Here is a 56,020-nt window from a genome sequence, read left to right on the forward strand (position 1 = left end):
GCGGATCTCCTCCGCAGTAAAACCCGTTGTGACTCCCAAAACAGAACCCTCCCAAACCGAGCCAACCTGACTCACAACCAGCCTGGCAAAGAGGGTTCGTCACGAATGTGCGCCTAAACCGGGGCGAGCGCCGGCAGCGGCCTGAGGCGGTGGGGGCGCGCACAGCGAAACTGGGTCTTGCGCTTCATTTGTTCGTAAGCTTTACTAACAAACATGACGACGACCGACGTGCAGGGAAGCGCCGGAGGGCTGGCCCCCGGCCGCGCTCTGCGGCCCCGCGCCAAAGTGCTCCCGGAGCACGCGCGCAGCCACAATCGGTCGCTCGTCCTCCAGACGCTCTACCGGTCGGGTCGACGCAGCCGGGCCGACCTCGCGCGCGAGACGGGCCTGACCCGCGTGACCGTGTCCGACCTGGTGGCCGAGCTGCTCACCGAAGGGCTCGTGATCGAGCTCGGTCAGCGTGAGTCGGTCCGCCCGGGCAAGCCGGCGGTGCTCCTCGACATCGACCGGACGGCGCACCAGATCGTCGGCGTCGACCTCAGCGACGACGACCGCTTCCGTGGCGTGGTCATGGATCTGGATGGGCGCATCCTCGCCCGCGCCGAGGAGCTGCTCGCCGACGGCTCGGCTGCCGCAGCGACCGGCGAAGCCGCCACAGTGAAGGTGGAGGCTCTCGTCGACCGCCTCGTCGCCGCTGCGACCGCTCCCATCCTCGGCATCGGCATCGGGTCGCCCGGTGTCGTCGACCTGAGCGGCACCATCCTCACGGCTCCGAACCTGGGCTGGGAGGCTGTCCCGTTGCAGCGGAGGCTGGCCGCTCGCACCGGGCTTCCGGTCCTCGTCGCGAACGACGCCAACGCCGCGGCGCTCGCCGAGCACACGTACGGCGGCGCGGCAGGCGACATGATGCTGATCCGCGTCGGGCACGGCATCGGCGCAGGTCTCCTCGTCGCCGGGGCGCTCGTCTACGGCAGCCATTTCGCCGCCGGCGAGATCGGGCAGGTCATGGTCGGTACCGACCGGGGGCTCGAGACGACGTACGACCGGGATCAGGTGCTCGAGCACTGGCTCAGCGTCCCGCAGCTGCAGCGCGGCATCCACGAGGCCGAGGCTGCGGGGGCCGACGCGACGCCCCTCCTGCGCGAGGCCGGGCAGCGCCTCGGAATCGCACTCGCGCCGGTCGTCGGCGCCCTCAACCTGTCGGAGATCGTGCTGAGCGGCCCGACGGAACTTCTCGACGGCCCCCTCGCCGAGGCGACCGTCCACACGCTCCGGAACCGGACGATGGCGCAGAACCACGCCGACCTGTCCCTCCGGATGACCACGCAGGGGCAGGACATCGTCCTCCGCGGCGCGGCCGTTCTCGTCCTCTCCGGACGACTCGGGGTCTCATGACACAGCATCACCCGAAGACGACCCCTGCACCGACGGTGTGAGCAAGCGCCACACTGACACTCACGAAAGGACAGTGCAATGAAGAGAAAGCTCGTCGGCCTCGCCGCTGTGGCTACGGCTTCCGCTCTCGTGCTCGCCGGATGCGCCTCGGGCGGATCCACCGGAGCCAGCACCGACGGCACGGGCAAGACGGTCACGCTCTGGCTGGTCGGCTCCGACACCCCGGACGCGCTGCGGAACTACCTGAAGACCGAGTTCCACAAGGAGACCGGGGCGACCCTGAAGATCGAGCAGCAGGACTGGGGCGACATCGTCACCAAGCTCACCACCGCACTGCCCGACGCGAACAACACGCCGGACGTGACGGAGATGGGCAACACCCAGTCGCCGACCTTCACCAACGTGGGGGCGTTCCTGGACATCTCGGACATGTACAAGGAGCTCGGCGGAAGCGACCTGCTCCCGTCGTTCGTCGAGGCGGGGAAGGTGGACGGCAAGAACTACACGCTGCCCTACTACTTCGGCTCGCGGTATATGTTCTACCGCAAGGACGTCTACCAGGCCGCCGGAGTGAGCGTCCCGACCACCCTCGACCAGTTCAACACCGACGTGGCGAGCATCACGGCCAAGAACCCAAAGGGCATCGCCAACTTCTCCGGATTCTTCCTCGGCGGCCAGGATTGGCGTGACGGCATCTCCTGGATCTTCGCGAACGGCGGCGACATCGCCGAGAAGAAGGGCGGAAAGTGGGTCGCGACCCTCGAGTCCGACAACTCGCTGAAGGGATTGCAGCAGCTCCAGGACCTGTACAAGAACGCATCCAAGGCACCCAACGACGCCAAGGACTCGAACCAGTACATCTACCTGAACGACACCGATCAGACGCTGGACGCCAGCGGCAACAAGACCGGTGACACCTCCCTCGCCGCCGCCACCATCATGGCTCCGGGATGGGCGCACTGGTCGATCGGCGACCTCGGGAAGGGCGCGGACGGCAAGCCGACCCGCACCTGGAACGACGCCACGTTCGGCACGTTCGTCCTCCCCGGCGACGACGGCAAGCCCGCCCCGGTGTTCGCCGGCGGCTCCAACATCGGGATCTCCGCGAAGTCGAAGGAGCCGGGCCTGTCAAAGACCCTGCTGAAGATCATCTTCTCGAAGCAGTACCAGGAGATGCTCGGCAAGAACGGCCTGGGACCTGCGAACGCGAAGTACACGTCGTCGCTCGGGAACGACCAGTTCGCGAAGGCCCTGATCGAGTCGGCGTCCAACTCCAAGCTGACCCCGGCCGCTCCCGGCTGGGCCTCGGTCGAGGCGGGGAACGTGATGGAGGAGTTCTTCTCCAAGATCCGCGACGCCGCCGACCTGAAGGCGCTGGCGCAGGAGTACGACAAGAAGATCGACGCTCTGCTCAACGTCACGAGCTGACCGTCGCCGAACCGCGGGACGCGACACGCCGTTGCGGTACGTGCCGGAACGGCGTGTCGCGTCCCCTCCATCACCACCAGGAAGGAGGTCGACCATGACCGCCGCCGAGGACACCCGGGTCGCCGTCCCGCGCCCGCCGACGCCGACGCCCGCGCCGGTGCGGACGCCGGACCCGCCGCGCCGCCGCCGGACCCCCCTCACGCCGTACACGCTGCTGCTCCCGGCCATCCTCATCCTGCTCGTCGCGCTCGGCTATCCGCTCGTGTGGCAGCTGGTCACCTCGCTGCAGCACTTCGGGCTGGCCCAGCAGTTCGGCAAGCCGGCCGACTTCGTCTGGTTCGAGAACTACATCACCCTCTTCACCGACCCCTACACCTGGGTCGTCGTCGGACGCTCGATCGCGTTCTGCCTGGTGACGGCCGCCGTCACGGTCGTGATCGGGATCGGGATGGCGCTGCTGATGAACGCGGTCCACAAGGCCATCCGGATCATCCTGCAGATCGCCCTGCTGCTCGCCTGGGCGATGCCCGTTGTCGCGGCGATGACCGTCTGGAACTGGCTGTTCGACTGGCGCCGCGGCGTCGTCAACTACCTCCTCACCGCCGGGGGCCTCGACTTCCAGGACCACAACTGGCTGCAGAATCCGCTCTCCTTCTTCTTCGTCGCGATGGTGATCGTCACCTGGATGAGCGTCCCGTTCGTGGCGTTCTCCGTCTACGCCGGGCTGACCCAGGTCTCGTCCGAGGTCGTCGAGGCGGCGCAGATGGACGGCGCCCGGGGATGGCAGCGGTTGCGCTACATCATCCTGCCGATCATCCGGCCCGTGCTCGGGATCGTGCTGCTGCTGCAGATCATCTGGGACCTCCGGGTCTTCGCCCAGATCAAGCTGCTGCAGGACAAGGGATCCATCGCCAGCGAGACGAACCTGCTCGGCACCTACATCTACCAGCTCGGCGTCGGCTCGAGCGATTTCGCGATGGCCAGCGCCGTCAGCGTCTTCGTGCTCCTGCTCACGGTTGCGCTCAGCTGGTTCTACGTACGCCACCTGCTCACGGAGGACGAATCGTGACCGTCGCCACATCCACCCGGATGCCCGCTGCCGCCGGGCGCCGCCGACCGCGGCCGCGCCGCCGCATCCGCACCTCCCGGATCCTGCTGGGTGCGCTCGGCATCGCGCTCGCCCTGATCTGGGTGTTCCCGGTCTACTGGATGATGAACTCGGCACTCCTGCCGAACGTGATCCTGCAGAACACCACGCCGACCTGGCTGCCGTTCGGCGGCTCCTGGGACAACGTCATCGCGGTCATCCAGGGCGGCACGTTCTTCCCGGCGCTCGGGATGAGCGTCGCGGTCGCCCTCATCACGGTCGTCTGCTGTCTCGCCTTCGCCTTCCTCGCGGCGCTCGCGATCAGCAGGTTCCGGTTCCGCGGACGCCGGGCGTTCGTGCTCGCCGTGCTGCTCATCCAGATGCTGCCCGCCGAGGGCCTGTTCATCGCGCAGTACAAGCTGATGGGGACGCTCGGCCTGCTCAACACCGTCGTCGGGGTCAGCATCCTGTACATCGCCGCCGTCGTCCCGTTCACGATCTGGATGCTGCGCGGCTTCGTCGCCGGCATCCCGGTCGACCTGGAGGAGGCGGCGATGGTGGATGGGCTCAGCCGCACGCAGGCGTTCCTGCGCATCACGTTCCCGCTGCTCGCGCCGGGACTCGTCGCCTCCGGGGTGTACGCCTTCCTGCAGGCGTGGAACGAATTCACGGTCGCCCTCGTCATCCTGCCGCAATCGAGCAGTGCGACTCTTCCGCTGTGGCTGCGCGGCTTCGTGCAGCAGTCGGCGTCGCGGGCGACCGACTGGGGGCAGGTCATGGCCGCATCCACCCTCGTCGCCGTGCCGGTCATCGTGTTCTTCCTCATCGTGCAGGGACGGATGACGAGCGGCCTGGTCAGCGGGGCGGTGAAGGGATGAGCGGCGTATCCGTGGCCCCCGCCGACCTGACCGGGACCGAGCTGCGCCGCGCCATCGCCGGGACGCTGCTGCCCGGATTCCTGGGGACGACCCTCCCGGACTGGCTCGCGGAGCGCCTCCGCGGCGGCCTCGGCGGGGTGTGCCTGTTCGGGCAGAACATCGTGTCGGCGGGGCAGCTGCGCCGGCTCACGGATGCGATCCGCGCCGCCAATCCGGATGCTGTCGTCGCGATCGACGAGGAGGGCGGCGACGTCACCCGGCTCTACTACGGAAGCGGCTCGCCGTACCCGGGCAACGCCATCCTGGGCCGGCTCGGCGACACCGCCTACACGGAGCAGGTCGCCCGGCGGGTCGGGGAGGAGCTGTGCCGCGCCGGCGTGAACCTCGACTTCGCGCCCGACATCGACATCAACTCCAACCCGGACAACCCCGTGATCGGCGTGCGCAGCTTCGGCTCGTCGCCGTCGGTCGTCGCCGACCACGGGGCGGCCTGGACGCGCGGGCTGCAGGCGGCGGGCGTCGCGGTCGCGGCCAAGCACTTCCCGGGACACGGCGACACGGCCACCGACTCGCATCTGGCGCTGCCGGTCGTCGATCTGTCGGCGCAGCAGCTCCGCGAGCGTGAACTGGTGCCGTTCCGGGCGGTCATCGACGCCGGTGCCCGCGCGGTGATGACCTCGCACATCCTGCTGCCCCAGCTGGACGCCGCGTTGCCCGCGACCCTCAGCCCGGCGGTCCTCGACGGGATGCTGCGCGGCGAGCTCGGCTTCGACGGCGTCGTCGTCAGCGACGCACTCGACATGGAGGGTGCGAGCGGCGGCGGGCGCGGCATCCCGGAGGCGGCGGTCCTGGCGCTCGCCGCCGGCTGCGACCTCCTGTGCCTCGGCACCGAGAACACGGACGACGAACTGGCCGCCATCGAGGAGGCCGTCGTCGCGGCCGTCTCCTCGGGCCGCCTCGCCCCCTCCCGTCTCGCCGTGGCCTCCGCCCGCGTCCTCTCCCTCACCCGCACCGCACCCCCCACCATCGAGTCCGCACAGACTGACGGCTCGCACGGCGTGTCGCGTGCAATCTCTGCGGACTCGACGGTGGGGCGCGAGGCGGAACTGGTGAGGAGCGCGTTCGAGGTGAGCCCGCGGGCGGAGGCGTGGCTGGCGGACTATCGCGGCGGGCGGTACTCCGTGGTCCGGATCGAAACGGTCGCCAACCTCGCGGTGGGGACGGCGCCGTGGGGGCCGTTCTCGGCGGTCGACGCCGAACCGGATGCTGCCTGGGCGAAAGCCTTCGCGGCGAATCCGGCCGTCGTGTTCACCGAGAACGACCATCCCGACCTCGTGCTCGCCGCCCAGTCGCCGGTGCTCGTCATCGGCAAGGACAACCACCGGCACGCCTTCGCCCGGGCGGCGATCGACCGGCTGCGCGCCGAGCGCGAGCGGGTCCTGGTCGTCGACATGGGCTGGCCCGGCGACGATCGCGCCTACGCCGACATCGCGACGTTCGGTGCATCCCGCCTGGTCGGACGGGCGCTCCTCGAACTCCTCGGCCCTGTGTCGTGAGGCTCGGCATCGACCGGGCGGCTGCCGCAGCCGGCGCTAGGCTGGCACGGGACATCGTCGCCGAGGTGCGCGTCCTGGTGCACACAGCGGGCGCCGGCACGTCCGCGCGACCCGGGCAGGAGGGAACTGATGGCTGAGATCGTCGTCGTCCGCGACCAGCAGGCCGCGGGGGAGCTCGCCGCGCACAGCATCCTGGACCTGATCGCCGCCAAGCCGGACGCCGTGCTGGGCCTCGCCACCGGATCCACCCCCCTGACGGTCTACCGGGCGCTCGAAGAGGGCATCCGGGACGAGCGCTCGCGCGGACAGCACGTGGATGTGTCCCACGTCCGCGGCTACGCGCTCGACGAGTACGTCGGCCTGCCGACCGGTCACCCGCAGTCGTATCGCGCGGTCATCACCCGCGAAGTGGTCGAGCCGCTGGGGCTGACGCCGTCGCTGATCCACGTGCCGAACGGGTCGCTCGACGGCATCGAGCACGCCGGCGCCGACTACGAGCGGGCCATCGCCGAGTCGGGCGGGGTGGATGTGCAGCTGCTCGGCATCGGGACGGACGGGCACATCGGCTTCAACGAGCCCGGCTCCTCGTTCGCGTCGATCACGCGAGTGAAGACGTTGACCGAGCAGACGCGCCGGGACAACGCGCGCTTCTTCGCCTCGGAGGACGACGTGCCGATGCACTGCATCACGCAGGGGCTGTCGACCATTCTCAAGGCACGGCACCTCATGCTCCTGGCCTTCGGGGAGCGGAAGGCCGAGGCCCTGGCCGGAGCGGTCGAAGGGCCGGTGTCGGCCTCCAATCCGGGATCGGCCATCCAGCTGCATCCCCATGTCACGGTTCTCGTCGACGAGGCTGCCGCATCCCGGCTGAAGTACCTCGACTACTACCGCTACGCCTACGCGAACAAGCCCGCCTGGCAGAGGTTGTAGCGGAGCGTCCGCCCCTCGGCCGCCGGGGAGTCAGAGGATCGCGGCGTCGGCGACGACGGTGCGCACGTTCCACTCGTGGTCGAGCAGCACGGCGTCCGCGACGTAGCCCGCCGCGAGCCGGCCGAGCCGGTGCTCCTCCCCGAGCACGCGCGCCGGCGTGCGCGTGAGCGCGGTGACGGCCTGCACGGGGTCGATGCCGGCGAGGGTGACCGCGTGGCGGAGTGCGGCATCCTGAGTGAGGGTCGACCCTGCGATCGTGTCGGTGCCCGAGAGCACGGCCAGGCCGTCGTGGACGGTCACGTTGAGTCCGCCCAGCTGGTAGTCCCCGTCGGAGGCGCCCGCGGCGGCCATGGCGTCGGTGATCAGCGCGACGCGTCCGGGTGCCTCCCGGAAGAGCAGGCCCGCGACGACGGGATGCACGTGGAGGCCGTCCAGGATCAGCTCGAGCGTGACCTCCGGGTTCTGGATCGCCGCCATGACCGGACCCGGAGCGCGGTGATGGATGCCGGGCATCGCATTGAAGGCGTGCGTCAGCAGCCGGGCGCCCACCTCGAACGCGCGGGCCGCCTGGGCGTAATCCGCGGTGGTGTGGCCCACTCCTACGACCACGCCCGCCTCGATCAGCACGCCGATGGACTCCAGCGCGTTCGGCAGCTCGGGCGCCAGCGTGGCGGTGCGGAGCGTCCCCCGGGCGGCGCCGATCAGCTCCTCGACGGCCTCCGGCTCGGGATCGCGGAGGAAGCGCGCATCGTGGGCGCCGCGTCGCTCGGGCGCGAGGAACGGCCCCTCGAGGTGCGAGCCGAGCACGAGCGGATCGGTCGCCGCGAGCTGCGCGACGACGCCGAGGCTCTCGCGGAGGGACGCCAGCGGGTTGGCCACGTGGGAGATCAGGGAGCGGGTCGTGCCGTGGGCGCGATGGGTGGCGAGCGCGGCGCGCATCTCGTCGACGCCGTCGTCGTACGGATGGCCGCCGCCGCCGTGGCAGTGGAGGTCGATGAAGCCCGGGGTCAGCCAGTGGCCCTGCGCGTCGATGATCCGGGGGTCGTCCAGCTGCGCGCCGCCGATCACTCCGCCGCCGATCGCTGCGCCGTCGACGGCCGCGCGCCACCCCGATCCCGTGCCGGTCGCGCTGATGTGTGCGCCGTCGGCGACGAGCCAGAAGTCGTCGACCAGGCCATCCGCATCCACTTTGCGGGCTCCGTGGACGACGAGCCGGGTCATGAGAACTCGCGCCGCCCGTTGATGACGCCGCTGATCGTCGCGATCACGGCGAACACGAGTGCGACGATCGGCTGGCCCAGGTTCCACCAGCCGAAGGCGGCGGACCCCAACACCACGATCTCGACGATCGCCTTCACGAACGGGTCGACGTGCAGCACGGCGCGTGGTGAGCGGAACAGCGCCCAGAGCAGGATGGCGATCGCCGGCGCGCCGATGCCGACCACGATGTTCCAGGGCAGCGGCCAGCCGGTGAACCCCCAGATGGCGAGCGACACGATCGCGAACAGTTCCAGGAGGAAGCGGAGGACGTCGTTCGCGCCCACCTTGAGCGGGGCGTGCTGTTCGGGCGCGGAGGTCACGCGCGACAGTCTAATGGCGCGACTCACCGGAAGATGATGGTCCGCGCGCCGTCGAGCAGCACGCGGTCCTCGGCGAACCACTTGACGGCCTGCGTCAGCGTGCGGCTCTCCTCGTCCTGGCCGATCGCGACGAGCTGCTGCACGGTGTTCGTGTGGTCCACCCGGACCACGTTCTGCTCGATGATCGGGCCCTCGTCGAGGTCGCTGGTGACGAAGTGCGCCGTCGCGCCGATCAGCTTGACTCCGCGCGCGTGGGCCTGCCGGTACGGGTTGGCGCCCTTGAAGCCGGGGAGGAAGGAGTGGTGGATGTTGATCGCGCGGCCCGCCAGCCGCGCGCACAGCTCGGGCGACAGGATCTGCATGTAGCGGGCGAGCACCACGAGCTCGATGTCGTGCTCCTCGACCGCCTCCAGGATGCGCGCCTCGAAGGCGGCCTTCGATGCCGCGTCGGCGACGTGCTGCGACTCGAAGGGGACGCCGTAGAACCCGGCCAGGTCGCTGAGCGTGTCGTGATTGGAGAGCACCACCGGGATGTCGACCGGCAGCTGCCCGGCGCGCTGCCGGAACAGCAGGTCGTTCAGGCAGTGCGCCGCCTTCGACACCAGCACGAGCGTTCGCAGGGGCCGGCCGACGTTGTCGACGCGGTGCGTCATCCCGAACTCTTCGACGACGGGAGCCAGGGCGTGCTCGAACTCGTCGCGGCGAGCCTCCGACTCCACCTGCAGGCGCATGAAGAACCGCCCGGTGTCGGTGCTCGCGAACTGCTGGCTCTCCGTGATGTTGCCGCGGGCCGCGACGATCGCGCCGCTGACCGCGTGCACGATCCCCGGGCGGTCGGCGCAGCTGAAAGTGAGCACCCAGTGATTGGAGGGGGAGGAGTCGGTCACCTCTTCAGGGTAGCGGGATGATGTTAGGGTTGGTTGATATCCAACATATGTTTGTATTAGGAGGCAGTGCATGATCAAGCAGGTGGCCGTCACCGTCGACCTCGACGAGGACATTTACGCGACGATCGAGCGAATCGCTCACGATGAGAGTCGCACCGTGGGCGAGGAGTTGAGATACATCGCCGGCCGGGTGGCTGTCGGTGAACCCGTCGACCCGCGTCCGAACGTCAAGAAGCTCGGGTTCGTCGAGTTCATCCGCAACCGTGTCGAGGCGTTCGACGAATGATCCTGGTCGACACCAATGTGCTGTCCGAGTTCACCAAACCCTTCCCGGATCCGCGCGTGCTGGCGTGGATCGATTCGGTGGACGAGGACGAGTTGCGCATCTCGACCGTGACGGTGATGGAGATGCTGACGGGCGCGAATCGTCTCGAAGACGGTCGACGGTCCGAGCAGAAAGCAGAGCTCATCCTTGAGATCCTGAGCAACTTCCACGGGAGGACGCTGTCCTTCGGCCCGGTGGCGGCAGCAGAATGCGCGACTATCAGATCTCTTCGTCAGTGGGAGGGGCGACCGATCGCCCTGGCCGACGCGATGATCGCTGCGACGGCGATCGCGGCGGAGGCGGATGCGGTTGCGACGCGTGACATGGATTTCGACGACGCCGGGATCGCGGTCGTGAACCCGTGGGCGGCGTAGCGTTCCGCAGTTGACGGACACCGCGGGGTGCACCACGATCAGTGCATGACCAGCACTGGTGAGGACGCGCCGGATACCCGCACGGGGCCGGCATCCGCTTTCAATGTGGAGCTGAACGGGCTCAACACCATCCACGAGGACGAGCGGAGGGGCCGGCCGCGGGACCTGTTCTGGCCCTGGTTCGGCGCGAACGTGTCCGTGTTCGGGCTGAGCTACGGCTCCTTCCTGCTCGGGTTCGGGATCTCGTTCTGGCAGGCGACGCTCATCGGCGTGGTCGGGATCGTCGCGTCGTTCCTGCTGTGCGGCGTCATCGCGCTCGCCGGCAAGCGGGGCTCGGCGCCGACCATGGTGCTCAGCCGTGCGGCGTTCGGAGTGGAGGGCAACCGCGTCCCCTCGTTCCTGTCCTGGCTGCTCACCGTGGGGTGGGAGACGGTCCTGGTGTCGCTCGCTGCACTCGCCACCGCCACCGTGTTCACCCAGCTCGGCTGGGAAGGCGGCACCATCACGAAGCTGGTGGCGCTCATCGTGGTCGTCGCCCTGGTCATCGTGGGCGGGGTCGTCGGCTTCCACCTCATCATGCGGATGCAGATGGTCATCACGATCGTGACCGGTGTGCTCACGGTCCTGTACATCCTGCTCGTCCTGAACCACATCGACCTCGGCGCGATCGGGGCGCTCAAGGCCGGGGACGCACCGCACGTGATCGGCGGCTTCGTCTTCATGCTCACCGGCTTCGGCCTCGGCTGGGTCAACGCGGCCGCCGACTACTCCCGCTACCTGCCCCGTTCCGCGCGGAGCGGCGGAGTGGTGGGATGGACGACGTTCGGCTCGTCGCTCGCACCCGTGATCCTGCTGATCTTCGGCATCCTGCTCGCCGGGTCGTCGGGGAAGCTGAGCACCGCCATCGCTGCGGACCCGATCGGCGCGCTCGCGTCCCTCCTTCCGACCTGGTTCCTCGTGCCCTTCGTGATCGTCGCCGTGCTGGGGCTGGTGGGCGGCGCGGTGCTCGACATCTACTCCTCGGGACTGGCGCTGCTGAGCGTCGGCGTGCGGGTCCCGCGGTACGTCGCCGCGGGCATCGACGGGGTCATCATGACGGCCGGCTCCATCTACGTCGTCTTCTTCGCGACCGACTTCCTCGGGCCGTTCCAGGGCTTCCTGATCACCCTCGGCGTGCCGATCGCGGCCTGGTGCGGGATCTTCATCGCCGACATCCAGCTGCGCCGCCGCGACTACGCCGAGGCCGAACTGTACGACCGGCGCGGCCGGTACGGAGCGGTCAACTGGCTGCCGATCGCGCTCATCGTGATCGGGACGGCCGTCGGCTGGGGCCTGGTCACGAACAGCTCGGCGAGCTGGCTCGGCTGGCAGGGGTACCTCCTCGGGCCGATCGGCGGAACGAAAGGCGACTGGGCGTTCGCGAACCTGGGCGTTCTCGCCGCCCTCGTGATCGGCTACCTGGGCGTCCTGCTGTTCGCGCGCGGCACCGTCCGGCGGCAGGAGGAGCGATGACGGGACCGGTCCTCGTCGTCGTCGACATGCAGCAGGTCTTCGGCGACCCGGCCAGCCCGTGGTTCACGCCGCGGTTCCCGGAGGCGGAGACGGCGATCGCCGGGATGGTGCCGGCGTTCGGCGATCGCGTGGTCTTCACCCGGTTCGTCGCGCCCGAGCAGCCGGAAGGCGCCTGGGTGCCGTACTACGAGCAGTGGCCGTTCGCCCTGGTTCCCGCCGACGACCCGATCTACGACCTCGTCCTCGCGTTCCGCGACACCGGCCACCCGGTGGTGAGCGAGCCGACCTTCGGCAAGTGGGGGCCGGACCTGCGCGCGGCCCTCGGCGGATCTCTGGATGTGGTGCTCGCCGGAGTCTCGACCGACTGCTGCGTGCTGAGCACCGCCCTGGGCGCGGCGGATGCCGGGGTGCGCATCCGGGTCGCCGCCGATGCCTGCGCCGGACTCTCGGACGCCGACCACCAGCGGGCCCTGGATGCGATGGCCCTCTACGCGCCGCTCATCGAGATCACCGACAGCACGGAAATCCTCAGGGAGCTCGGGTAGAATCGTCCGCGGTCGGCGGTTCCCGCGCGGCCCTGGGCGCGCACATCGGCGCGTAGACGACCCGGCACTTCATTCCTGCGGCCCGACTCTCCGGGCCCGGCCCCGATGCGGCGGAATGGCCGGGGAACGCCGTCCGTTGGACAAATCCGTATGACTGCGACTTCGACGTCATCCCCGCACACCGTCCCGAAGTTCCCCTGGGCGGGACTCATCGCGCTCGCCTCGGCCGTGTTCCTCTCGGTCACGAGCGAGATGATCCCGACCGGGCTGCTGCCGGACATGAGCGCATCCCTCGGCGTCACCGAGGCGCAGATCGGCTTACTGGTCACCGTGTTCGCCTTCACCGTGGTGGTGACGAGCACGCCGCTCACGGCGCTGACCCGCCGATGGCCGCGCCACGGGATGATCGTCGGCATCCTGATCGTGCTCGGGGTGTCGAACCTGCTCACCGCAATCGCTCCGGACTATGCGTTCGTGGTCGGCTCGCGGGTGCTCGGCGGCGTCGCCCACGGGATGTTCTGGTCGATCGTCGGCGCTTACGCCGGGCATCTCGTCCCGAAGGAGCAGATCGGGCGCGCCGTATCGATCACCCTGGGCGGGGGAACGCTCGCGTTCGTGTTCGGGGTGCCGCTCGGGACCTTCGCCGGTCACCTGTTCGGCTGGCGCCTGTCCTTCGGACTGCTCGCCGCTCTCATGGCCGTCGGTGCCATCGTCGTCGCGAAGCTGCTGCCCACCGTGGAGCGGGATGCGGACGCGCGCGGCGGGCGCCGCCACGACCGCGCGGCGGCGAGACCGCGCGACCGCACCATCCCGGCCGTCGTGATGGTCTGCCTGATCGCGGCGGTGACCATGGTCGGCCACTACGCCTTCTACACGTTCGTGGTGCCGTTCCTCACGGGCCCGATGCACATCGCGGCCGGCGCTGTCGGCGCCCTGCTGTTCGTGTACGGCATCGCGGGCGCGGTCGGCCTCGTCCTGGCGGGATCGGTGCTCGGTCCCCGTCCTCAGCTCGGGCTCGTGCTCGCGCTGCTCGTCACCGGTGCGGCGGTCGCCGCCCTTGCGGTGCTGGCCGGCCAGCCCATCCCGGCGCTGATCGCGTTCGTGCTGTGGGGACTCGCCTTCGGCGCCCTGCCCCCGCTGCTGCAGACGCGGATGCTGCACACCTCGTCCGCCGCCTTCCGCGACACCGCGAGTGCGCTGTACACGACCTCCTTCAACATCGGGATCGGCGGGGGAGCGCTGCTCGGATCGCTCGTCTTCGCTGCCGGCGGCCTGATGCTGCTCCCGTGGTGCTACGTCGCCCTGCTGGTCGTCTCGCTGGCGCTCGTCGTGGTCGTCGGCCGCATGACCCGGGACCGCCCCGCCGCCTCCGCTGCTCCCGCTGCCTCCGCTGCTCCCGCTGCTCCCGGCACCGCGTGAGGCGCCACAGATTCGTCACGAATGTGCACTTACCGGCGGCGTAGGGCGACATTCGTCACGAATGTGCACTTACCCGCGGCGTAGGGCAACATTCGTCACGAATGTGCACTTACCGGCGGCGTAGGGCGACATTCGTCACGAATGTGCAGTTCGCGGCGGCGTAGGGCGACATTCGTGACGAATGTTGCGTTCCCGCGCGTTGGCGCGTAGGGCGACATTCGTGACGAATGTGCGCTTACCCGCGGCGTAGGGCGACATTCGTGACGAATGTGGCGCGGCGCGGGAGGCGGAGCCTCAGAGGACGGGGGTGCCGGCGCTCCAGACCTGCCGCACGATGAAGTCCGCGTCGAGGAGGACGGCGTCCGCCGCGTAGCCCGGCAGCAGTCGCCCGAGGTCGCCGCCACGACCGACGGCGGCAGCCGGCGTGGAGGTGACGGCACGCACCGCCTCCGCCACCGGGATGCCGACCTCGAGAACGGCGCGGCGCAGGGCGTCGTCGAGGGTGAGCGTCGAGCCGGCGATCGATCCGCCGGCCGCCAGCCGGGCCACTCCCTCGCGCACCTCCACGTCGAGCCCGCCCAGGCGGTAGCCGCCGTCGGCGGATCCCGCGGCGGCCATGGCGTCCGTGATCAGGGCCACGCGTCCGGGGGCGGCGGCGAACGCGATCCGCACGACCTCGGGATGCACGTGCACGCCGTCGTTCACGACCTCCAGCGTCACGCCCGGCGTGCGCGTCGCAGCCGCGACCGGACCGGGCTCACGGTGATGCAGCCCCGGCATGGCGTTGAAGGTGTGAGTGAGGATGCTCGCTCCCGCGTCGAACGCCGCCAGCGCCTGGTCGTAGTCCGCGGCCGTATGGCCGACCGCCACGGCCACGCCGGCCGCGGAGAGAGCGCGTATCGCATCCATTCCGCCCGGCAGCTCCGGGGCGAGCGTGACCTGCCGCAGCGTGCCGCCTGCGGCCTCCAGGAGGAGGTCGACGTCGGCCGCGGTCGGCGGACGCAGCAGTGCCGGATCGTGCGCGCCCTTGTGTCCGGCGTCCAGGAACGGCCCCTCCAGATGCGAGCCGAGGATGCGCGGGTCCGCAGCCGCCAGCGCGGCCACCTCCCGTACGCGCTGCGCCAGGGAGCCGACCGTCGCGGTGACCAGGGAGACCACCGACCGTGTCGTGCCGTGGCGACGGTGGAGCGCCAGCCCGCGGGCGATCGCGCCGGCGCCGTCGTCGAAGGCCGCACCGCCGCCACCGTGCACGTGGATGTCCACGAACCCGGGCGTGAGCCACGCGCCGGCAGCGTCCGTGGTGCGAAGCTCGCCCGCCTCCGCGACCCACGTCCGCCCGGTGCCTCTCGCGACGATCCGTTCGCCGTCGAACCGCACCCACCCGTCCTCCACCACGGTCCCGCCGTCGACCAGCCGCGCCGAGTGGATGACGTGGGCGCTGCTCACGCGACGATCACCTCGTAGCCGTGGTCCAGGAAGGCCGCCCGCTGCTCGTCGGTGATGCCGTCGTCCGTGATGAGCGTGGTCAGCACCCTCGGGCCGCCCAGGGTGGCGAACGCGGTCCGGCCGATCTTGGACGAGTCCGCGACCACGACGGCTCGGGTGGCCCGGCGTGCCATCAGCGAGTTGACGCTCGCCTCGCCCTCGTCGTGCACGGTCGCTCCGACGATCGGATCGATGCCGTTGACGCCGATGAAGGCGATGTCCATCGTGATCTTCTCCAGCACCACATCGCTGTACGGCCCGACGAGCTCGTAGGAGCGCGCGTGGACGACGCCGCCCGTCACCACGGTCTTGATCTGCGGGCGCATCACGAGCTGCGCCGCGATGTTGATGGCATTCGTGACGACGGTGAGGCTGGGATGGGGTGAGGGCTCCATCAGGTCGGGCCGCGACCCGAGCACGGTGGCGACGGCCGTGCTGGTCGTCCCTCCGCAGAGGCCCACCACGGCACCGCGCGTCACCAGGGCGCTCGCCGCCTGCGCGATCCGGAGCTTCTCGGGCGCGTGCTGCTCGCGCTTGTACCGGATCGGCAGGTCGTAGGCGACGGACTGGCCGATCGCGCCCCCGCGGGTGCGGGTGAGGAGCTGCTGCGAGGCGAGGGCGTCCAGGTCGCGCCGCGCCGTGGCCGCGGAGACGTCGAGCTTGGCCACGAGGTCGTCGACGTCGATCTGGCCGGCCTCGGCCAGGAGGTCGAGGACGGCGTTCAGCCGTTCCGCTCTGTTCATCGCTGGGGTGTCTCCATTCCGCCTGCCGTGTCGAGCAGGGTCATCAGGCGAGCCGCCTCCCGGGTCACCGCGGCCCGTCCCTCCCGCACGTAGAGCCGCGGGTCGACGACCTCGGGATGCGCGGCGAGGTATTCGCGCACGGCGGAGGTGAAGAACCGGTTGAGGTGGGTGGAGACGTTGACCTTGGTGATCCCGGCATGGATCGCCGCCCTGATCGTCTCATCCGCGACGCCGCTCGACCCGTGCAGCACGAGCGGAACCGGTACGGCGTGTCGCAGGCGCGCGATCAGGTCGAGGTCGAGGGAGGCGGTCCGCTCGGTCATCGCGTGGGAGCTGCCGACCGCGACGGCGAGGGCGTCGACGCCCGTCTCCTCGACGAAGCGGCGCGCCGCATCCGGGTCCGTCCGCACGCCCGGGGCGTGGGCGCCGTCCTTCCCGCCGATCTCGCCGAGCTCGGCCTCGACCATCACCTCGTTGGCGTGCGCGTGCTCCACCACGCGGATGGTCGCGGCGATGTTGTGCTCGTCGTCGAGTTTCGATCCGTCGAACATGACCGATCCGAAACCGATCTCGACGGCTCGGCGGGCCAGGTGCTCGTCCTCGGCGTGGTCGAGGTGCACGGCGACATGTGCAGGGGATTCGTGGGCGAGGGCGAGAGTGGCAGCGGCGATCGGGTCGAGCGACCCGTGGTAGGCCACGCAGTTCTGCGAGATCTGCAGCACCACCGGGAGGCCGGTCTGCTCGGCGGCGGCGACGAGCGCCTCGGCGGTCTCCAGCTGGATGACGTTGAACGCGGCGAGGCCCGTGCGGCGGCCGGCGGCCGCGTGCAGCAGGTCGGCTGTGGGGACGAGAGGCATGGCGGCGGCTCCGGCGCGTTTTTCGGGGTGGATGGACGGACGTGGATGGACGGACGTGGATGTGCGGACGTGGATGTGCGGACGTGGATGTGCGGACGTGGATCGGCGCAACCTCCTCACCCGGTCACGAGACGACTTTCGAGTTCGGAGTAGGACGGATGGACCTCCCCGGCGAGCGGAGCGAGCACCGCCGCCGCCGACCACGCGGTCGCGCGCTGCAGCAGCGCGGCCGGGTCGTCGACGCCCGCGGCGAGAAGGCACGCGACGGCGGCCACCGCCGCATCCCCCGCGCCGGTGGCGTTGCCGCTGAGCGGCGTGGGAAGGCGCGCGTGCAGTGGCTCGCCTACCCGCGGCACGGCGAGAATCCCCGCCGCACCGAGCGACACGAGCACCAGCCCGGCGCCCGTGTCGAGGAGCGCCCGCGCCCCGGCGACGGGGTCGTCGTGTCCCGTCGTCTCGGCCAGCTCGCGGCGGTTCGGCTTCACGACGGTGGCTCCCGCCTCGGCCGCCAGCCGAAGGGCGGGACCGACCGCGTCGATCACGCTCGGGAGGCCGTGGCCGGCCGCGCGGCGGACCAGGTCGGCATAGAAGGATTCCGGAGCGTCCGGAGGGAGGCTGCCCGAGCCGGCCACGCAGGTCGCGGGAAGGAGGAGCCGCTCGGCGGCATCCCGGAGTGCGGTCCATTCCGCGTCGCTCAGCGGCCCGCCCGTCTCGTTGACGACGGTCGTCTCCCCGGAGCCCTCGTCGACGATGGCGATGCTGCTCCGGGTCGGGGAGCTGACCGGGATGAGCTCGACCGGCAGCCGTGACGCCTCCAGCTCGTCGGCCAGTCGCACGCCGGAGGGTCCTCCCGCCGTGGTCAGCACGAACGGGTGCCCGCCGGTCTGCGCGATGACACGGGCGACGTTGAGGCCCTTGCCGCCCGCTCGGACGGCCGGGGGAGCGGCGCGGTGCGTCTCCCCGGGGTGCAGGGCGGGGACCCGGTAGGTCAGGTCGAGCGCGGGATTCGGCGTGACGGTCAGGATCACGACGTCGCCTCCGCAGCCGCGAGCAGGTCGCGCGCCCTCAGCCCCGCGCCGATGACGCCGGCGTTCTCGCCGACGCTGGCGGGGAGCAGCACGGGACGCCGCTGGAAGGTGAGGATGCGCTCCAGCTTCTCCGCGAGCGGCCCGAAGAGGGCCGGGCCGGCCTGCGCCAGCCCGCCTCCGATCACGATGGCCTCCGGCGCGAGCAGCGCGACGGTGTGCGAGAGGTCGAGAGCCAGCGCGTCGACGGCCGAATCCCACACGGAGCGCGCGGCATCGTCTCCGGCCTCGGCGCGGGCGAGGACCTCCCGGGCCCCGTGCACCTCCGCTCCCGTCAGGGCGTTGTAGCGGCGGGCGATGGCCGCGGCGGATGCGACCGCCTCGAGGCAGCCCATCCCGCCACAGGCGCACGCCGGGCCGTCCGCGACGCGCGAATGCCCCATCTCGCCGGCCATCCCTCCACCGGTGTGGATGCGGCCGTCCAGGAAGACGGCGCCCGCGATCCCGGTGCCGATCGCCATGACCACGACATCGCGGAAGGGGGCGGCGGCCCCGAGCCGATGCTCGGCTTCGCCCGCGCCGCGCACGTCGTGGCTGAACGAGACGGGCAGCCCGAGCGACTGCTCCGCACGGTCGCGGAACGGGAAGTCGTGCCAGCCCAGGTTCTCGGCGAAGATGCCGATCCCCGCGTCGTCGTCGACATGGCCGGGGACGAGCAGGCCGGCGGCCCGAGGGACGATCTCGGGATGCTGCGCTCGGAGCCCTGCCGCCATCCCGTCGATCGTGCGCATCACCGCATCCCCGGTCCCCGGTCCGTCGTGCGGGGTCGGGAGGCGCAGGACCTCGGCCAGGCGGCCGGCGTCGTCGATGAGCGCGGCCTTCGTGTCCGTGCCGCCGACGTCGAACGCCAGCACCGGCGCGCCGCTGCCCAGCGGGCCGGCGACGGCCGGGGGAGCGGTCACCGCCGCATCCACCGCCGGATTCACGGACTCGGTGCTCATCAGGGGAGGATCACCGATCGGGTGAGGTTGCGCGGGCGGTCGGGATCGAGCCCGGCCCGCCGGGCACGGGCCAGGGCGACGCGCTGGGCGCGGACGAGGTCCGCCATCCCGTCGATCGGCCGGTCCTCGAAGCGCGCTCCGGTCGCCGCGACATCGCCGGACAGCCCGTCGGGCGCCTCGCCGAGCATCCACGTCACGCGGTTCGGGGCGGCGATCGCGATCGGGCCGTGCCGGTACTCCTTCGCGGGGTAGGACTCGGTCCACGACTGGGACGCCTCGCGCATCTTGAGCGCCGCCTCGTGGGCGAGCCCGACCGTCCATCCCGTCCCGAGGAAGGCGTACTGCTCGGCGTCGATCAGCGCGTCGTCGAGGTCTTCCTCGACCGCGGCGGCCGCCTGGTCGATCGCGGCGGCGAGATCGTGCCCGAGCGAGGCGCGCACGAGCGCCAGGGCAGTGGTCGCGAAGCGGGTCTGCACCACCGACTGCTCGTCCGCGAACGGGAGGCGGATGGCCGTGTCCACCAGTTCGACCAGCGGCGTGTCCGGGTCGCCGACGATCCCGACCGTCCGGGCACGGTTCCCGGCCGACCGGAGCCCGTCGAGCAGCTCGAGGACCTCGGTCGTCGTGCCCGAGCGGGTGATCGCGACGATCGCGTCGTAATCCCGGGCGCGGAAAGCGTCGGCGTCGACGAACGCTTCGGAGGCCGCGTAGGCGTCGGTCACGCCGTGCCCGGCGCGCTCACGCAGGACCGCGTAGGACTGCGCCATGAACCACGAGGTCCCGCAGCCCACGACGGCGATGCGCTCGCCGGCCGCCGGCAGGAGCGACTGCTCCTCGCGCAGGCCGGCCGCGATCGCCCAGGTCTGCGGTTGGGAGCGCAGTTCCGCCTCCATGTGGGACCCGGTGGTGGATGCGTGCGTCACTGATCGCTCCTGTTCTGCGCGTGCGTCGCTTGGTGCGTGAATGTCTGACTCCAATGATTGCGGATGATCGAAGCATCTGTCCAGTGAGCAGCTTCAATCGTTTCCCGCGGAATACCTGCCAACCTCGGGCTCCCGTGTAAACCGCAGGTAACGATCTTCCGCCTAGTCCTTGACGGGAAGGGGCGGACAGGCCATGATTTCGATCAATCAATGAGTGCAAGTGCTTGTTTTGAGCAAGAACAAATCACTAAACATCAACAGCTACGCATCGTCGCGCAGGAACCATCGCCGTGACGATTCGTGTTTCCCTTCAAGAAGTGAGGAAGTCAATGAAGAAGTCACTGCGCTGGGGGGCGGCGATCGCCACCGCGACCGTCGCCACCATGACGCTCGCCTCCTGCGGCTTCAGCGGCGGGTCCGGGGGCTCGTCCGGAAGCGCACAGACGCTCAACCTGATGGTCGCCAGCTACTCGGACAACACCAAGTCCGAATGGCAGCAGATCATCAAGGACTTCGAGGCCAAGAACTCCGGCATCAAGGTGGACCTGGACGTCGAGTCGTGGACCGACATCAACAACGTCATCAAGACGCGCATCCAGGCGCAGAAGCAGCCGGACATCCTGAACATCGACGCGTTCGCCGGATTCGCCGCGGACGATCTGCTGTACCCGGCCAAGGACATCGTCTCGTCCTCGACGCTGAACGACTTCCAGGACGCCTTCAAGAAGAACGCGAGCATCGACGGCACCCAGTACGGACTGCCCTTCATCGCCTCCGCGCGAGCCCTGTTCTACAACAAGGACGACTTCAGCAAGGCCGGCATCTCGGAGCCCCCGAAGACGTGGGCCGACTTCGAGGCGGATGCCGCCAAGCTGAAGGCGGCGGGCGTCACCCCGTACGGCATGCCGCTCGGAAGCGAGGAGGCCCAGGCCGAGACGGCCGTCTGGTTCTACGGAGCGGGCGGAGGCTACGGCGACGCCAAGAAGCTGACCATCGACAGCCCCCAGAACATCGAGGGCGCCACGGAGATGAAGAAGATCATCGACCAGGGCTACACCGAGCCGAACCCGGGATCCACGAACCGCACCCCGCTGCTGAACGTCTTCATCCAGGGACAGCTCGGCATGCAGGTCGGCCTCCCGCCGACAGTCGGGCAGCTCAAGGACAAGAACCCGTCCCTGAAGTACGGCATCGCGCCCATCCCGACCAAGGACGGCTCGGCCTTCACGCTCGGCGTCGCCGACCACCTCATGGCGTTCAAGAGCAAGACCGACAAGACCGCGTCGATCAAGAAGTTCCTGGATTACTTCTACTCCAAGGACGTCTACACGAAGTGGGTGACCGCGGAGGGCTTCCTCCCGACCACCAAGTCGGGCGCCGACGCGATGAGCTCGAACGAGTCGATCAAGCCGTTCCTCGACCTGCTGCCGAACGCCAAGTTCTATCCGTCGACGAACCCCGACTGGTCGGCCGCCCAGGGCGCCCTCCAGAGCCAGATCGGTCAGCTCGGACAGGGAGCCAACCCCGCCGACCTGCTGAAGTCCATCCAGGCCAAGGCCAGCGGGCAGTAAGCCGAGCGACCAGCCCAGAATATGACCAGCACTGCTGAAACCACCCGCGCGGGGGCGGCCACCGGCCGTCCCCGCCGCGGGGCGTCCCCCTCCTCGACAGGCGGAGCCGCCGACCTCTGGCATGCCGTGCCGTGGACGCTGCCCGCCCTCCTCCTGATCTTCGGGGTCGTGTTCTTCCCGGCCGGCTACATGGTCTTCAACTCCACCCGGAAGATCTCGCTCGCCGGAATCGACCACGGCTCCGTCGGCCTCCAGAACTACCTCACGGTGCTCTCTCGGCCCGAGCTTCCCGGCATCCTCCTCAACTCGCTCGTCTGGGTGGTCTCGGTCGTCGTCATCACCGTAGTGATCTCGCTCGCCCTCGCCCAGTTCCTGGACAAGAACTTCCCGGGCCGCCGCTGGGTACGGATGGCGATCATCGTCCCGTGGGCGGCCAGCGTCGTGATGACCACGACGGTGTTCGTCTACGGCCTCGACCCGTATTACGGGATCATCAACAAGTTCCTGGTCGACCTCCACCTGCTCGCGCAGCCCTTCGGGTTCACCAAGGAGCCGCTCCCGGCGTTCATCTCCTCGATCGGCATCGCGGTGTTCGTGTCGCTGCCGTTCACGACGTACACGATCCTCGCGGGCCTGGCCGGCATCCCGGGCGACATGCTCGAGGCGGCCAAGGTGGATGGAGCGGGCGCCTTCCGCTCCTACTTCGGCGTGACCCTGCCGAACCTCCGGAACGCGATCGCGCTGGCGACCCTCATCAACATCATTAACGTGTTCAACTCGCTGCCGATCCTGAAGCTGATGACCGGATCCATCCCCGGGTACAAGGCCGATACGACGACGACCTACGTCTTCAAGCTGCTGCAGAACGAGCAGCGGATCGACCTCTCCAGCGCGCTCAGCGTGATCAACTTCCTGATCGTGCTGGTCGTCGTCGGGCTGTACCTCTGGATCGTCAAACCCATGAAGGAGGTCTCGTGACCGCGCCGGCCCCCACCCTGATCGCCGGCGCTCCGACGGCGCCGCGCCGGCGTCCGCGAGCGTCCGGGTCCTCCTGGCGCGTCGCCGGGAAGACGATCGCCGGGATCGTCATCGCGCTCGTCTTCATCGCTCCGTACCTGATCATGCTCACCGGCTCGTTCAAGAGCCGGAACAACATCCTCGCCGTCCCGCCGACCTACCTGCCCGAGCAGTGGCATCCCGAGAACTACCTCACGATGTGGTCGACGCCCGAGACGCCGCTGCCGTACAACCTGATCTCCACCATCGTGATCTCCGTCTTCGCGACGGCCCTGGTGCTGGTCGTGTGCGTACCGGCCGCGTACTACACCGCGCGGTTCCGCTTTCCCGGCCGGGGGGTCTTCCTCTTCCTGGTGATCGTCACGCAGATGCTGCAGCCCACGGTGCTCGCCACGGGCCTGTTCAAGGAGATGGTGGCGCTCGGGATCAACGACACGTGGCTGGCGATGATCCTGGTGAACGCGGCCTTCAACCTGGCGTTCGCCATCTGGATCATGCACAGCTTCTTCTCCGGCGTGCCCCAGGAGGTCGACGAGGCCGCCCAGCTGGACGGCGCGGGCAAGTGGACGGTGCTGTTCCGGGTCCAGCTGCCGCTGGTCTGGCCCGGGATCGTGACCGCGATCATCTACACCTTCGTCGCGTCCTGGAACGAGTTCGCGGCCAGCCTGGTGATCCTGTCGACGGACGCCAACCAGCCGCTCTCCGTGGCTCTCACCAAGTTCGTCGGCCAGTACGACGCGGCCTGGCAGTACGTGTTCGCCGTGTCCGTGGTCGCCGTCATCCCCGTGGTGATCCTCTTCATGCTCATCGAGAAGCGACTGGTCGGCGGACTGACCGCGGGCAGCGTGAAATAGCTACCCCTGAAGGATTCGCCGGGAGGCGCCGCCCGTGTGGCGCGACGCGGTCGCCTCCCGTCGGAACCCGTCCGGGTTCGTTGTGCTGCGGTTTGTAACGTCTGCGGTTGCTCGCCCGACCGCACATGTTCCAAAACGCAGCAGACGGACGCCGGCGGCTGCGCCGCGACGCCGCGGCGAGCGGCGACGCCCGCAACGACGCCGCGGCGCCGGATGAAGACCTTCTCAGGCCGGAGTCAACCTCTGCCGGGCACCACCGGGTCACGGGTACCATCCAAGAGGCGATCAGCCGATACTCAACCGGATGGGACGATGACAGCGGGGACGACGAGCACCAGGCGGCCGGACCTCTCGGGCCCGCTGCGTGTTCCTCGCCGGTTGCGCTTCGCCGGGCGCGAGGTGCCGTGGTGGGCGGCCGTGCTCGTCGTCTATGCCGTCTCGCGGCTGCTGACGACCACGCTCATGCTGGCGCTGTTCGTCGCGGCGAACCTCGGCCACTGGGACTACTCGAGTCCCCTGATGGACCCGACGTTCTTCACCTTCTCGGGATCGTGGGACGGCGCGTACTACAGCCAGATCGTCGAGCAGGGCTACCCGACGTCCCTGCCGCTGGACAGCGACGGCTCGGTGCAGCAGAATCCGTGGGCCTTCCTTCCGCTGTTCCCGATGGCCGCACGCGTGGTCATGCTGTTCACCGGGCTGAGCTTCTATCCGGCCGGCTTCGTGGTGGCGATGGCCTTCGGCGCCGCGGCGAGCGTTGTCCTGTTCCGGCTGGTGGCGGCGCGCGCCGGCGTCTCCAGCGCGTTCTGGGCGACGGCGTTCTTCTGCTTCGGCCCGCTCTCGTTCGTGCTGCAGATCGCCTACGCCGAGAGCATGTTCTTCTTCCTGATGTTCGCCGCGCTGCTGGCGATGGTGCATCGCCGCTACTGGCTGATGCTGCCGTTCGGCGTCGCCGCGGCCTTCACCCGGCCGGGCGCGCTGGCCCTGCCGCTGGCCCTCTTCATCGTGCTGCTCGTTCGCACCATCAACGCCCGGCGCGGAGGCGACGGGTTCCGGCCGCGCGAGCGGCTCGCGATCGTCCTCACCGGGGCACTCACGGCCGTCGCCGGCCTGTCCTGGCCGATCATCGCCGCGGCCGTCACCGGCACGGGCGACGCGTACATCAGCACCGAGCTGTCCTGGTGGACCGGGTTCATCGGCAAGGTCGCCTTCATCCCCCTGACACCGTGGTTCCTGCTCAGCTGGCGGTACCTCAGCATCCTCGGCGCGCTCATCGTCATCTCGATCATCGCCGGCTACGCGTGGGTGATCACCCGGCCATCCATCCGTGCGCTCGGGACGGAGCTGGTCGCCTACGCGGCCAGCTACGGGCTCTATCTGTTCGCGGTGTTCCTGCCGCAGCAGAGCACGTTCCGGCTGCTCCTGCCGCTCTCGCCGCTGGCGGGAGCGCGCGGGCTCACCCGTCACCGGCGTGCGCGGAAGGCCGCGCTGATCGCGTGCGTCGCGCTCCAGCCGGTCGCGATCGTGCTGCTGTGGTTCGTCGGGTATCCGTGAGCCGGCGGACATCCGTGAGCCCCCGGCGTCCGTGAGCCGTCGTCGGCGGAGGCGGCCGACCGGCCGCACGGGTTACGCGCACCCTGTGCTTTGCTATGCTTGGCCCGTCGCGACTGGCGCTCAGATGGTCACCATCGGGGAGCGACACGGTACCTCGAAACACGGATGGATGCGGCCGCGCGCCTGGGTCGCTACGAATTGGTCCATCCCTGTACGAAGGAGCCGGCAATGACCGATACCCTCCCCTCGACGTTCACCGCACCACTCGCGGAAGTCGACCCCGAGATCGCGGAGGTGCTGCAGCTCGAGCTCGGTCGCCAGCGCGACTACCTCGAGATGATCGCCTCCGAGAACTTCGTGCCGCGTGCCGTGCTCGAAGCGGTCGGCTCGGTGCTCACCAACAAGTACGCGGAAGGCTACCCCGGCCGCCGCTACTACGGCGGCTGCGAGTACGTCGACATCGCCGAGCAGCTGGCGATCGACCGGGCGAAGGCCCTCTTCGGCGCCGAGTACGCGAACGTGCAGCCGCACTCCGGAGCCTCCGCGAACGCGGCGGTGCTGTCGGCGATCGCGACGCCCGGCGACACCATCCTGGGCCTGGAGCTCGCCCACGGTGGGCACCTCACCCACGGCATGAAGCTCAACTTCTCCGGGAAGCTCTACAACGCCGTGTCCTACGGCGTCGACCCGGAGACCTTCCTCGTCGACATGAACGTCGTGCGCGACAAGGCGATCGAGCACAAGCCGCGCGTGATCATCGCCGGCTGGTCCGCCTACCCCCGTCAGCTCGACTTCGCGGCGTTCCGCGAGATCGCGGACGAGGTGGGCGCGAAGCTCTGGGTCGACATGGCGCACTTCGCCGGTCTCGTCGCCGCTGGGCTGCATCCCTCGCCCGTCCCGTACGCGGACGTCGTCAGCTCCACAGTGCACAAGACCATCGGCGGCCCGCGCTCCGGCTTCATCGTCAGCCGGGACACGGAGCTGGCGAAGAAGCTCAACTCGAACGTCTTCCCCGGCCAGCAGGGCGGCCCGCTCATGCACGTGATCGCTGCGAAGGCCACCGCGTTCAAGCTGGCGGCGACCGAGGAGTTCAAGGACCGCCAGGCGCGCACCATCCGCGGCGCCCAGCTGCTCGCCTCGCGGCTCACCGCCGAGGACTCGCGGGCGGCCGGTGTGGATGTGCTCACCGGCGGCACGGACGTCCACCTGGTGCTCGCCGACCTCCGTACCTCGGAGCTCGACGGTCAGCAGGCGGAGGACGTGCTGCACGAGGTCGGGATCACGGTGAACCGCAACGCGGTCCCGTTCGACCCGCGCCCGCCGATGGTGACCTCCGGCCTGCGCATCGGCACCCCGGCGCTCGCGACGCGCGGTTTCGGCGACACCGAGTTCACCGAGGTGGCCGACATCATCGCGCTCGCGCTCCGTCCCGGTGCCGACACGCGCGCCCTCCGCGCCCGCGTGGACGCGCTCACGGCGGCCTTCCCGCTCTACCCGGGCCTGACCCCCTCGGGTCAGGACGCCTTCCCCGTCGAGCTGCCCTCCTCGATCTGACCCATCCCTGCGCCTTCGGTTCCCGAGTTCTTCGAGCAGTCCACGCGGATCCGCTCGAAGACCTCGGGAACCGTCGGCTCGCACGAGAGGAACGACGCGTGACGGCACGGATTCTGGATGGGAAGGCGACGGCCGCCGCGATCAAAGCCGAGCTGAAGGAGCGGGTGGATGCCCTGCGTGCGCGGGGGATCGTCCCGGGTCTGGGCACCATCCTCGTCGGCGATGACCCGGGCTCGCAGTGGTACGTCGCCGGCAAGCACCGCGACTGCGCAGAGGTCGGCATCGCCTCCATCCGCCGCGACCTGCCGGCCGAGACCTCGCAGGCCGAGCTCGAGGCCGTCGTCGAGGAGCTCAACGCCGACCCGGACTGCACCGGCTTCATCGTGCAGCTCCCGCTGCCGGCGCACCTCGACACCGACGCCATCCTCGAACTGGTCGACCCGGCGAAGGATGCGGACGGCCTGCACCCCACGAACCTCGGCCGGCTGATGCTCAACGTGGGCCGCCCGATCACCTCGCCGCTGCCGTGCACGCCGCGCGGCATCATCGAGCTGATGCTGCGTCACGACATCGACCTCCGCGGCGCGGATGTGGTCGTCGTCGGCCGCGGCGTCACCGTCGGGCGCGCCATCGGCTCCCTCCTCACCCGCCGCGAGTTCAACGCGACGGTGACGCTGACCCACACCGGCACGCGGTACCTCGGCGAGCACCTCCGCCGGGCGGACGTCATCGTGGCGGCGGCCGGAGTGGCGGGCCTGGTGACCGCCGCCGACGTCAAGCCGGGCGCGGTGGTGCTCGACGTCGGCGTGAGCCGGGTGGAGGATCCGCTCACCGGCAGGAGCGTCGTCGCCGGCGACGTGTCGCCCGAGGTCGCCGAGGTCGCCGGATGGATCTCGCCGAACCCGGGCGGCGTCGGACCGATGACCCGCGCCCTCCTGCTGCAGAACGTCGTCGAGACCGCCGAGCGCCGCCTCTCCTGACCCAGCCCCCCGCCCCAGCCCCACCGTCGAGTCCGCAGAGATTGCACGGTGCGGCGGCGTATCGCGTGCAGTCTCTGCGGACTCGATGGTGGGGCTGAGGGCGGGGTGGGGTGGGTCAGCGGTCGAGGACGAGGATGAAGCGCTTGCGGACGATGCGCTCGCCCGGCTCACCGCGCAGGTCGTCGAGGGCGGAGAGCACGCGGTCGAGGACGCCGGGGCGCAGCGGAAGCGGCGCCTCATCCGGCTGGTCGACGGTCCCGGCGGGATAGTCCTCGCCAGGCGTCGACGACATCTCGATGTGTGCGCCGCGCACCTCCCGCACCGGCGCCGGAGGGTCGTCCCGGAAGCGGATCAGCCGCTCGATCGTCGCGCGGAACTGCGGCAGGTCCCGAACGTACAGTCGCGCCGGGAGGACGGTGTCCCCGGTGAACAGGATGCCCGTCCTCCGGTCGAAGAACACGACCGCCGACGGCTCGTGGCCGGGTCCCCCGATCACGTCGATCACACGACGCCCGAGGTCGAAGGCGACCGTCTCCTCCGGCCAGGACCGGAAGCCGAAGAACCCGATCACCTCGGCGGGACTCGTCCCGACGACGGTCGTGCCGGGCCGGTCGCGCAGCAGCGGGTCACCGGCGATGTGGTCGCCGTGAGCGTGCGAATGGGCGACGACCAGGGGATACGGACGGACGAAGACGACCGGGTTGCGGCGCAGCCACTCGGCGATCAGCCGATCGATCGCCGCGCGCAGTGGAAACTGCCCCTCATCGGAGGTCGCGCCGGTGTCGATCAGGAGGGCCCGCTCCCGCCCGAACAGCAGGTAGAGGAAGGGCGCCTCCCAGTGCGACGCCTTCGGCTGCCGCAGCTGGACGGTGTCCGGGTCGAGCCAGGTCACCTCCGGCTCCCGCGCTCCCTGTCCGCTCACCCTCCCAGTCTGCCCGCCTCCGGTAACGCCCGGGTGAACGCGCCCGCCCTCTGCCCGCGAAGTGCTCCTTGTTGCAGGCGACACGCCGCGGGGCGCTGCAACAACGAGCACTTCGCGGGGAGGCGGGAGGCGCGGAGGGGGGAGGGGGGGAGGGGGGAGGCGCGAAGCAGGGGAGTGGAGGGGGGAGGGCCGATGCCCGAGGTGCTCGTTGTTGCAGGCGACACGCCGTGGGGCGCTGCACCTGCGAGCACTTCGCGGGGGAGGGGCGGAGCGCGGAGGGGCGGAGCGCGGGGAGGCGGAGGCGGAGGAGCGGGAGGGGGAGGCGGAGGGCGTACGGTGGAGTGCGGATGCGCGAGGTGCTCGTTCTTGCAGACGACACGCCGTGGGGCGGTGCACCTACGAGCACCTCGCGGCGAGGGGCGGAGCCGGGGAGGGGCGGAGCGGGGAGCGGCGGAGCGGGGAGCGGCGGAGGCGCGGAGGCGCGGAGGGCGGAACGAGCGGGACGCGTCAGGACTCGCGGCGGGCGCCCTCGGAGGGGCGCACGGTGAACAGCTCCGGCTGCCCGAAGCCGTGCTCGGCGAACGCGCCGTCGAGCGCCACGAGCACGCGGCTGAGGGCGTCGGACGGCACCAGCGCGATGGCCGAGCCGCCGAAGCCGCCGCCGGTCATCCGCGCGCCGATCGCGCCGTTCGCCTGCGCCGTCTCGACCGCGAGGTCGAGCTCCGGCACCGAGATCTCGAAGTCGTCGCGCATCGAGACATGGGATGCGTCCAGCAGTTCCCCGATCGCGGCCGGTCCCTGCTCGCGCAGCGTCCGCACGGTGTCGAGCACGCGCTGGTCCTCGGTGACGACGTGGCGCACCCGGCGGAAGGTCACGTCGTCGAGCAGCTCGCGCGCCCGGTCGAGGTCGGCGAGCGAGACATCCCGGAGGGACTCCACTCCGAGGATGCGCGCCCCCTCTTCGCAGGACGCCCTGCGCTCGGCGTACCCGCCGTCCGCGTGCGCATGCGTGACGCCCGTGTTGATGATGAGGATCTCGAGCCCGGCGGCTTCGAGGCCGAGCGGGACGACCTCCGACTCGAGCGAGCGGCAGTCCAGGAACACGGCGGCGTCCGGCTCGCCGAGGAGGGATGCGGACTGGTCCATGATCCCGGTGGGTGCGCCGGCCGCGACGTTCTCCGCGCGCTGCCCGACGCGTGCGAGCGTGCGCCGGTCGAGTCCTAGCCTCCAGAGCTCGTCGAGTGCGAGACCGACGGCGCTCTCGATCGCCGCGGACGACGACAAGCCGGCGCCGACCGGCACGTTGGAGTCGAGGAGGATGTCCATGCCGGGCACGGCGGCGAGGTCGACCCCGAACTCGCTCATCGCCCAGGCGACGCCCAGGGGATACGCGGCCCAGCCGCTCAGGATCTCGGGCGAGAGGTCGTCGATGGCGACCTCCACCAGTTCGTCCGCGAACGTGCTGCCGACGCGCAGGACGCGGTCGTCGCGGACGCCGATCGCCGCGAGCGTCCGGCGGTTGATGGCGAACGGCAGCACGAACCCCAGGTTGTAGTCCGTGTGCTCGCCGATCAGGTTCACGCGCCCCGGCGCCGACCAGATGCCGTCGGGTTCGCGGCCGAAGGTCTGGATGAAGTCGTCGCGGATTCCCGTTCGCAGGTCGGTCATCGGTCAGCCTCTCGGTCGTTGGCGGTGTTCGTGTCGGGAGTGGATGCGCCGCCGGATGCGGCGCCCGTGGATGCGGCGCCCGTGGATGCGGTCGCGCCGGATGCGGTCGCCTCGGCCGAGCCGGCCGGCGCGCCCGCCGCCGCGGTGACGAGCCCGGTCACCTCGACCGGGAGCGCGCCGACGGGGTCCGCCTCATCGGCGCGGGCGATCGCCTCGCGGAGGGCCGCGGCCGCCTGCTCCGGCGGGACATCGCCGATCCACGCACCCATGGCGGCCTCCGAGCCGGCCAGGAACTTCAGCTTATCCGCGCCGCGCCGCGGCGACGTCAGCTGCAGCATCAGCCGGATCTCGTCCCTCCGGACCCCGACCGGAGCCTGGTGCCACGCCGCGATGTACGGGGTGGGGGAGTCGTAGAGCGCATCCACGCCGCGCAGCACCCGCAGGTACAGTGTCGCGAGCTCGTCGCGCTCCGCCGCGTTCGTCTCGGCGAGGTCGGCGACGTGCCGGTGGGGCAGCACGTGGATCTCGATGGGCCAGCGTGCCGCGAAGGGCACGAATGCGGTCCAGTGCTCACCCGCGAGCACCACGCGCCCGGACGCGCGCTCTCGCTCCAGGATGTCGGCGAAGAGCGTGGGTCCGTAGGAGTCCAGCGAGCGCAGGAGTGCCGCGGTCCGCGGCGTGATGTACGGGTAGGCGTAGATCTGGCCGTGCGGGTGGTGCAGCGTGACGCCGATCGCCTCCCCGCGGTTCTCGAACGGGAAGACCTGCTGCACGCCGGGCAGCGCGGAGAGCTGCGTCGTCCGGTCGGCCCAGGCTTCGATGACCGTGCGGGCTCGCGACGGCGTGAGGCTCCCGAACGAGCCGGTCGTGGCCGGGCTGAAGCAGACCACTTCGCAGCGGCCGACCGAGGTCCGCGTGCGGCCCAGTCCGACGGTCGCGAGCTCCGCGATCCCTTCCGGCGCGTTCCCGTCCTCCAGCAGCGGACCGAACGACGGCGACTTGTTCTCGAACACCGCGACGTCGTAGAGATCGGGGATCTCCGAGGGATTGGATGGCGTGGCCGGCGCCAGCGGGTCGAGTTCCGCGGGCGGGAGCATGACGCGGTTCTGCCGTGCCGCCGCGATGGAGACCCACTCGCCGGTGAGTGGATCCTGCCGCATGGTGGCCGTCGCCGGTCGCGGTGCCGGCTCGCGCAGGTCGGGCTTGCGCTCGGCGTTCAGCGTCGTGTCGGCGTCGTCGTAGTAGATGAGCTCCCGGCCGTCGGAGAGACGAGTGGGGCGCTTCGTGATCGCGGCCATGCCATCCTTTCGATTCCGAAAGCAAGAATACGACAACAGCTTTCGTATTGACAAGGATTCGCAAGCGTTCCAGCATGGGCCTATGACCGAACCGCTGCCCGCAGCCCTCCGCCGCGAGCGGATGCTGGAGCTGATCGGCCGTGCCGGCTTCGCCCGCGTCTCCGACCTGAGCGAGGCGTTCCAGGTCTCCGACGTGACGGTCCGCAGCGATCTGGATGCGCTCGATCGCGAGCAGAGCATCCGCCGCATCCACGGTGGGGCCGTGCTGCGAACGGCGGGGATGCGCGAGGCGAGCTTCGAGGAGGCGCTGGAGTCGTCCGCCGACGAGAAGCGCCGCATCGGTCAGACCGCTGCCGCCATGGTCGCCTCCGGGAGCAGTGTCCTCCTGGATGTGGGCACGACGACGGCCGCCATCGCGCGCGCCCTCGTCGAGCGCGACGACCTCGAGAACGTGACCGTCATCACCAACGGCCTGACCATCGCCCTGGAGCTCGAGCGCGCCATCCCGCGCTTCGCCGTCGTGGTGACCGGCGGGACCCTGCGGCCGCTGCAGCACTCCCTGGTGGAGCCGCTGGCCGCTGTGCTGCTGGAACGCATGCATGCCGACGTGGCGTTCATCGGCTGCACGGGCGTGCATCCCACCGGCGGCATCACCAACGTGAACCTGCCGGAGGCCGACCTGAAACGCGTCATGGTCCGCTCGGCGGAGCGCGCGGTCGTCGTGGCCGACGGCTCCAAACTCGACCGAACGCACCTGGGGCGGATCGCCGCAGTGGATGAGGTGGCCGAGTTGATCACGGGCGCATCCGCTCCCCATGCCGCTGTGACGGCATTGCGGGACGCAGGTCTCCCAGTGGTCGTCGCCTGAGGCCTACCCTGGTTCCATGCGTCCTGCGACCGGTGAACAGTACGAACTCGACTTCGGCGACCTCAGCGCCACGATCGTGCAGGTGGGGGCCGGTATCCGGTCGCTCCGCTTCGCGGAATCGGACCTGACGGAGCCGTATCCCGCCGGGGAGCAGCCGCCCTCGGCCTGCGGCATCGTCCTGGTGCCGTGGCCCAACCGGGTCGCCGACGGCCGGTGGGAGTTCGAGGGCGAGCCCCGGCAGCTGGACCTGACGGAACCGGCGAAGGGCAACGCCATCCACGGGCTGTTGCGCCGCCGTCCCTACGAACTGGTGGACCGGACGGACTCGACCGTGACGCAGGCTGCTGCCATCTTCCCCGAGCCGGGATATCCGTTCCTGCTCGAGACCGCCGTCACGCACGAGCTCCACACCGACGGCCTGCAGGTCACCCACACGATCAGCAACGCGGGCGAGGTGCCGGCGCCCGTCGCGGTGGGCGCGCATCCCTACGTCCGCATCGGCGATGTGCCGCCCGAGCAGCTGACGGTGACCGTCGCCGCGCGCACCCGCTTTCAGACGGACGAGCGCAGCAACGTCATCGGGGAGTCGGCCGTCGAGGGCACGCCGTTCGACCTGTCCGGCGGCCGCCGCCTCAGCGAGCTCGAGCTGGACACCGGTTACGGCGACCTGCCGGACGGACCGGCGGAGCATGTGCTCGCCGCCGACGACGGCCGGCGCCTCGTGCTCTGGGGGGACGAGGCCTTCCGCTACGTGCAGGTGTTCACCCACCGATCCTTCGCCACGAAGCCGGGAGGAGTGGCTCTCGCCATCGAGCCGATGACCGCGCCGGCGGACGCCCTCAACTCCGGTCGCGGCCTGCGCTGGCTGGAGCCGGGCGAGACGTGGACGGTGAGCTGGGGCATCCGGCCGGAGGGGTTCGGCGGGGAGGCCTACCTGGCCAGCTGGGGGTAGAGCGCGCGGACGTCCTCGTGGAGGTGCGACTTAACGTAGCGCGCGGTGTCGCCGACGACCGCCTCCGCTTCGTCCGCCGCCACGGCGTCCAGCGCCTCCTCCACGACCTGGCGCGGCGGCACCTTCTCGCCGGTGGCGTGTGCGGCCATGTCGGTGTCGACGTAGCCGACGTGGACGCCGACCACCTGGATGCCAGCGTCCGCCAGCTCCACCCGGGCCGAGTTGCTCGCGGACCAGAGTGCCGCCTTCGTCGCACTGTACGAGCCGGTGCCGAGCCAGCTGAGCGCCGAGTGCATGTTCACGACGGCGCCGCCTCCATTCGCCTCGAGCACCGGCGTGAAGGCGCGGGTGATCAGCACCGGACCCCAGAAGTTGGTGTCGAACTCATGCCGGATCACGTCGAGGTCGCCGGACACGAGCGACTGGTCGGACGCGATTCCCGCGTTGTTGACGAGCACGGTCACGTCGGTGGCCACGGCGGCGGCGCGGCGGATGCTGTCGGCGTCGGTCACATCCAGCTGCAGGGGGATGACGCGCGGGTCGTCCGCGACGATGCTCTCGGGGCGCCGTGCGGCGGCGTAGACCTTGATCGCGCCGCGCTCGAGGAGCTCCGCGACGAAGGCGGCGCCGAGGCCGCGGTTGGCGCCGGTGACGAGGGCGACACGTCCGGTGATGTCGGTCATGGGGAGTCCTTCCAAAGTAAACAGATCGGTGTACCTGCAATGTACACAGATCGGTTTACTTTTTGCAAGCTCGGCTCTAGGATGAGACGCGTGAGCACGACGTCCACCCTCCCCCGGCCGAAGCCGCGCGACCGCGTGCTGGCGGCAGCGGCGCGGTTGTTCATCCGCGAGGGCGTCAACGCGGTGGGCGTCGACCGGCTCGCGCAGGAGGCCGAGGTCTCCAAGCGCTCCGTCTACCAGCACTTCGAGGGCAAGGACGACATCGTCGCCGCGATGCTCCGGGAGTACGGCCCGCGCGTGGTCGCCGGGTACTTCTCGGACGACGAGGAGCAGACCCCGCGCGAGCGCACCCTCCACGTGTTCGACGCGCTCCAGACGGCCGCCGAGGCCGGCGACTTCTTCGGCTGCCCCTTCGTCAACGTGGCCACCGAACTGCGCGACCGGGAACATCCCGCCGCCGTGGTCGCCCGGCGCTTCAAGGACGAGCTGACGGCGTACTTCGAGCGGCAGGCCGTTGCGGCCGGCGCCCGCCGGCCGCGCCTCCTCGCCGAGCAGCTGACGCTGCTGTTCGACGGCGCCTCCGCGAGCGCCGCCGTGCGCGGCGGCACGCCCGACGCCGCCCGCCTCGCCGGCGAGCAACTGTTCGACGCCGCTACCCGCTAGTCGCACGAGAGCCCGGCACCGCTTCCGTACCGGCGGCCGTCCGGCGGCCGTCCGCCGGCGGTCCGGCGGCCGTCCGCCGGCGGTCCGGCGGCCGTCCGGCGGCCGTCCGGCGAGTCGCAGGCGCTTCCCTGTCGACACCGGTTGAATGGCCACATGACTGGCATCCCTGCTCCGCGCTTCGCGGGCTCCGCTCTTGTCGCTCTCACGCTGGCGTTCGTGCTGGCCGGCTGCACCACGCCGGACTCGGCGCCGACGACGGACAGTGCGTCCGCCTCGTCCTCGTCCTCGGACTCGCCATCGGCCACGCCGCGGCCCACCGGCACGACCACCGCGGTCCCGATCAACGGGCAGTGCGACACCGGCACGCTCAGCGGCGTCATCGGGCAGGGCGGCGGGGGAGCGGCGGGAAGCGTCGAGGTCAGCATCGTCCTCACCAACAACGGCTCCACCGAGTGCTCCCTTCAGGGCTGGCCCGGCGTCTCCTTCGTCGGCGACGGGAACGGCACCCAGCTGGGAGCGGCGGCACAGCTCGACCGGAGCAAGCCGCATCCCACCGTCGTGCTCCAGCCGGGAGGCACAGCCCAGGCGCCGCTGCGGATCGTGCAGGCGCTCAACTACTCCGAGTCCGAGTGCAAGCCGAAGCCGGCGGACGGCTTCCGGGTGTACCCGCCCGGATCGACGGAGTCGCTCTTCATCAAGGACACCGGCGTGACCGCCTGCACCTCCGAATCCGTCTCGCTGCTCACCGTCGGGGCGTTCGTCGCCGGCTGACGCTGCGGGCTCGGGCGCGGGCGCGGCGCGGACGCTACGGCGGAGGCGCTAGGCGCTCGCGCTCGGGCTCGGGCTCGGGCGCGGCGCGGCGCGGACGCTAGGCGCAGGCGCTAGGCAGGCGCTAGGCAGGCGCTAGGCGCACACGCGCGCGAGCGCGCCTCCCCAGGAGTCCTGCAGATCCGCCATGGCGTCACGCGCCGACTGAACGGCGTGAACCGGGTCGTCGACCATCGCCGCGCCGTCGACGGCGTCGGCGAGCCGTTCGAGGTCGCCTTGGACCGGCGAGAGGGCGCCGGACACGGCCGGAGTCGCAATGTCCGCGGTGGAGGCGCGGAACGCATCCACCGCATGCCGGATGCCGGAACCCGCCTCGACGGGATGCGCTGCGAGCGCGTCGAGCTGCAGCTCCAGGGCGGGCTCGAGGGCGTGGCGCGCGCTGCGGATCGTCGCACAGTCGCGTCCCCGGGCGGCGGACGCCTCCGAGAACAACGGAAACTCGGTGTGCAGGGCCGTCGCCAGGATCAGGATGGCGGCGAGGCACCCCAGCGCGAGAGCACCGAGCCACCACCACAGGTCGACGCCGCCGGGCGTCGCAGACGCGCTGCGACCGTTCCCACCTCTCGCCTCGCGCTCCGGCCATCCGCGCGTCGGCGCATCCTCCTCCGCGGCGGCGGCGCCGCGGAGGGCGCCGCACGGGTCGGCGCGCGGGTCGGCGCGCGGGACGCCGCGCGGGTCGGCGCGCGGGACGCCGTCGATGCCGGCATGGGCGGCGGGCTCGTCTACCTGGGGCTCCACGCCATCCAGCATGTCGTATCCGGCCTCTCCGAGGGAGGCTTCCGGCCAAGGTTTGCCGACGCGTCGCCGCCGAGCTTGGTGCCGGCTCGGCCGCGAATGCGGCAATTCGTTACGTCTGCGGGTGGGCGAGCACCGGCAAACGTACCGAATCGCAGCAGTCACCCGCTTGGCCGCCGACGGACGCGTGACCGCAGGCCGCGGGCCGCCGCATGCCGCATGCCGCATGCCGCCGCGGGCCGCGGGCCGCGGCGGGCGGCGGGCCGCGGCGGGCCGCCCGCTCACCGTGCACGTAACGCCTGCGGCACCGCTGCTCCGGCGTAGAGGCCGACCTCCGAGCGTCACTCTCGACGCGAATGCGGCGGCTCGGTACAACTGCGCGTGCGCGAGCACCCGCAAACGTTCCAAACCGCAGCAGTCGCCGGCCCGCGACCCTCGTGCGCACGCCCGGTCCGGGCGGCGGAGGGGGTGTCACGAATCTCCCCGCCGGACAGCACGGGAGGTCTATCGTGTTCCTATGGCGGCGATGCGGCGGTCCGGGGTCCTGGTCGCTGCTGCCGCATGCGCGCTGGCACTTGCCGGGTGCACCCCGTCAGCGCCTTCTGCACCGGTTGCTTCCCACCCTGCAGGGGAGGCGGCGTCGTGTCCGGCCCGACCCGTGTCGAAATTGACCGCGTCGACGCTCCCGGGTGCTCACTCCCAGTTGGTGCCGATCAGGCCGACCGGCGTCCTGGTGTGTCACTACGGCAGCATGCAGCAGTCCGAGTCGCTCGTGTCGAGCGCCGCTGTGTACAGCGCGAAGGATGCCGCCGAGTTGGCGTCTTTCCTGGATCACGCGGGTACATACAACACGGGGCCGATCAACTGCCCGATGGACGACGGCGAGTCCGCCCATTTCGCCTTCTGGAGTCGGACAGCCCGCAGCGAACTGACCGTCGAGCTATCCGGTTGCAGGACCGCATCGAACGGAACCACATTCCGTCTCGGAGTCGCGTTGACACCGAAGCTCCTGAAGCTTGCCGGACTAGCGGCTGGGGACTGACGGCGCGCCTATCCTGCCCAAGTGGCAGACGCCGAGCGTGCAGGTCTGCTTCGCCCCGGCGATCCCCGGCGCCCCGGCGAACCCCGGGGATCCCAATGACTGTAAGGGTGGGCCCGGTGGGGCTCGAACCCACGACCCGCGGATTAAAAGTCCGATGCTCTGCCAACTGAGCTACAGGCCCTCACCACCAATCTAGCGTGGATTCACCCGTCCCCGTGGCGGGGGCAGAATGGAGGGATGCCGGACCGGTTCCACAAGCCCACGCTGTTCACGAGCGGAATGTTCGAGGCGTTCCTCGGAGGGGAGGACCCTGCCCAGATCAGCAGGGTCGCCCATGAGACCGCACAGGCGCTGCTGGCACGCGTGCGAGCCGATCCGGACCCGGAGGTGGTGGACCGGCTGGTCGCCTTCACCGATGCGCACGGCATCGATGCGCTCGCCGAGCTGTGGTCCCGGTCGAACGCCAAGAGCCTGCCGGGCGCCCTGTGGCGCATCTACCTGCTGCGACTGCTCATCCGACAGGATGCGGAGGGCACGGCGTACCTGTACCAGCGGGGCAGCGAAGGGCTGGCGTCCATCGACGTCGTCGTCGCCGGGGCGCCCAACCCGACGGGCCCGGCGGAGATCACGGAACTCGCCGACCGCATCCTCCGCGGGCTGTTCGAGGGGGATTTCGCGGTCGCCCTGGACCGGGCCGCCGCTTTCTGCCGGGTGGCGGCATCCGGCGCGGCGTCCGTGGCCGACGACCGGGACGCGGTCGACCCGGATCGCGCGAGCGAGCTGACGACCCGTGCCCTGCGTTTCACCCGCACGGCCGAGGAGCTCACGGTGTGCGCACGGCTGTGGCGGTCGGATTCGCTCGACTGAGGTTCCGGATCGGGATGCCGTGAGCCGCGGGATGCAGTGAGTCGCGGGATGCCGCGGGATGCACTGAGCCGCGGGATGCCGTCAGCCGCGGGATGCCGTGAGTCGCACCGCCGTCGGACCCGGCTCAGCCGCATCCACGTTCTCTGGCTGCGAACGCCACGCCGAGACCCGCGGGAGACGCTCCTGTACACTGGAATCCGCCGGGCCGCAGTAACCCCGGGCTCCAAAACTAGCCGCTTCGAGCGGCCTCGCGCCGAGAGGCGTTCTGCGGCCCGGCATTTCTGTGCCCAGAAAGTGCGACCTCCCGGATGGATCAGCCGAAGCGGCCGGAGACGTAGTCCTCGGTGGCCTGCTCGGTCGGGTTCGAGAAGATCAGGTTCGTGTCGTTGTACTCGATCAGCTTGCCGGGCTTGCCGGTGCCCGCGATGTTGAAGAATGCGGTGCGGTCGGAGACCCGCGAAGCCTGCTGCATGTTGTGGGTCACGATCACGATCGTGTACTCGTTCTTCAGCTCCTCGATGAGGTCCTCGATCGCGAGCGTCGAGATCGGGTCGAGGGCCGAGCACGGCTCGTCCATCAGCAGCACATCGGGCGAGACGGCGATCGCGCGTGCGATGCAGAGGCGCTGCTGCTGCCCGCCCGAGAGGCCGGAGCCGGGCAGGTTGAGGCGGTCCTTGACCTCGTTCCACAGGTTCGCGCCCCGCAGCGACCGCTCGACCAGCTCGTCCGACTCGCCCTTCGACATCCGGCGGTTGTTCAGCTTCACACCGGCCAGCACGTTGTCGCGGATGCTCATGGTCGGGAACGGATTCGGGCGCTGGAACACCATGCCCACCTGGCGACGCACCAGGACCGGGTCCACGCCCGCGCCGTACAGGTTGTTGCCGTCGATGAGGACCTCGCCCTCGACGTACGCGCCGGGGATGACTTCGTGCATCCGGTTCAGCGTGCGGAGGAACGTCGACTTGCCGCAGCCGGACGGCCCGATGAAGGCGGTGACGGTGCGGGGCTCGATGGTGAGCGACACGCCCTCCACCGCGCGGAAGGCGCTGTAGTAGACGTTGAGGTCGTTGACTTCGATGCGCTTGGACATGGTTTCCTTCAGGCTACGGGTTGTCGCGGCTCAGCGGCCGTACTTGGGGGCGAAGACCTTGGCAATGATGCGTCCGACCAGGTTGAGGAGCATCACGATGATGATGAGGACGAGGGCACCCGTCCAGGCGCGGTCGATCGAGGCCTGCGCGTGCAATCCGGCGGCCTGGCCGTATTGCGTGTAGACGAAGAGCGGGAGTGCCATCATCCGGTCGCTGAACGGGTCGTAGTTCATGCTCGTCGTGAAGCCGGCGACGATGAGCAGCGGTGCGGTCTCGCCGATCACGCGGGCGATGGCGAGCATCACCCCCGTGACGAGACCGGCGATGGAGGTGGGAAGCACGACCTTGAGGATGGTCAGCCACTTCGGCACGCCGAGGGCCAGGGCGGCCTCGCGCAGCTCGTTGGGAACGATCCGCAGGATCTCCTCGCTGGATCGCACCACCACCGGGATCATCAGCACGGAGAGGGCGACGGCGCCCATGAACCCGTTGCGGATGCCGGGGCCGAGGAACAGGGCGAACAGCGCGTAGGCGAAGAGGCCGGCCACGATCGACGGGATGCCCGTCATCACGTCGACGAAGAAGGTGATGCCGCGGGCGAGCATCCCGCGCCCGTACTCCACCAGGTAGATGGAGGTGAGCAGCCCGATCGGCACGGAGATCACGGCCGTCAGGAGGGTGATCTCGAGGGTTCCGACGATGGCGTGCAGCGCACCGCCCCCGTCGCCGATGACGTTCCGCATGGACTCCGAGAAGAAGGCCACGTCGAATCGTGCGAGGCCCTGCGACACGACGGTCCAGCCGAGGGAGATCAGGGGGAGCAGCGCGATGATGAACGCCGTGGCGACGAGCGACGTGATGAGCCGGTCCATCGCCTTGCGGGAGCCCTCCACCAGCAGCGAGGTGGTGTAGATGGCGATGTCGAAGAGGATCGTGCCGAAGAACACCGCGCCGACGATGTTGAAGTCTTTGGTGGCGCCACTGGCCGCCAGCATGGCGAAGACGGCGCCGAACACGAACCAGGAGGCGACGAGCATCGTCCACGGAGCCCAGCGGGGCAGCTTCCCCGCGGTGTACGAGTTGGCGAGGGGGCGTGGGGCGGTGGCGGTGGTCGTGGCCATCAGTTCGCTCCAGAGAAGGCCTTGCGGCGGCTGACGATGTACCGGGCGAGCATGTTGATGAGCAGCGTCACGACGAACAGCACGAGGCCGGATGCGATCAGCGCGTTCACGCTCACGCCGCTCGCCTCGGGGAACTGGAGGGCGATGTTGGCGGCGATGGTGTTCGGGCTCTGGGCCCGCAGAACGAAGATGTTCACGATCAGGGCCGGGGAGAGGACCATCGCGACGGCGAGCGTCTCGCCGAGGGCGCGACCGAGGCCGAGCATGATCGCCGAGATGATGCCGCTGCGTGCGAAGGGCAGGACGGCCATCTTGACCATCTCCCACCGGGTTGCGCCGAGTGCCAGCGCAGCCTCCTCGTGGAGGCGCGGGGTCTGGAGGAAGATCTCGCGGCAGATGGCGGTCATGATCGGGATGACCATGACCGCGAGCACGATCGAGGCGGTGAGGATGGTGCGGCCGGTGCCGGATACGGGCGGCGCGAACAGCGGGATCCAGCCGAGGTTGGCGCCGAGCCAGGCGTAGAACGGCTGGACGAAGGTGGACAGCGTCGCGATACCCCACAGGCCGAAAACGACGGAGGGGACGGCCGCGAGGAGGTCGATGATGTACCCGAGCACCGCGGCCACGCGGCGCGGGGCGTAGTGCGAGATGAAGAGCGCGATCCCGAGGGAGAGCGGCGTGGCGATCAGCAATGCCAGTGTTGCGGCCCAGATCGTGCCGAACACCAGGGGCCAGACCCACGCCCAGAAGTTGCTGGCGTTGTTCGGGAGCTGGCCGGGGCCGGCGAACAGGGCCGGGATGCTCTGGACCACGAGGAAGATCGCCACAGCGGCGAGAGTGGCGAGGATCAGCGATCCCGCGACGACGGTGCTGGTCGAGAAGACCCGGTCGCCGAGGCGGACCTTCGCCTTCGGCCTGATGGCTCCTGCGGTTCCGGCGGTCATTCCTTGCTTTCTCTCATCGGGTGAGCCGTTGCGGGCGGCTGAGGATGGAAGCGCCGTTCGGCCCGGGCCATGGAGCAGCCCGGGCCGAACGGTCCGGTGTCACTTGATGCTGTCGACGGCCTTCTGGACCTTGGCGGACAGGTCGCTCGCGAGCGGGGCCGAGCCGGCCTGCTCGGAAGCGGCCTTCTGGGCGTCGCTGGAGATGATGTAGCCGACGTAGCCCTTGACCAGGTCCGCCTTGGCGGCGTCCTTGTACTGCTGGCAGGCGATCACGTAGGAGACCAGGACGAGCGGCCAGGCGCCCTTCTTGGTGTCCTTGCGGTCGATCTGGATGGCCAGGTCGTTCGTGTCGCGACCGGAGGCGATCGGGGAGGCGGCGACCACCGCGGCAGCGCCGTCGGCACTGATCTTCTCGTAGTCGCTGCCGACCTTCAGCTGGGCGATGCTGAGGCCCGCGGAGCCCGACTCGTCGATGTACGTGATCGAGTTCTTCGCGTTCTTGGTGGCGTCCGCGACACCCGAGGTGCCCTTGGCCGCGTCACCGACGGTGTACGGGAAGGTCTGCGAGGACGGCTTGGTCCACACGTCCGGAGCGTTCGCCGCCAGGTACTCGGTGAAGTTCTGGGTGGTGCCCGAGTCGTCGGACCGGTGGACGACCGTGATCGGCGCCGACGGGAGCGAGGCTCCCGAGTTCTGGCTCGCGATCTTGGGGTCGTTCCAGGTGGTGATCGCGCCCGAGAAGATGCCGGCGATGGTCGCGGCGTCGAGCTTGAGGTCCTTCACGCCGTCCACGTTGTACGCGATGGCGATGGGGGAGATGTAGACGGGCAGGTCGATGCCCTTGCTGCCCGCGGCGCACCCGGCGAACGTGGAGGCGAGCTCCTCGGTCTTGAGCGCGGCGTCGGAGCCGGCGAAGTCTGCGGCGCCGGAGATGAAGCTCTTGCGGCCCGCGCCGGACCCCTGCGGGTCGTAGTTCACGGTGACCTTCGGGTTGGCCTGCTGGAAGCCGGCGGCCCACACGGTCTGGGCCGCACCCTGCGCGGACGAGCCGATGCCGTTCAGCGTGCCGGTCAGGTTCGAAGCCTTCGCCGTCGTGGTCGACGGGGTGCTGCCCTCGTTCGCCGCACACGCGGTGAGAGAGATGGCGGCTGCCGCGAGGAGCGCCACGGGAGCGCCGATGCGCTTGAGATTCACAGTTGTCCCTTCGGGGATCAGTAACAACAGGACGGGGTCGGTGCGACCCGCGTGAGACGCTATTCCCGGTGTCTGTCCAGAGTCCCCCGCACTGGTAAACGGAAGGTTAACGCCGGGTGTTCTCTTGTTCCTGTCGTGCTGTGAATCCGCGGGGATCAGTCCACGATCTGGACCGGCGTTCCGAGCGGCAGAGCGTCGACGGCGGCGATCGCGTCTGCCGTGAGTCGCACGCAGCCGTGCGACACGGCGCCGGCGGCAGTGGACTGGAAGTGGATGCCGATGAGCCCGCCGTCCGTGCCCCCGTAGGGCTCGTCCGCGCTGGTGGCGTGGAGCGAGGTGAGCTGGATGCGATGCTCGGACTGCCCTTGCGCCGGGTCGAGGTAGCGGGCCTGAAGGTAGCCGGTGCCGGTCGGGGTGGGGGTGGATGCGGTGCCGACTCCGACCGTGAATTCAATGGTCGCGGCGCCCGAGGAGTCCTGGATGCTGAGCGTCTGTTTCGAGGTGGAGATGACGACACGCGTGGTCAGCGGGGTGCCGCCCTTGAGGAAGCTCGTCGGTATCCAGGCGGCGGTCTGCGCCGGTGCAGGAGCCGCTGCCGTCGCCGCCGAGGGCAGCTGCTGACGCGACGGCGTGAGGACGAGCGACCAGCGGCCCTTCGTCTGGACGCGGACGACCACCGTCGGCTCCCCGAGGAAGTTCTTGGCCGGGATGCGCGCGACCGGCGTGGTGAAGTCGGCGCCGTACGCGACGGAATCGAAGACGACGTGGTAGGCGGTTCGGATGTCCGCCGTCGCGGGGGCCGGGAGCAGGCCGGGGATGACGGCGTTATAGGTGGCGGCGGGGAGCGCCGCGATCTCCGAGGGGGACAGCCCGGCAGGCAAGGCCGGCCCCGCATCCGCGGTGGCGCTCGGCGTGGGGCTGCGTGTGGCGGCGGGAGCGTCCGGACTGCAGGCGGTGAGGGTCGCGAGAAGGGCGGCGGCGCAGAGGACGGCGGGAAGCGTGCGGTGGGGTGTCATGGGAGTCCGGGTGTGTGGAGGTCTGGCGTGCGGGATGCGAGCAGCGACGAGCCGCGTCATGAAGAACGGCGGCGGTGTGGACCGTTCCGGTCCACACCGCCGCCGGCCGGAGTGCTGAGAGTCAGCCGCTGACGACCGGGAGGTTGGCGACAGGAGCTGCAGTGTCAGCCGCGGTCGTCGTCTCGGTCGAGCCCAGGTCGATCGGGCCGGGGTTACCGTCGACGGGGACATCATCGCCCGTGATCTCGACCGTCGCCGTGTTGCTCACACCCGAATCGGTGCCGACAGCGGTGATGGTGATGCTGCCGGCAACGGCTGTTCCGGCCAGCAGGAACACGTTGAAGTCGATCGTCCCATCTGCAGCGGCTGTAGCCGGTTCGAGGGTCTGAACGGAGCCGTTGTAGTCGACCGTGATGGTGACCAGTTCTCCCGGCGTGTAGCCGGCGGCGTGGACGTCGATGCCGGGGTCGGCCAACTCTGCCGTCGTGATCGTGCTCACGCTCGTGCTGATGCCCTTGGGCTCAGGCACGGGCGCCTGAACCGCGGCGTCGACCGTGAGCGGAAGGTTCGCGGTGAGCGTGGTGTCGGCGTCGTCGGTCGCCGTGACGGAGAGCGTCTCGCCCGCGGCGAGCGCTGCGAGCGGAACGGCCGGGATCCAGGCGGGGCTGACGGCGAGGTCGCCTGCGGCGTCCGCCGTGGCAGTCGTCTGATCGAGTACGCCGCTCACCGAGCTGTCGAGGGTGACGGTCACCGTCCCGTCCGGAGTGAATCCGGTACCGGTCAGGTCGAGGCCGGTGCCCCAGTCTCCGACGGTGAAGGTCGTGTTCGTGGCGGTCAGGGTGGTACCGGCGGCGTTGGCCGGGACGGCGGCGAAGAAGCCGCCTGCCACGACGGCGGACGCGGCCGCGAGGGCGCCGAAACGGATGCGCGTTGAGCTGGTCATTCATGTCCTCTGGTGGTGCGAAGCGATGCCGGACTGGCATCCCCGAAACACACTACCGCTGTGATATCTGAGACGCAACGATGATAGATCGAATGTAGGCATTCTCGGTGGAACATGGAGGACGGAACATTCGTCGGCGAACAGGGCGTGCGGCGACAGTCGCTTTCGCGACGAATCGAAGGAGATCGGGTCTCGGATCTCCTTCGGATGGCAGCACGGAAGGAGTTCCGAACGCCGTGCGTTCGAATCTCCTTCGCAGCGCGAGGAGGGCTCTACGCCTCCACCGGCGCGTAGGTCTCGATGGAGACGATGCCGGAGGCGGGGTTGGTGGCCGAGAGGTGGACCACGGAGAAGCCGCCCGTGTCGAGATCCGCAGCGTCGTCGAGGTAGCTGCCGGGCATCGTCCCGGTGGCCAGTGCGATCTCGCGCAGGATCTCGGGCAGTACCGGTCTGTGACTGCACAGCACCGCGGTCTTGCGTGCGCGGACGCGTTTGCCGACCACGGCCCGGGTTTCGCCGCGGCCCTCCTCGTAGGCCTCCTGGCTGATCCCGTGCTCGCGGCGCGGTTTGACTCCCGTGGCTGCTGCCAGCGGTGCGACCGTCGTGACGCAGCGGACGGCGTCGCTGGTGACGATCCGCTTCGGCCGCCATGCCTGCAGGGTGGCGACGTCTGCTGCGGACTGCCTCACGCCGCGCTCGGTGAGCGGCCGCGAGGCATCGCTCCCCTCCCACCGGTCGCGCGGGGCCGCCTTCCCGTGGCGCAGAGCGATGATCGCGAAGGTGGAGGTGATGCCCTGGCGGACCAATGCATCGAACGTATCGAGGATCTCGACGTCGCGTTCGTACGTGAGGTAGCCGCGGGCCTTCTTGATGGTGACCCATTCGATGGCCGCGATCTCGCTGTTCGGGATGAAGGTCGACCGTTCGATCGCCTTCTCGCCGACCTCCGCCGCCCAGTAGTGGACGATCTTCTCCCGGCCGCTGCTGAGCGGGTACGTGGAGACGCCGAGGGGAACGCCGAGGCCGATCTTCAGCCCCGTCTCCTCCTCGATCTCGCGCACGGCCGTCTGCGGGAGGGTCTCACCCGGGTCGACCTTCCCTTTCGGGATGGTGACGTCGCCGTATTTCGTCCGATGCACCACGAGCACCACGATGCGGTCTTCCACCATCCGCCAGCAGAGGGCGCCGGCGGCATAGATGGCCGGACTCACCGCCTCGTTCCCGTGCGGGTGCTGCGCGGACGATGACTGTACTGCTGGATCAGCTTGTTCTGCAGGTCGACCAGCGGCTTGCCGTTCTCGTCCAGGTGATGCCGGGTCCAGACGCCGTCCTGATCGAGCTTCCAGGTCGCTGTGCGGTCGTCGAAGGCGAGGTCGAAGAGATCGTCGAGCTCGCGCAGGTGCTCGGGGTCGGTCAGCCGGACGAGCGCCTCGACGCGGCGATCGAGGTTGCGGTGCATCATGTCGGCGCTGCCGATGTACACCTGCGGCTCGCCGCCGTTGACGAACGAGAAGACTCGGGAGTGCTCGAGGTAGCGGCCCAGCACCGACCGCACGCGGATGTTCTCCGACAGGCCTTCGCGGCCGGGCACGACGCCGCAGATGCCGCGCACCCAGAGGTCGACCGGCACTCCGGCCTGGCTCGCGCGGTAGAGGCCGTCGATGATCGCCTCGTCGACGATGGAGTTGAGCTTGATGCGGATGCCGGAGGGACGCCCGGCGGCGGCGTTGGCGCGCTCGGTCTCGATGCGCTTCAGCAATCCCTTCCGCAGGTGCAGCGGTGCGACGAGCAGGCGCTTGAACTTCTTCTCGATCGCATAGCCCGACAGCTCGTTGAAGAGACGGGTGAGGTCCTTGCCCACCTGGTCGTCCGCCGTCAGCAACCCCAGGTCTTCGTAGATGCGGGAGGTCTTCGGGTTGTAGTTCCCTGTGCCGATGTGGCTGTAGTGCTTGAGGACGCCCTTCTCCTCGCGGATCACCAGGGCGAGCTTGCAGTGGGTCTTCAGCCCGACGAGCCCGTACACGACGTGCACGCCCGCCTTCTCGAGCTTTCGCGCCCACGAGATGTTGTTCTGCTCGTCGAACCGCGCCTTGATCTCGACCAGCGCCAGGACCTGCTTGCCGGATTCGGCCGCGTCGATCAGCGCCTCGACGATGGGACTGTCGCCCGACGTGCGGTAGAGCGTCTGCTTGATGGCGAGGACATGCGGATCGGCGGCGGCCTGCTCCAGGAAGGCCTGGACGCTGGTCGCGAACGACTCGTAGGGGTGGTGGACGAGCACGTCCTGCCGGGCGACGGCGGCGAAGATGTCGGGTTTCGCGTTGGGCTCGCTCGGCATCAGCTGTGCGGGCGTCGTCGGCACGTGGTTCGGATAGTGCAGGTCCGGACGGTCGATCTTCGCGAGGTCGAACAGGCCGCCGAGGTCGAGCGGCGCCGGCAGGCGGTAGACCTCCTGCTCGGTGACATCCAGTTCGCGCACCAGCAGCCCGAGGGTCACCGCGTCCATGTCGTCGGTGACCTCGAGACGGATGGGCGGGCCGAAGCGGCGCCGCAGCAGCTCGCGCTCGAGGGCCTGGATGAGGTTCTCGGTCTCATCCTCGTCGATCTCCACATCTTCGTTCCGGGTGACGCGGAAGACGTGGTGCTCGAGGATCTCCATGCCCGGGAAGAGGTCGCCGAGGTGGTTGGCGATGAGGTCCTCCAGCGTGATGAACCGCACCTGGCCGACGCTCTCGCGCTGGTCGATGCGCACGAAGCGAGGCAGCATCTGCGGAACCTTGAGGCGGGCGAACTGCTCCTTGCCGGTCCGCGAGTTGCGCACCCGGACGGACAGGTTGAGCGAGAGCCCGGAGATATAAGGGAACGGATGCGCCGGATCGACGGCGAGCGGCATCAGCACCGGGAAGATCTGCTGCGAGAAGATCTCGCGAAGCTGCACCTTGTCGGCGTCGTCGAGCTCGTCGTACCTCACGACGGTGATGCCGGCATCCCGCAGAGCGGGCAGCACGAGGTCGTGGTACGCGCGGGCATGGCGGAGCTGCAGCTCGTGGACCTTCTCGGAGATGTCGGCGAGCACGTCCTGCGGCGCGCGGCCCACGTTGGTCGGGACGGCGAGACCGGTCGCGATCCGGCGTTTCAGGCCGGCGACCCGGACCATGAAGAACTCATCGAGGTTGCTCGCGAAGATCGCCAGGAAGTTGGCGCGCTCGAGGACCGGCAGCAGCGGGTCCTCTGCGAGCTCCAGCACGCGCTGGTTGAAGGCGAGCCAGCTCAGCTCGCGGTCGAGGTAGCGGTTGTCCGGGAGCGTCGGGTCCGGCTCGTAGATGAACGGGGCGAAGTCGTCGTCGAAATCGCTGCCCAGGCTGCCGCCCAGCCCTGTGTCCAGAAGGCCGTTCTCGAGTGTGGTGCGCTCATCCATCCACCCATCATGTCACCGCCGGAAGCTGCCGGAGCAGGCACCACGTAAACGGTGGATAAACGCTGACTGTGGATGGACGGCTGCTCGTCGCGGCGGACGCGCCGCCCGCCTCACGAACGGACGGAGGTGGGAAGACGGTCGTTGTCGTCCTCGTACACATTGAACCGGTAGCCGACGTTGCGGACGGTGCCGATCAGGGACTCCAGGTCGCCCAGCTTCGCGCGCAGCCGCCGCACGTGGACGTCGACCGTGCGCGTACCGCCGAAGTAGTCGTAGCCCCACACCTCGCTGAGCAGCTGCTCGCGTGTGAACACGCGGGACGGGTGGGTCGCGAAGAAGCGGAGGAGCTCGAACTCCTTGAAGGTCAGGTCGAGCTGGCGTCCGTGCGCCTTGGCCGAGTAGCTGGCCTCGTCGATCGTGATCCCGGAGGCCTGGATCTTGGACTGCGAATGCTCCTGCGTCTGGCGGCCGATGGCGAGCCGGATGCGCGCATCCACTTCGGCCGGGCCCGAGGTGTCGAGCACGACATCGCTGGCGCCCCAGTCGGCGCTCACCGCGGTGAGCCCGCCCTCGGTCAGCACGAGGAGGAGCGGGACGGTGACCCCGGTCGTGGTGAGGATCTTGCAGAGCGATTTCGCGCTCGCCAGGTCGCGCCGTGCATCCACGAAGATGAGGTCGCAGCTGGGCGCGTTGATGAGGGACGCGGGTTCGGCCGGGATCTGACGGACGCGGTGGCTGAGCAGAGCCAGGGCGGGAAGCACCTCGGCACCCGGTCCGGAGTCGACGCGGGAGGTGGTGGGCGCCGACGACGGCGCGGGGGAGCTGGGCGCAGAAGTAAGGATCAGCAGTTGCGCCACACATTCCTCCTCACCCGGTCGTGCCCTCGGGAACCCGTGGCGCAATGCTACCGGAAATGCGCGCGCTCCCTTCCGCCGCTCCTGCGCCAGCGGCCGCACAGCCAGGCGCCATCCGGTCGCCGGGGGCACAATGGAGGCGTGAGCGACGAGACACCCGACACCCCTGCACCCCACGCGATGGGTCCCGCCGCCGCGGCCGGACCCGTGCAGCCGCCGCTGCCGCGCTGGGCGACGGCGACGAGCATCGGCTCGGTGTGGGTTGTCGCGCTCGTGCTCGGCATCCTGATCGGTGTGCTGTCGCGCCCCGCGGCCTATGCGTCGTGGCTGTCTCTCGCGCTCGCCGTGTGCGTGCTGCTCGCGTTCGTCGCCCAGCTGGCGACGCAGCAGAAGGACGGCTTCATCGACCGGCTGGCCGTCACCTTCGCCGGGACCTTCGTGGTGCTGGGGCTGGTCGGCGGCATCCTGGCACTTGCCTTCGCCGCCGCCTGAACGCGAACGGATGTCGGCGGTCCCTGGTTAGACTGGACGCATGCTGGTCGCTCTCGAACTCTTCTTCGTCGGCCTTCTGGGCCTGGCAACGCTCGCCATCCTCGGTGTCTCGGGGCTGGTCGTCTACAACCTCTTCCGCGGTCAGCGCTGAGCCCCTCAGCCGGATCATGATCGAGATCCCCACCGATCTTCCCGCCGAGCTGGTCCCTCTCTCCTGGCTGATCGGCGTCTGGGAGGGAACCGGTGTGCTCGACTACGCCATCGAAGAGGAGCACACCCAACTCGAGTTCGGGCAGCGGATCAGCTTCAGCCACGACGGACTGGGCTACCTGAACTACTCCGCGAACTCGTGGATCCTCGACGAGCAGAACACGCCGCTCGCCGCTGAGACCGGCTACTGGCGGCTGCGCAGGAAGCTCGTGGAGGGCGACGCCGGACCGGCGATGCTCCCCGGCGTCGGCGCGCGGCCCTTCGGCACGGCGCAGTCGGTCGAGACGCTGCGCAACTCGAACGGCGCGTTCGATCTCGATGTGTCGATCATCCATCCCGACGGGGTGAGCGAGGTCTACATCGGCCAGGTCGCCGGCCCCCGCATCGATCTCGCGACGGACGCGGTGCTCCGCACCTCCGGCGCGAAGGAGTACACCGCGGCGACGCGGCTCTACGGCCTCGTCGAGGGCCACCTGCTGTGGGCCTGGGACATCGCCGCCCTCGGCCAGGAACTGCGGACGCACGCCTCCGCGCGCCTCGCCAAGGTCGACTGAAAGGCGGCGGACCGATGGATGCTGAACCTCGCGCGACCCCGGAAGGGGCATCGCCGTTCCTCGACCTCCCGGGCGCGGTCGACACGGACGGACTCGGCGTGCCGGCCCACTACGGAAGCCCGCTCTCCGAACAGCGGGCGCTGGTCGAGCGGAGCGCGATCGTCGATCTCTCCGACCGTGCTGTGCTGACGATCCAGGGCCCCGACCGCCTGACCTGGCTCAATTCGCTGACGAGTCAGTCGCTCGCCGGCCTGCGTCCGGGGGAGTCCTCGGAGACCCTGCTCCTGGATGTGACGGGCCACGTCGAGCACGCCGCGCGCCTGCTCGACGACGGCGACACGCTCTGGCTCCTGGTCGACCGGCCGGAGGCCGAGGGGCTGCAGGGCTGGCTGGATTCGATGCGGTTCATGCTGCGCGTCGAGGTCGCCGACAGGACGGCCGACTTCGCAACGATCGGCACACTGGGCGATCCGCCACTGCCGATCGCAGCGCCGAACGGCATCCCGCTGATCTGGCACGATCCGTGGCGCGCGGTGGCACTGGGCGGGCACCAGTACGCGCAGGGCGAGCATCCCGGCGCCGGCTGGACGTGGAGCGAACGCCTCATCCCGCGAGACGCCCTCGCGTCGCTCGTGACCCGTGTCCGCGCCGGAGAACTGTCCGCTGCCGGAACGCTGGCCGCCGATGCCCTGCGCATCGCCGCGTGGCGGCCCCGGTTCTCGACCGAGGTCGACGAGCGCACCATCCCGCACGAACTCGACTGGCTGCGCACCGCCGTCCACCTGAGCAAGGGCTGCTACCGCGGACAAGAGACGGTCGCCAAGGTGCACAACCTCGGGCATCCGCCTCGCCGCCTCGTGATGCTGCACCTCGACGGCTCGGAGGGTGCGCATCCCACGAAGGGTGCGGTCGTCTCCCTCGACGGTCGCGAGGTGGGCGCCGTCACGTCCTCGGCTCTGCACTACGAACTGGGACCGATCGCGCTCGCCGTCGTGAAGCGGTCCGCCGATCCGAACGCGACGCTGACCGTGGATGCGGATGGTGTAGCCGTCGCCGCCTCGCAGGAGATCGTGGTTCCGCCGGAGGCGGGTGCGGAAGCGCACGTGCCGCGCCTCCCGCGCCTGGGTGCGGTGACCCGGGCTCCCCGCCAGTAGTCCGGCGTCACTCGGCCGGCGCGACCGCCTCCCACCCGACCGTCAGCTCACCCAGCCGCCAGCGGCTCCGGCCGCCGTGGACCGGCCATCCGGAGTCGCGCATCCCCTGGGCGACGGCGATCCAGCGCTGACTCGGCCCGTACGCGGCGAGCGGCGAATGGATGCGCCAGAGCCGGTCGAGCTCCGACAGGAACGCATGGATCGGCTCGCCGCGGACATTGCGGTGGATGAGCGCCTTCGGCAGCCGCTCCGCCACGATCGAGGGCGCATCCAGCCCGCGCAGCCGGAGCGAGACGCTGAGCGAGCGGGGACCCGCGGCATCCAGGGCGATCCAGCTGGAGATGCGGCCGATCTCGTCGCAGGTGCCCTCGACCAGGAGGCCGTGGGGCTGCAGGCGGGAGCGCATCCGCTCCCAGGCGTGCGGGACCTCGACCTCGCGATACTGGCGGAGCACGTTGAAGGCGCGGATGACCGCTGCGCTGCGGCCGTCCGGCAGCGGGACTTCGAACCCGCCGAGTGCGAAGCGGATGCGCGCCGCCGGGTCGAAGCCCGTCCGGCCGTCCCGCACCGCCTCCAGCTGCTGGTTCGCGCTCCGCACCCGGCCCGGCTCGATCTCGAGGCCGACCACCTCGACGTCGGCGCGTGCTTTCGCCAGCCGCTGCTGGAGTTCGAGCGCCGTGACGCCGCTGGCGCCGTAGCCGAGGTCGACGACGACCGGGTCGTGCGTGCGACGCAGCTCGGGCTGTGCAGCGATCCAGCGGTCGACGCGGCGCAGCCGGTTCGTGTTGGTGGTGCCGCGGGTCACCGTGCCGACTGCGCCCGAAGCCATGCGTCCATCCTGCCAGCCGCCGGCGGCGGCCCGCGTACCGCCGCCGCCGGCGGACCGCGTACCGCCGCCGTCAGGCCGAACGCCTACCGGCGGCACGATAGATTGGGAGCATGCCCGCTCCCTACACCCTGATCCTCCTGCGCCACGGCAGCAGCGAGTGGAACGAGAAGAACCTGTTCACCGGCTGGGTCGACGTGCGTCTCAGCGAGACCGGCGTCGCCGAGGCCAAGCGGGCAGGTGAGCTGCTCCGCGACTCCGGGTTCCAGCCGGACGTCCTGCACACCTCGGTGCTGAGCCGCGCCATCCAGACCGCCCATTTCGCCCTGGATGTCTCCGACCGGCTGTGGATTCCCGTCCAGCGGTCCTGGCGTCTCAACGAGCGTCACTACGGTGCGCTGCAGGGCCTCGACAAGGCCGAGACGCTCGAGAAGTACGGCCCCGAGCAGTTCCAGCTGTGGCGCCGCTCGTTCGACGTCCCGCCGCCGGTGATCGCCGACGACAGCCCGTTCTCGCAGGTGGGCGACGCCCGCTACGCCGACCTCGGCGACGGCGTGCCCCGGACCGAGTGCCTGAAGGACGTCATCGCCCGGATGCTTCCCTACTGGGAGTCGGACATCACGCGCGACCTCTCGGCGGGCAGGACGGTCCTCGTCACGGCGCACGGCAACTCTCTGCGCGCGCTGGTGAAGCACCTCGACGGGATCTCCGACGAGGACATCGCCGGCCTCAACATCCCGACCGGCATCCCGCTCGTCTACACGCTCGGTGAGGATTTCGCACCGCTCGAGCCGTCGTACTACCTCGACCCGGAAGCGGCCGCCGCGGGCGCCGCAGCCGTCGCGGCCCAGGGCAAGAAGTAACGACCCCCCACCATCGAGTCCACAAAGACTGCACATGACACGCCGTGTCGACGTGCAATCTTTGTGGACTCGATGGTGGGGCGGGAGCGGAGGGGGTCAGGAGGCGAGCTCGGGAGCCCAGTCGCCGGTGGCCAGGTACTGCACCTTCTTGGCGATCGAGACGGCGTGGTCGGCGAAGCGCTCGTGATAGCGCGAGGCGAGGGTCGCGTCGACGGTGTCGACCGCCTGGCCCTTCCACGTCTCGCCGAGCACCTTGTCGAAGACACTGATGTGCAGCTCGTCGATGTCGTCGTCGTCGTTGCGGATCTCGTCCGCGAGGCGCAGGTCCTGCGTCCGGAGCAGTTCGGCGAGCTTCTGGGCGATCTGCACGTCGAGCCGGCCCATCTCGCCGAAGGTCGAACGGAGGCTCTTCGGCACGACCTTGTCGGGGAAGCGGTACCGTGCGAGCTGCGCGATGTGCTCCGCCATGTCGCCCATCCGCTCCAGGGACGCACTGATCCGCAGTGCGCTCACCACGATCCGCAGGTCGCGGGCGACCGGCTGCTGACGGGCCAGGATCTGGATGGACAGCTCGTCGAGCAGCACCGTGAGCTCGTCGATCCGGTGGTCGTTGGCGATGACGTCCTCGGCCAGCGAGACGTCAGAATCGTTGAAGGCGAGCGTCGCGTTCTTGATGGAGCGGACGACCAGCTCGGCGATCTCGACGAGGCGGTCCTGAACTTCCGCCAGCTCCTGCTGGAAGACTTCGCGCATGGGGTGTGGTCCTTCCTGGCGTGCGCGGGCACGCGGGATGTCGGGCCTTCTGACCCGGTGTTCCATGTTCGCCGCGCCAGGTTAACAAACGGTGCCCCGCGGCTGAACAGTCTCTAACGTACCCGCGAAAAGACGCGGCCGGGGGCGGGACGCGTCGCTGCCCGCGTATCGGCATCACCTACGCTGGAGGCTATGGACTCCACCGGTTTGGTGCTGCTGTCGCTGAGCCTGGGGCTCGCCGTCGGCGCCGGTTTCGTGTGGATCCTGCACATCGCCGCTCGGCGCGGCGACCATGCCGCGCAGGTGGTGAATCCGGTGGTGCCGGATGGGGTGGACCAGGTGCTCGACGCCCTGGAGTCAGCGGGTGTCGTTCTCGACCCATCGAACAACGTGATCAAGGCCTCGCCCGGGGCGCATGCCATCGGCCTGGTCTGGAACGGCGCCCTGGTGCACCCGCACCTCATCGACCTCGTGAACCACGTCCGGCGCACGGGCGAGTCGTTGACGGAGGAGTGCGAGCTCTCGCGTGGCCCCTTCGGCGATGCGAACATCCACCTCAGCGTCCGGGTGGCACGGCTCGGTTCGCGCTACATCCTGCTGCTCGCCGAGGACCGCACCGAGTCCTACCGGCTGGATGCCGTCCGGCGCGACTTCGTGGCGAACATCAGCCACGAGCTGAAGACGCCGATCGGCGCGGTCGGCCTGCTGGCAGAGGCGCTCGACGACGCCTCCGATGACCCGGATCAGGTCCGGCGCTTCGCACTCCGGCTGTCGGAGGAGGCGCAGCGTCTCGCGCGGATCACGCAGGACATCATCGAGCTCAGCAGGCTGCAGGCGACGGATGTCCTGGGCACCGCCGTGGAGCTCTCCGCCAGCAAGGTGGTTCGGGCCGCGATCGACCAGAACAAGGTGGCCGCCGAGACCCGGAACATCGAGATCGCCATGCGCGGCGACAAGCAGGCGCAGGTCCTCGGGAACGAGGCCCTCCTGGTGACCGCCGTGCACAACCTGATCTCGAACGCGATCCAGTACTCGCCGGACGACTCGCGGATCGGCATCGGCGTCCGCAACTCCGGCGGCGTCGTCGAGATCGCCGTGACCGATCAGGGCGAGGGAATCCCGGAGGAGGACCTGGACCGCGTGTTCGAGCGCTTCTTCCGCGTCGACCAGGCGCGCTCGCGCAACACCGGAGGCACGGGGCTCGGCCTCTCCATCGTGAAGCACGCCGTGCAGAACCACGGCGGCGAGGTGCGGGTCTGGTCGCAACCGGGCCGCGGCTCCACCTTCACGATCCGGCTGCCCGAAGCCTCCACCGTCCGACCCCCGATAGGAGACCACCCGTGACATCGATCCTGCTCGTCGAGGATGAAGCGGCGCTCAGCGAGCCGCTCGCGTACCTGCTGAGACGCGAAGGCTATGAGATCCAGGTGGCGGAGGACGGACCCGGAGCGATCGCCGCGTTCGACCGTGACGGCGCCGACCTGATCCTGCTCGACCTGATGCTGCCGGGCATCCCGGGCACCGAGGTGTGCCGGGAGATCCGCACCCGTTCGAACGTTCCGATCATCATGCTGACCGCCAAGGACTCCGAGGTGGACATCGTGGTCGGGCTCGAGCTCGGAGCCGACGACTACGTGACGAAGCCGTACTCGTCGCGCGAGCTGCTCGCCCGCATCCGCGCGGTTCTCCGCCGGCGCGTGGAGGAGGAGGAGCTTCAGGATGACGGCGTGCTGGAGGCGGGCACCGTGCGGATGGATGTGGATCGCCACACCGTCGCCGTCAACGGCCAGGAGATCTCCATGCCGCTGAAGGAATTCGAGCTCCTGGAGCTGCTCCTGCGCAACGCCGGCCGCGTTCTCACGCGCGGTCAGCTGATCGACCGGGTGTGGGGGAGCGACTACTTCGGTGACACGAAGACGCTGGATGTGCACATCAAGCGCATCCGCTCACGGATCGAGGAGAGCCCCTCCGAGCCGCGGATGCTGGTGACCGTCCGCGGGCTCGGCTACCGCTTCAACGCTTAGCGGGCGGCCGGCAGGATCGTCGGCGGCACCAGGCCCGAGTATTCCGGGAGCCGGCCGTCGAGGACGGGAACGGTGAGGTTCACGCCGATCTGGTCGCCGTACTGGAAGTACACTTTGAACAGCCCGCCGGGCTTGGTGCTGAACTCCGGAAAGAGAACGTTGTCCGGGCCGCTGGTCTCCGGGTCCTGGCCGAGCTGCGTGATCTGACCGGGGCCGACCGTCACGTGGGCGGCGCCGGGAGTGCCGTCGCCGGCGCTGATCGCGACCTGCTCGCTCGTCGAACCCGTGTTGACGAGTGTGAGGACGAGGTTGCCGACCGTGCCGTTCTTCGCGTCGGTGATGATCATCGCATTGCGGATGTCGATGGATCCGACGCTTCCGCCGACGCCGTCGCTCGCGTCGTAGTGCTTGGTGGTGGCCTGCGGGGCGATGAAACCGCATCCCGCGGTGCCGAGCGCGACGGCCAGGGCGAGGGCGACGGACGTCGCGACTCGAGCTTTCACGGATGACCCTCCCGGTGGTTTTTCCCTGCAACTCTATCGTATGTAGAA

53 protein-coding genes, 1 tRNA gene and 1 pseudogene are annotated in these 56,020 nt (G+C 69.9%); 28 read left to right on the forward strand and 27 right to left on the reverse strand.

Annotation, left to right across the window (positions count from 1 at the left end):
• Positions 1 to 213 precede the first annotated feature (213 nt).
• The 6 genes from BM287_RS14485 to BM287_RS14510 all read left to right on the forward strand — a co-directional run bounded on the left by BM287_RS14485 (position 214) and on the right by BM287_RS14510 (position 7,274).
• Complete coding sequence (locus tag BM287_RS14485) at positions 214 to 1,395, forward strand: ROK family transcriptional regulator (protein WP_090040944.1); 1,182 nt, start codon at positions 214 to 216, stop codon at positions 1,393 to 1,395.
• Positions 1,396 to 1,473: 78 nt separating this feature from the next.
• The gene (locus BM287_RS14490; protein ID WP_090040942.1) at positions 1,474 to 2,823 is read left to right on the forward strand and encodes an extracellular solute-binding protein; all 1,350 of its coding nucleotides are present in this window, start codon (positions 1,474 to 1,476) and stop codon (positions 2,821 to 2,823) included.
• A 94-nt stretch (positions 2,824 to 2,917) separates the two neighbouring features.
• Complete coding sequence (locus BM287_RS14495) at positions 2,918 to 3,892, forward strand: carbohydrate ABC transporter permease (protein WP_090040940.1); 975 nt, start codon at positions 2,918 to 2,920, stop codon at positions 3,890 to 3,892.
• Positions 3,889 to 4,788, forward strand: a complete 900-nt coding sequence (locus BM287_RS14500; RefSeq protein WP_090040938.1) for a carbohydrate ABC transporter permease — start codon at positions 3,889 to 3,891, stop codon at positions 4,786 to 4,788. The genes BM287_RS14495 and BM287_RS14500 overlap by 4 nt, the downstream gene beginning before the upstream one ends.
• Positions 4,785 to 6,344 carry a glycoside hydrolase family 3 protein gene (locus BM287_RS14505; RefSeq protein ID WP_090040935.1) on the forward strand — a complete coding sequence of 520 codons (1,560 nt, stop codon included), beginning with the start codon at positions 4,785 to 4,787 and terminating at the stop codon, positions 6,342 to 6,344. Before BM287_RS14500 ends, BM287_RS14505 begins: the two co-directional genes overlap by 4 nt.
• A 129-nt stretch (positions 6,345 to 6,473) precedes the next feature.
• On the forward strand, positions 6,474 to 7,274 hold the full coding sequence (locus BM287_RS14510; RefSeq protein WP_090040933.1) for a glucosamine-6-phosphate deaminase: 801 nt from the start codon (positions 6,474 to 6,476) through the stop codon (positions 7,272 to 7,274).
• A 30-nt stretch (positions 7,275 to 7,304) separates the two neighbouring features.
• Here BM287_RS14510 and nagA (BM287_RS14515) read toward each other — a convergent pair whose 3' ends face one another.
• The 3 genes from nagA (BM287_RS14515) to purU are packed head-to-tail and all read right to left on the reverse strand — an operon-like array spanning position 7,305 to position 9,741.
• Entirely contained in the window at positions 7,305 to 8,495 is a 1,191-nt protein-coding gene (gene nagA, locus BM287_RS14515; RefSeq protein ID WP_090040930.1) for an N-acetylglucosamine-6-phosphate deacetylase, read from the reverse strand.
• Positions 8,492 to 8,854, reverse strand: a complete 363-nt coding sequence (locus BM287_RS14520; RefSeq protein WP_090040927.1) for a YrdB family protein — start codon at positions 8,852 to 8,854, stop codon at positions 8,492 to 8,494. The genes nagA (BM287_RS14515) and BM287_RS14520 overlap by 4 nt, the downstream gene beginning before the upstream one ends.
• A 23-nt stretch (positions 8,855 to 8,877) precedes the next feature.
• The gene (purU, locus tag BM287_RS14525) at positions 8,878 to 9,741 is read right to left on the reverse strand and encodes a formyltetrahydrofolate deformylase (protein WP_090040924.1); all 864 of its coding nucleotides are present in this window, start codon (positions 9,739 to 9,741) and stop codon (positions 8,878 to 8,880) included.
• Between the two features lie 82 nt (positions 9,742 to 9,823).
• Between purU and BM287_RS14530 the strand changes: the two genes are divergently transcribed.
• The 5 genes from BM287_RS14530 (at position 9,824) to BM287_RS14550 (ending at position 13,916) form a co-directional block, all read left to right on the forward strand.
• A complete protein-coding gene (locus tag BM287_RS14530) occupies positions 9,824 to 10,027 on the forward strand; it encodes a hypothetical protein (protein ID WP_244528327.1) in 204 nt (67 codons plus the stop codon).
• On the forward strand, positions 10,024 to 10,440 hold the full coding sequence (locus BM287_RS14535) for a PIN domain-containing protein (protein ID WP_090040919.1): 417 nt from the start codon (positions 10,024 to 10,026) through the stop codon (positions 10,438 to 10,440). Before BM287_RS14530 ends, BM287_RS14535 begins: the two co-directional genes overlap by 4 nt.
• Positions 10,441 to 10,485: 45 nt before the next feature.
• Positions 10,486 to 11,952: a purine-cytosine permease family protein gene (locus tag BM287_RS14540; protein WP_090040916.1), complete on the forward strand. Its 1,467-nt coding sequence runs from the start codon at positions 10,486 to 10,488 to the stop codon at positions 11,950 to 11,952.
• Positions 11,949 to 12,497, forward strand: coding sequence for a cysteine hydrolase family protein (locus tag BM287_RS14545; RefSeq protein WP_090040914.1), 549 nt, complete (start codon positions 11,949 to 11,951; stop codon positions 12,495 to 12,497). The genes BM287_RS14540 and BM287_RS14545 overlap by 4 nt, the downstream gene beginning before the upstream one ends.
• 150 nt (positions 12,498 to 12,647) lie before the next feature.
• Positions 12,648 to 13,916 carry an MFS transporter gene (locus tag BM287_RS14550; protein WP_090040912.1) on the forward strand — a complete coding sequence of 423 codons (1,269 nt, stop codon included), beginning with the start codon at positions 12,648 to 12,650 and terminating at the stop codon, positions 13,914 to 13,916.
• Between the two features lie 294 nt (positions 13,917 to 14,210).
• Here BM287_RS14550 and nagA (BM287_RS14555) read toward each other — a convergent pair whose 3' ends face one another.
• From nagA (BM287_RS14555) to BM287_RS14580, 6 genes are all read right to left on the reverse strand, one after another.
• A complete protein-coding gene (gene nagA, locus BM287_RS14555) occupies positions 14,211 to 15,362 on the reverse strand; it encodes an N-acetylglucosamine-6-phosphate deacetylase (protein WP_090040909.1) in 1,152 nt (383 codons plus the stop codon).
• Positions 15,359 to 16,144 carry a DeoR/GlpR family DNA-binding transcription regulator gene (locus BM287_RS14560; RefSeq protein ID WP_090040906.1) on the reverse strand — a complete coding sequence of 262 codons (786 nt, stop codon included), beginning with the start codon at positions 16,142 to 16,144 and terminating at the stop codon, positions 15,359 to 15,361. Before BM287_RS14560 ends, nagA (BM287_RS14555) begins: the two co-directional genes overlap by 4 nt.
• The gene (locus BM287_RS14565; RefSeq protein ID WP_090040903.1) at positions 16,141 to 17,001 is read right to left on the reverse strand and encodes a class II fructose-bisphosphate aldolase; all 861 of its coding nucleotides are present in this window, start codon (positions 16,999 to 17,001) and stop codon (positions 16,141 to 16,143) included. Before BM287_RS14565 ends, BM287_RS14560 begins: the two co-directional genes overlap by 4 nt.
• Before the next feature lie 116 nt (positions 17,002 to 17,117).
• Positions 17,118 to 18,029 (reverse strand): 1-phosphofructokinase family hexose kinase, encoded by a 912-nt coding sequence (locus tag BM287_RS14570; protein ID WP_090040900.1) that lies wholly within the window; start codon positions 18,027 to 18,029, stop codon positions 17,118 to 17,120.
• Positions 18,026 to 19,027, reverse strand: a complete 1,002-nt coding sequence (locus tag BM287_RS14575; RefSeq protein ID WP_090040898.1) for an ROK family protein — start codon at positions 19,025 to 19,027, stop codon at positions 18,026 to 18,028. Before BM287_RS14575 ends, BM287_RS14570 begins: the two co-directional genes overlap by 4 nt.
• Complete coding sequence (locus BM287_RS14580; RefSeq protein ID WP_090040962.1) at positions 19,027 to 19,920, reverse strand: SIS domain-containing protein; 894 nt, start codon at positions 19,918 to 19,920, stop codon at positions 19,027 to 19,029. Before BM287_RS14580 ends, BM287_RS14575 begins: the two co-directional genes overlap by 1 nt.
• 359 nt (positions 19,921 to 20,279) lie before the next feature.
• Here BM287_RS14580 and BM287_RS14585 point away from each other — a divergent pair, with 359 nt between their 5' ends.
• The 6 genes from BM287_RS14585 to BM287_RS14610 all read left to right on the forward strand — a co-directional run bounded on the left by BM287_RS14585 (position 20,280) and on the right by BM287_RS14610 (position 27,480).
• On the forward strand, positions 20,280 to 21,521 hold the full coding sequence (locus BM287_RS14585) for an extracellular solute-binding protein (protein ID WP_090040896.1): 1,242 nt from the start codon (positions 20,280 to 20,282) through the stop codon (positions 21,519 to 21,521).
• A gap of 21 nt (positions 21,522 to 21,542) precedes the next feature.
• Complete coding sequence (locus BM287_RS14590) at positions 21,543 to 22,499, forward strand: carbohydrate ABC transporter permease (protein ID WP_090040894.1); 957 nt, start codon at positions 21,543 to 21,545, stop codon at positions 22,497 to 22,499.
• A complete protein-coding gene (locus BM287_RS14595; protein WP_090040892.1) occupies positions 22,496 to 23,392 on the forward strand; it encodes a carbohydrate ABC transporter permease in 897 nt (298 codons plus the stop codon). The genes BM287_RS14590 and BM287_RS14595 overlap by 4 nt, the downstream gene beginning before the upstream one ends.
• 312 nt (positions 23,393 to 23,704) lie before the next feature.
• Positions 23,705 to 24,946 carry a glycosyltransferase family protein gene (locus BM287_RS14600; protein ID WP_244528329.1) on the forward strand — a complete coding sequence of 414 codons (1,242 nt, stop codon included), beginning with the start codon at positions 23,705 to 23,707 and terminating at the stop codon, positions 24,944 to 24,946.
• A 228-nt stretch (positions 24,947 to 25,174) separates the two neighbouring features.
• Complete coding sequence (gene glyA / locus BM287_RS14605; protein WP_090040889.1) at positions 25,175 to 26,500, forward strand: serine hydroxymethyltransferase; 1,326 nt, start codon at positions 25,175 to 25,177, stop codon at positions 26,498 to 26,500.
• 98 nt (positions 26,501 to 26,598) lie between these two features.
• Positions 26,599 to 27,480, forward strand: a complete 882-nt coding sequence (locus tag BM287_RS14610; RefSeq protein WP_090040887.1) for a bifunctional methylenetetrahydrofolate dehydrogenase/methenyltetrahydrofolate cyclohydrolase — start codon at positions 26,599 to 26,601, stop codon at positions 27,478 to 27,480.
• 115 nt (positions 27,481 to 27,595) lie between these two features.
• Here BM287_RS14610 and BM287_RS14615 read toward each other — a convergent pair whose 3' ends face one another.
• From BM287_RS14615 to galT, 3 genes and pseudogenes are all read right to left on the reverse strand, one after another.
• Positions 27,596 to 28,402, reverse strand: coding sequence for an MBL fold metallo-hydrolase (locus tag BM287_RS14615; RefSeq protein WP_090040885.1), 807 nt, complete (start codon positions 28,400 to 28,402; stop codon positions 27,596 to 27,598).
• Between the two features lie 507 nt (positions 28,403 to 28,909).
• The gene (gene galK, locus BM287_RS14620) at positions 28,910 to 30,070 is read right to left on the reverse strand and encodes a galactokinase (RefSeq protein WP_090040883.1); all 1,161 of its coding nucleotides are present in this window, start codon (positions 30,068 to 30,070) and stop codon (positions 28,910 to 28,912) included.
• A gap of 200 nt (positions 30,071 to 30,270) precedes the next feature.
• A pseudogene (gene galT / locus BM287_RS14625) lies at positions 30,271 to 31,368 on the reverse strand (galactose-1-phosphate uridylyltransferase); the annotation flags it as partial.
• Positions 31,369 to 31,450: 82 nt separating this feature from the next.
• Between galT and BM287_RS14630 the strand changes: the two are divergent.
• Both BM287_RS14630 and BM287_RS14635 read left to right on the forward strand, forming a co-directional pair.
• Positions 31,451 to 32,236 carry a DeoR/GlpR family DNA-binding transcription regulator gene (locus BM287_RS14630; protein ID WP_090040881.1) on the forward strand — a complete coding sequence of 262 codons (786 nt, stop codon included), beginning with the start codon at positions 31,451 to 31,453 and terminating at the stop codon, positions 32,234 to 32,236.
• Positions 32,237 to 32,252: 16 nt separating this feature from the next.
• A complete protein-coding gene (locus tag BM287_RS14635) occupies positions 32,253 to 33,188 on the forward strand; it encodes an aldose 1-epimerase family protein (RefSeq protein WP_090040878.1) in 936 nt (311 codons plus the stop codon).
• Here the strand turns inward: BM287_RS14635 and BM287_RS14640 are convergent.
• Positions 33,167 to 33,871 carry an SDR family oxidoreductase gene (locus BM287_RS14640; protein ID WP_090040877.1) on the reverse strand — a complete coding sequence of 235 codons (705 nt, stop codon included), beginning with the start codon at positions 33,869 to 33,871 and terminating at the stop codon, positions 33,167 to 33,169. The genes BM287_RS14635 and BM287_RS14640 overlap by 22 nt on opposite strands.
• A gap of 90 nt (positions 33,872 to 33,961) precedes the next feature.
• Here BM287_RS14640 and BM287_RS14645 point away from each other — a divergent pair, with 90 nt between their 5' ends.
• Complete coding sequence (locus tag BM287_RS14645; RefSeq protein ID WP_244528333.1) at positions 33,962 to 34,534, forward strand: TetR/AcrR family transcriptional regulator; 573 nt, start codon at positions 33,962 to 33,964, stop codon at positions 34,532 to 34,534.
• Between the two features lie 153 nt (positions 34,535 to 34,687).
• Positions 34,688 to 35,305 carry a DUF4232 domain-containing protein gene (locus tag BM287_RS14650; RefSeq protein WP_090040873.1) on the forward strand — a complete coding sequence of 206 codons (618 nt, stop codon included), beginning with the start codon at positions 34,688 to 34,690 and terminating at the stop codon, positions 35,303 to 35,305.
• 132 nt (positions 35,306 to 35,437) lie between these two features.
• Here the strand turns inward: BM287_RS14650 and BM287_RS14655 are convergent, their stop codons facing one another.
• Entirely contained in the window at positions 35,438 to 36,112 is a 675-nt protein-coding gene (locus BM287_RS14655; RefSeq protein WP_090040871.1) for a hypothetical protein, read from the reverse strand.
• Positions 36,113 to 37,247: 1,135 nt separating this feature from the next.
• Positions 37,248 to 37,320, reverse strand: a tRNA-Lys gene (locus tag BM287_RS14665).
• 56 nt (positions 37,321 to 37,376) lie between these two features.
• Here BM287_RS14665 and BM287_RS14670 point away from each other — a divergent pair.
• Positions 37,377 to 38,006: a DNA-directed RNA polymerase subunit beta gene (locus BM287_RS14670; protein WP_090040867.1), complete on the forward strand. Its 630-nt coding sequence runs from the start codon at positions 37,377 to 37,379 to the stop codon at positions 38,004 to 38,006.
• Between the two features lie 313 nt (positions 38,007 to 38,319).
• Here BM287_RS14670 and pstB read toward each other — a convergent pair whose 3' ends face one another.
• The 9 genes from pstB to BM287_RS14715 form a co-directional block, all read right to left on the reverse strand.
• Complete coding sequence (gene pstB / locus BM287_RS14675; protein ID WP_090040864.1) at positions 38,320 to 39,099, reverse strand: phosphate ABC transporter ATP-binding protein PstB; 780 nt, start codon at positions 39,097 to 39,099, stop codon at positions 38,320 to 38,322.
• A 30-nt stretch (positions 39,100 to 39,129) separates the two neighbouring features.
• Positions 39,130 to 40,221, reverse strand: coding sequence for a phosphate ABC transporter permease PstA (gene pstA / locus BM287_RS14680; protein ID WP_090040862.1), 1,092 nt, complete (start codon positions 40,219 to 40,221; stop codon positions 39,130 to 39,132).
• Complete coding sequence (gene pstC, locus BM287_RS14685; protein WP_090040861.1) at positions 40,221 to 41,168, reverse strand: phosphate ABC transporter permease subunit PstC; 948 nt, start codon at positions 41,166 to 41,168, stop codon at positions 40,221 to 40,223. Before pstC ends, pstA begins: the two co-directional genes overlap by 1 nt.
• Positions 41,169 to 41,267: 99 nt before the next feature.
• Positions 41,268 to 42,362: a phosphate ABC transporter substrate-binding protein PstS gene (gene pstS / locus BM287_RS14690; protein WP_090040859.1), complete on the reverse strand. Its 1,095-nt coding sequence runs from the start codon at positions 42,360 to 42,362 to the stop codon at positions 41,268 to 41,270.
• Positions 42,363 to 42,517: 155 nt separating this feature from the next.
• Positions 42,518 to 43,378 (reverse strand): L,D-transpeptidase, encoded by an 861-nt coding sequence (locus BM287_RS14695; protein WP_090040858.1) that lies wholly within the window; start codon positions 43,376 to 43,378, stop codon positions 42,518 to 42,520.
• A 121-nt stretch (positions 43,379 to 43,499) separates the two neighbouring features.
• A complete protein-coding gene (locus BM287_RS14700) occupies positions 43,500 to 44,321 on the reverse strand; it encodes a hypothetical protein (protein ID WP_090040856.1) in 822 nt (273 codons plus the stop codon).
• A 272-nt stretch (positions 44,322 to 44,593) separates the two neighbouring features.
• Entirely contained in the window at positions 44,594 to 45,532 is a 939-nt protein-coding gene (locus BM287_RS14705; RefSeq protein WP_090040854.1) for an NUDIX hydrolase, read from the reverse strand.
• A complete protein-coding gene (locus tag BM287_RS14710; protein ID WP_090040852.1) occupies positions 45,529 to 47,739 on the reverse strand; it encodes an RNA degradosome polyphosphate kinase in 2,211 nt (736 codons plus the stop codon). Before BM287_RS14710 ends, BM287_RS14705 begins: the two co-directional genes overlap by 4 nt.
• Before the next feature lie 110 nt (positions 47,740 to 47,849).
• Positions 47,850 to 48,500 carry a response regulator transcription factor gene (locus tag BM287_RS14715; protein WP_170857568.1) on the reverse strand — a complete coding sequence of 217 codons (651 nt, stop codon included), beginning with the start codon at positions 48,498 to 48,500 and terminating at the stop codon, positions 47,850 to 47,852.
• Positions 48,501 to 48,734: 234 nt separating this feature from the next.
• On the opposite strand from BM287_RS14715, the gene BM287_RS14720 reads away from it, so the two are divergent.
• The 3 genes from BM287_RS14720 (at position 48,735) to BM287_RS14730 (ending at position 51,003) form a co-directional block, all read left to right on the forward strand.
• Positions 48,735 to 49,085: a hypothetical protein gene (locus tag BM287_RS14720; RefSeq protein WP_090040848.1), complete on the forward strand. Its 351-nt coding sequence runs from the start codon at positions 48,735 to 48,737 to the stop codon at positions 49,083 to 49,085.
• Positions 49,086 to 49,252: 167 nt separating this feature from the next.
• Positions 49,253 to 49,849 (forward strand): heme-binding beta-barrel domain-containing protein, encoded by a 597-nt coding sequence (locus tag BM287_RS14725; RefSeq protein WP_090040846.1) that lies wholly within the window; start codon positions 49,253 to 49,255, stop codon positions 49,847 to 49,849.
• Positions 49,850 to 49,863: 14 nt separating this feature from the next.
• Positions 49,864 to 51,003, forward strand: a complete 1,140-nt coding sequence (locus tag BM287_RS14730) for a CAF17-like 4Fe-4S cluster assembly/insertion protein YgfZ (RefSeq protein ID WP_090040843.1) — start codon at positions 49,864 to 49,866, stop codon at positions 51,001 to 51,003.
• Between the two features lie 7 nt (positions 51,004 to 51,010).
• Here BM287_RS14730 and BM287_RS14735 read toward each other — a convergent pair whose 3' ends face one another.
• Complete coding sequence (locus BM287_RS14735; protein ID WP_090040841.1) at positions 51,011 to 51,832, reverse strand: class I SAM-dependent methyltransferase; 822 nt, start codon at positions 51,830 to 51,832, stop codon at positions 51,011 to 51,013.
• Positions 51,833 to 51,942: 110 nt separating this feature from the next.
• Between BM287_RS14735 and BM287_RS14740 the strand changes: the two genes are divergently transcribed.
• Complete coding sequence (locus BM287_RS14740) at positions 51,943 to 52,692, forward strand: phosphoglyceromutase (protein ID WP_090040839.1); 750 nt, start codon at positions 51,943 to 51,945, stop codon at positions 52,690 to 52,692.
• 96 nt (positions 52,693 to 52,788) lie between these two features.
• On the opposite strand, the gene phoU is transcribed toward BM287_RS14740, so the two are convergent.
• A complete protein-coding gene (phoU, locus tag BM287_RS14745; RefSeq protein WP_090040837.1) occupies positions 52,789 to 53,445 on the reverse strand; it encodes a phosphate signaling complex protein PhoU in 657 nt (218 codons plus the stop codon).
• A gap of 192 nt (positions 53,446 to 53,637) precedes the next feature.
• Between phoU and BM287_RS14750 the strand changes: the two genes are divergently transcribed.
• Together BM287_RS14750 and BM287_RS14755 are read left to right on the forward strand one after the other, a co-directional pair.
• Entirely contained in the window at positions 53,638 to 54,789 is a 1,152-nt protein-coding gene (locus BM287_RS14750) for a sensor histidine kinase (protein ID WP_090040835.1), read from the forward strand.
• Positions 54,786 to 55,469: a response regulator transcription factor gene (locus BM287_RS14755; RefSeq protein ID WP_090040833.1), complete on the forward strand. Its 684-nt coding sequence runs from the start codon at positions 54,786 to 54,788 to the stop codon at positions 55,467 to 55,469. The genes BM287_RS14750 and BM287_RS14755 overlap by 4 nt, the downstream gene beginning before the upstream one ends.
• On the opposite strand, the gene BM287_RS14760 is transcribed toward BM287_RS14755, so the two are convergent.
• Positions 55,466 to 55,972 carry a hypothetical protein gene (locus tag BM287_RS14760; protein ID WP_090040832.1) on the reverse strand — a complete coding sequence of 169 codons (507 nt, stop codon included), beginning with the start codon at positions 55,970 to 55,972 and terminating at the stop codon, positions 55,466 to 55,468. The two genes, BM287_RS14755 and BM287_RS14760, sit on opposite strands and share 4 nt — an antisense overlap.
• Between the last annotated feature and the right edge of the window lie 48 nt (positions 55,973 to 56,020).

It is taken from the genome of Leifsonia sp. CL147, from assembly GCF_900114565.1.
Lineage (GTDB): Bacteria > Actinomycetota > Actinomycetes > Actinomycetales > Microbacteriaceae > Leifsonia.

What these genes read in the sequence shown, in the direction of transcription:
- BM287_RS14485 (WP_090040944.1), top strand. Translation starts at nt 214, where the DNA reads ATGACGACGACCGACGTGCAGGGAAGCGCCGGAGGGCTGGCCCCCGGC.
- BM287_RS14490 (WP_090040942.1), top strand. Translation starts at nt 1,474, where the DNA reads ATGAAGAGAAAGCTCGTCGGCCTCGCCGCTGTGGCTACGGCTTCCGCT.
- BM287_RS14495 (WP_090040940.1), top strand. Translation starts at nt 2,918, where the DNA reads ATGACCGCCGCCGAGGACACCCGGGTCGCCGTCCCGCGCCCGCCGACG.
- BM287_RS14505 (WP_090040935.1), top strand. Translation starts at nt 4,785, where the DNA reads ATGAGCGGCGTATCCGTGGCCCCCGCCGACCTGACCGGGACCGAGCTG.
- BM287_RS14510 (WP_090040933.1), top strand. Translation starts at nt 6,474, where the DNA reads ATGGCTGAGATCGTCGTCGTCCGCGACCAGCAGGCCGCGGGGGAGCTC.
- nagA (WP_090040930.1), bottom strand. Translation starts at nt 8,495, where the DNA reads ATGACCCGGCTCGTCGTCCACGGAGCCCGCAAAGTGGATGCGGATGGC.
- BM287_RS14535 (WP_090040919.1), top strand. Translation starts at nt 10,024, where the DNA reads ATGATCCTGGTCGACACCAATGTGCTGTCCGAGTTCACCAAACCCTTC.
- BM287_RS14540 (WP_090040916.1), top strand. Translation starts at nt 10,486, where the DNA reads ATGACCAGCACTGGTGAGGACGCGCCGGATACCCGCACGGGGCCGGCA.
- BM287_RS14545 (WP_090040914.1), top strand. Translation starts at nt 11,949, where the DNA reads ATGACGGGACCGGTCCTCGTCGTCGTCGACATGCAGCAGGTCTTCGGC.
- BM287_RS14550 (WP_090040912.1), top strand. Translation starts at nt 12,648, where the DNA reads ATGACTGCGACTTCGACGTCATCCCCGCACACCGTCCCGAAGTTCCCC.
- BM287_RS14560 (WP_090040906.1), bottom strand. Translation starts at nt 16,144, where the DNA reads ATGAACAGAGCGGAACGGCTGAACGCCGTCCTCGACCTCCTGGCCGAG.
- BM287_RS14565 (WP_090040903.1), bottom strand. Translation starts at nt 17,001, where the DNA reads ATGCCTCTCGTCCCCACAGCCGACCTGCTGCACGCGGCCGCCGGCCGC.
- BM287_RS14575 (WP_090040898.1), bottom strand. Translation starts at nt 19,027, where the DNA reads ATGAGCACCGAGTCCGTGAATCCGGCGGTGGATGCGGCGGTGACCGCT.
- BM287_RS14580 (WP_090040962.1), bottom strand. Translation starts at nt 19,920, where the DNA reads ATGGAGGCGGAACTGCGCTCCCAACCGCAGACCTGGGCGATCGCGGCC.
- BM287_RS14585 (WP_090040896.1), top strand. Translation starts at nt 20,280, where the DNA reads ATGAAGAAGTCACTGCGCTGGGGGGCGGCGATCGCCACCGCGACCGTC.
- BM287_RS14590 (WP_090040894.1), top strand. Translation starts at nt 21,543, where the DNA reads ATGACCAGCACTGCTGAAACCACCCGCGCGGGGGCGGCCACCGGCCGT.
- BM287_RS14600 (WP_244528329.1), top strand. Translation starts at nt 23,705, where the DNA reads ATGACAGCGGGGACGACGAGCACCAGGCGGCCGGACCTCTCGGGCCCG.
- glyA (WP_090040889.1), top strand. Translation starts at nt 25,175, where the DNA reads ATGACCGATACCCTCCCCTCGACGTTCACCGCACCACTCGCGGAAGTC.
- galK (WP_090040883.1), bottom strand. Translation starts at nt 30,070, where the DNA reads ATGACCGACCTGCGAACGGGAATCCGCGACGACTTCATCCAGACCTTC.
- BM287_RS14630 (WP_090040881.1), top strand. Translation starts at nt 31,451, where the DNA reads ATGACCGAACCGCTGCCCGCAGCCCTCCGCCGCGAGCGGATGCTGGAG.
- BM287_RS14635 (WP_090040878.1), top strand. Translation starts at nt 32,253, where the DNA reads ATGCGTCCTGCGACCGGTGAACAGTACGAACTCGACTTCGGCGACCTC.
- BM287_RS14640 (WP_090040877.1), bottom strand. Translation starts at nt 33,871, where the DNA reads ATGACCGACATCACCGGACGTGTCGCCCTCGTCACCGGCGCCAACCGC.
- BM287_RS14650 (WP_090040873.1), top strand. Translation starts at nt 34,688, where the DNA reads ATGACTGGCATCCCTGCTCCGCGCTTCGCGGGCTCCGCTCTTGTCGCT.
- BM287_RS14655 (WP_090040871.1), bottom strand. Translation starts at nt 36,112, where the DNA reads ATGCTGGATGGCGTGGAGCCCCAGGTAGACGAGCCCGCCGCCCATGCC.
- BM287_RS14670 (WP_090040867.1), top strand. Translation starts at nt 37,377, where the DNA reads ATGCCGGACCGGTTCCACAAGCCCACGCTGTTCACGAGCGGAATGTTC.
- pstB (WP_090040864.1), bottom strand. Translation starts at nt 39,099, where the DNA reads ATGTCCAAGCGCATCGAAGTCAACGACCTCAACGTCTACTACAGCGCC.
- pstA (WP_090040862.1), bottom strand. Translation starts at nt 40,221, where the DNA reads ATGGCCACGACCACCGCCACCGCCCCACGCCCCCTCGCCAACTCGTAC.
- pstC (WP_090040861.1), bottom strand. Translation starts at nt 41,168, where the DNA reads ATGACCGCCGGAACCGCAGGAGCCATCAGGCCGAAGGCGAAGGTCCGC.
- BM287_RS14695 (WP_090040858.1), bottom strand. Translation starts at nt 43,378, where the DNA reads ATGACACCCCACCGCACGCTTCCCGCCGTCCTCTGCGCCGCCGCCCTT.
- BM287_RS14700 (WP_090040856.1), bottom strand. Translation starts at nt 44,321, where the DNA reads ATGACCAGCTCAACGCGCATCCGTTTCGGCGCCCTCGCGGCCGCGTCC.
- BM287_RS14710 (WP_090040852.1), bottom strand. Translation starts at nt 47,739, where the DNA reads ATGGATGAGCGCACCACACTCGAGAACGGCCTTCTGGACACAGGGCTG.
- BM287_RS14725 (WP_090040846.1), top strand. Translation starts at nt 49,253, where the DNA reads ATGATCGAGATCCCCACCGATCTTCCCGCCGAGCTGGTCCCTCTCTCC.
- BM287_RS14730 (WP_090040843.1), top strand. Translation starts at nt 49,864, where the DNA reads ATGGATGCTGAACCTCGCGCGACCCCGGAAGGGGCATCGCCGTTCCTC.
- BM287_RS14735 (WP_090040841.1), bottom strand. Translation starts at nt 51,832, where the DNA reads ATGGCTTCGGGCGCAGTCGGCACGGTGACCCGCGGCACCACCAACACG.
- BM287_RS14740 (WP_090040839.1), top strand. Translation starts at nt 51,943, where the DNA reads ATGCCCGCTCCCTACACCCTGATCCTCCTGCGCCACGGCAGCAGCGAG.
- phoU (WP_090040837.1), bottom strand. Translation starts at nt 53,445, where the DNA reads ATGCGCGAAGTCTTCCAGCAGGAGCTGGCGGAAGTTCAGGACCGCCTC.
- BM287_RS14750 (WP_090040835.1), top strand. Translation starts at nt 53,638, where the DNA reads ATGGACTCCACCGGTTTGGTGCTGCTGTCGCTGAGCCTGGGGCTCGCC.